Source organism: Sphingobacteriales bacterium (genome assembly GCA_016711285.1).
Classification (GTDB): Bacteria; Bacteroidota; Bacteroidia; order Chitinophagales; family UBA2359; genus JADJTG01.
The window spans coordinates 1-57,671 of record JADJTG010000007.1 but is presented as its reverse complement, the minus strand read 5'-3'; the positions used below and the strand labels follow the sequence as shown (position 1 = coordinate 57,671).

Below are 57,671 nucleotides of genomic sequence, written 5' to 3'. Positions count from 1 at the left end.
GCGCAGAGGCAAATATCCATCGTTGTTGCCGCTTTTGTGTTGCCACAAAGTGCCGGCAATGGCGAGGCTGTCTATAAACAAATGTTGTGAATTAAAACCAAAGCCATTGCAGGCGGTTTCGCCGTTGCAATGGGAAGTGCTGAAATAAATGGTTTCGCTGTAATTATTGTTGTTGTTGCTGCATAGGGTTTTTACACGCGCCCAATAATCGCTGCAAAAATTCAGGTGGTCTATGTATAAGTGGGCAGCAGAAGTAGTGTCGCTGTAAATAACACTGCCGTCTTGTTCGCCATATTCCACCACATACGCCAAAGCATAATCAGTGGCTTGCCAGGTGAGCAAAGTAGAAAACACATCGTGGCGGGTGGCTCTGAGTTGCTGCGGCGTGGCGCAAGAGGGCAAAGTAGTGAAAACTAATGTTTCGGAAACAAGTATTTTACTGCCGCAAGTTTTTTGTATCTGAATCTGATAAGTGGTAAGTGGTGTCAAATCACTTAAATATGCAGCAGCGTCATCTTCACTTTTCTCAACCCATACCGTATCCAAAATCGTGCGGCAACGCACTGTAAACACAGCGTTTTCTTCCGCTATTTCGCTCCACACAAAATAGGCATCGTTGGTATTGATAAAAACAGGTTTGAAAGCAGTAATCGCCGAGCAGGGGGTTTCGTCAAGTGCGATATTATTCAAATTGACGGCAGCTATTTTTGTACTGAACACCGCCGTTTCCGAAACAGGGCTTTCGCCGCCGTCGGTACAAAATGATTTTACTTGCCAGATATATTTGCTGTCGGCAGCTAAATCGCCAATCCAACAGCTTTTATCATACGTGTTGATACTTTTCCATTTTTTTCCATCTTCTGACTTATAAGATACTTCGTATTGGATAGCACCTCCAGTGTTGTCCCATTGCAATTTTACAGAATTTGCTGCAACACTTTCGGTACTGAGGTTAAAAGGTGCATCGCACGAAATAATTTTCTGTGTTTTAAAATTCAAAGTATCGGAAGGAATACTATAAGCTGTGCCGCATTGCAATAATAAATAAGCCTCATATTCGCTGTCGGGTTGCAGACTCCATAAAGTGGCTTCGTTTGTATTATTGACCGCATACTGATTCCAGTTTACTTCGCTTTTATTCCTGAAATATACATTAATCAAAGTAGGCGTATTGCTCAGTTGCCAGCTAACCACCGCCGATTCGGAATTGATATTTCCAAGATGCAAGCTTTTTACGGCAGCACAGGGTTCGTCATAAGTAGAAAAACTCAGCGTTGCAGGTGCTTGGCTCACTTGCTGTGTACAAATACTGTATATTTCTATTTGATAATCGGATAGTTTTTCTAAGTTTTTTAAAGGAGTCCACAAATCACCCGTATAATAATTGTCCCACTGTTCGGCTTTTTCGCGGCGCACACGAATGTTATATCCGATGGCATTGTTGCCTTTTTCCCAGTTCAACTGTGCCACATCTTGCCCGATGCCATATACCGATACAAAAGAAGGGGCTGCACACGACAAGTCGGGTGGTGTAATGATAATAGTTGTATCCTGCGGCTCTTCGGGGTCGGTGACAGTGGTGGTGTCGGTGGGTATGGGCGGCTCTATATAAGGGAGTAGCTGTCGTAAATCCTTGAACTGCACTGTATTCGCTTTGGCTGCCGGCAGCGCATACGGCTGCTACTTTACATTCGTAATAGGTAGCTGCCTGCAAATTTTGAGCAGTATAAGTATTGCCATATATAGTTACATAACTCCAATCATAAGCAGTAGCAATACGATACGCCAAAGAATATTGAGTGGCTTGTAAGTTGGGTTGCCACGACAAAAAAGCCCCGTTTTCGGTGACGTTGCTCACCTGCAAACCGTTGGGAACATTACAGGGAACTTGTATGGCAGCATTTACCTTTATATTGTCTAAATACAGATTATTGCCGTCTCCGTTGATAGCCTTAAAACGCAACAAGATTTTTTTTCCGGCATAAGCATCTAAATTCACGGTTTCTTTGCGCCATTGCGAGCAAGCCGAAGGTTGCCACTCGGCGGTCATAAAAGAACTACTTGTGCTCAAATTCCACGCATTTCTATAATAAATTTCATTAAAAATGCCATTGCAATTTTCAGCTACAGCTACTTGCAGGGCATCATTGCTGTAGCTGTTGAGCATGGCATAAGCCACATCAAATTGAAGAGAAGCGGTGTTATAGGTACTTAAATCTAATTTTACTTCCATATAATCTTCCGCACCATAGTTATTGTTGTTGTAAAATTTGATAAAAGCCGCCGTTTGATTACTGCTGTTACAATCGGGTACAACTTTAGTAGCCCAAGTATTGCCATTGTCGGGGTTTTTGACATTCCACACCAAATTACCGATGCCGCCGCTGTTAAAATTTTCCGTAAAAGGAACGCTCTGATAAGCTGTATTATAAAAATTACTGTTAGCTTGGTCGTTGTTGGTATTGCTGTCGTTGCCGTTGTCGTTGGCATTGGTGGCTAATACCGTGAGCGAGTAAGACCCCGCATTATTGCTTGAGAAATTATTGATAAAAACATTTGTACTGTTTCCGGCGGCTAAATAGCCGTTCCAAACAAAACTCTGCAAAGGCTGATTATTAAACAAATACACCATTTGCATTGAAGTAATGGTTTCTTGTCCGTAATTTTTTACAACTGCCGTTGCCGAAAAATTCTCGTTACAATTATCGGGTATTAAAATGATTTTTTCAATACCGGCATCTACCACCTGAACAGGTGGCGTGATGTCTGCACAGACATTACTCTGTAATAAACTGCTGCGATACGATAAAAAACTTTGGCGCATGCGCGTTTTCTGCCCCTCAGTGAAGCGCGTTTGACAATTTTTGTAACCGTAGTCCATGTAATTTTCCAACATATCCGCTACATCGCCCAAGCCGCCGTTCCACACAGGACGAAACGGATTTTGCGCCGTATTGTCGTCATCGTCAGTGCTGCAAGTGTTGGGGGGACTGTCGCAGGAAAAATAACTCGAACTATTATCGGGCGGTGTGTCGCATACATAATCGCCCTGCAACATACAATTGCTGTTGTTGCAGCCGCCGTTAAAGGTATGTTCCAAATTCAGATAATGCCCTACTTCGTGAATAAGTGCTTTATTATTGTTGAGGGTAGTTCCGAAATAATCAGCTTCTATGGTGACACCATCAAAATAATAGCCGTGTGCCGATGCCAAATAAGTATATCCTACCACATTTGTAACTCCCTGCGCCGAATTACTGATGCCGTTTACTACCCAAATATTCATATATTTTTTGGTATCCCACGAAGTGGCTGCTTTAAAAGAAGGCTCTTCAGTTGCCGAATCTACTTCATAATCCTGCCACGAAGCGGTTCGGGTAATGCCATTGGTGCTTTGCCCGTTCGGAGCTACGCTCGCCAAACAAAACTCAAAACGAATATTGATACCGACATTGTCGTAATAATTGCCCTGATTGGAAAAACCGTCATTGAGTGCGCTGATGGCATCAAATACTTGTTGGTCGCTGATATTGCCGCCCGTACCCATATTGGCACCGGGTTGGTGGATAATGTGCACCACTACCGGAATGGTATAAATTGTTTCGTCTTTGAGCGGTGTGGCGGCGGCTAATTGCAGATTAAGCGCATCGTTGCGTTTTTGATAAACGGCATCCTTTTCATAGAGTTTTTGATGCGAAAACTGCAAACCACAATCCTGAGCCTCAGCCAATGGAGCTAAACCTGTAAAAAAACTAAGTAAAATTGCGATAATACGTAGAGCGTATAAATGATTCATCATGTTGGAATACTATCTTGGAATACTTGGGCGCAATAATTAGGGATTTTAAGCCCGCAAAGTTAATCAAAATAGTACGCTGCCATATATAAATATAAAAAATTGCTATTATTTAGCAAATTTATATTTCAAAGAGGCTTGCAGACCAACTGCTAACAAAGGAGACTGTGAAGTTTCGGCACGCTCAAAAGAGTTGTGGTATTGCACTCGGCTTTCCAATGAAAATATATGGTTGGGTGTTATTTGTACATTGTAGCCGATACCTGCAATACCGCCCAATTCGCTGTTGCGCAAAAGTGGTTCGGGAGCTATCGGTATTTCTAAATTAGTATTTAATTCGGCAGATTTTAATTTTCCGATACTGATACCCGCTATCCAATGCCAAGCTGTAGGGCGATGCAACCACGAATGTGACTGTGCATAATTGCGTTTAGCAAGTAGCGATACAAATGTATAAGACAAACGTATGTTTTTTTCCTGATGATTGAGCAGGTAGCGTTGTCCTTGTTTGGAGTCAGCGATCCATTCGGCGGTTATCCCCCATTCATTATTAAAATCATATCCTATCTGAAAACCATAATTTGAGCCCCAAGTAGGCAGTATGTCCACATTTTGGTGTTCGCTGCTGCTGTTGGTACTTAGTAGGCGCACCCAGTTGGCGGTATAAAAAATGCCGCAATGCAAGCCTTTCCACGAAGGGCGCATAGAAGCGGGTATGGCAATATCGGGATAATCAGGATAAATAGTTGCTGCGGGTAAAGGCAATATAGAAGCTATTTCGGCGGTTTGAGGGTTTTTGTCGCTTTCATCACTGATAGGATCGCTTTTAATAGGCGACAATACATCTACAGGCTGTGTCAGTACTGCCACCAAAGGGGCTGAACTTGTCACAGCAGTTGTAGTTACGGGTGTCGTAGGGATTTCAAGGGCAACACCTGAAGAAGCAGGTGTTTTTTTATCGGAATGGAATGATGACCAATGCGGTTGATGAGGTAAAGAGGGCACAAGGGCTACCTCCGCTGAAGCAGGCAGTGGCGATAGCGTAGTGACTGTTGTTGGAGCGGTAGCTGTTGTAATGTTTTCGTGGGTCGCCGATGTAGTTATATCGTAGTGGCGAGGTTGAATGATGATTTCGTAGCGATTGAAAAAATAGAATAAACCGCCCGACAGCAGTAAAAGCAATAAAGTTGCTGCACCAAATTTGGTGCGCAAAGATTTTTTGTTGCGCTGTTGTTGTTGCAATTGATGCCGTATTGCCTGCTCCACCGCCGGAGGAGCAGCGACATAATCGCGCAATTTTTCGCGTACTAATTGTTCAAATCTTTCATCAGACATATTTTTCACGCTGTTGCTTAGGCTCTTGTTGTTCTATCATTTGCCGCAATAAACTTTTGGCTCTTGCCAATTGTGATTTAGAAGTACCTTCACTGATATTGAGCATATTGGCAATTTCTTTGTGCGAATAGCCTTCTACTACATATAAGTTAAAGATAGTTCGGTATCCAACAGACAATTTATCAATCAACGACAGCAATTCTTCAGCACTCATTTGCTCTACAATATGGTCGTTCCATTCTTCTTGTACGGCATACTGCACTTCCATAATCGGATACAAATTGGAGTGGCGGCGATAATGCTCAATGGCAGTATTTACAAAGATGCGGCGTACCCAACCTTCCAACGAACCTTCGCCTCTGAAAGTAGGCAAGCCGTTGAACACCTTGATAAAAGCCTCCTGAAAAATATCCTCTGCCACGAAGCGATCTTTTGCATATCGCATACACACTCCGAACATTTTCGCCGAAAAGCGTTTGTAAAAAGCTGTAGTGCTGCGTGCATCGCCCTGAATGCAACCTTCTATCAATTGTTGCTCCTCTGTTTTCTTTGCAAATAATTTGCCGAACATAGGTTTTTGCTTGTAGTAAGATGAAAAAAATAAAAAAAGGTTGTAAGCATACGGCACTTTTTTTATATATGTGTTATTTGTCATCAACAATATACCTTAATAAGTGTGCTGTGTATGCTATTACACCTGTGCTGGTTCAACCTTAAACGGCTTTGTTGTTATAATATTGTACGATGTTGTTATAATATTGTACGAAGATATGAAAAAAAAATTTCAAATGAAATAAAACGATGACTAATTTTGTTTTTGTCGGCTAATGTCATTTCTGCAAGGCTGTGTTCATAACCCTGCGGCTGAAAAACAGGGTCGTAGCCAAAACCGCCTGTACCGCAAGGATTTTCTAAAATCGTACCATTTAAGATACCTTCAAATTGTTTTTCGCTGCCCTGCGCATCTATCCACGATACCACGCAACGAAAACGTGCTCTGCGGTTGTGGTGTCCTTCCAAGGATTTGAGGAGTTTAGCGATATTATCGGCGGCTGATTTTTGTGCGCCGGCGTAGCGTGCCGTAAAAACACCCGGTGCGCCGTTGAGGGCTTCTACTTCCAAGCCCGTGTCCTCGGCGATGCAAGGCAAGCCGTAGGCACGCCACACCGTGCGGGCTTTGTGGAGGCTGTTGGCTTCGAGCGTATCAAAGGGTTCTTCTATTTCTTGCGTAAAATTGATGTCGTTCAAAGTGAGCAAACGACTTCCGGCAGGAAACCCGCCAATAGCCGATACTTCCTTTAATTTATTGGCATTACTGCTGGCAAATACAATATTCATCAAAAAATTGTCTGTAATATAAACAGGGTGGAGAAAGCAGTAAATTTACAGACAGAAAGCTTTAAAAAGAAATAAATTATGACAATTTCACTTTTTTAAGTAAAAGTCAGGTTTATTGTTTTTTGGACGAGGGTATTTTGGAAGCAGGCTCTTGCTCTACATGTTCTATATTTTGGGTAAGAGATTGTACAATTTTATTTTGGCTTAAAAACTCCATACCCACCACGCGCAAAATGGTATAAACAGGAATGGCGAGTACCATACCTCCCACTCCACCGAGCGTACCCGCTACTAAAATCACAATAAAAATTTCCAAAGGATGCGCCTCCACACTATTGGAGAAAATATAGGGTTGCACCAACCAGTTGTCAATAAACTGAACAACTATAAAAGAGGCACTTATTTTGAGTAATAATGGCAATAAAATCTGGAAAAATCAATGCCGACATTGGCAGTAATGGTTATAAAAAGAGCAAAAAAACCGCCAATAATAGGTCCCACATACGGAATAATATTGGAAAAACCGGCAACTACACCTATCAAAATTGCATTATCTACGCCCAATAGCCACATAGCAGTGGTGATAAGAAAAGTAAAAATAATATTTTGAATAACCAGTCCCTTTAAATAGCGCGACAAAAAATAGCTGGAAGTATTAAGTACTTTTTTTGTACGTTTTTCATATTGAGAAGGTACAATAGTCATTAAAATATGGTACGACATTTTTTCATCTACCATAAAAAAATAACTGATAAATGTAACCGAAAACAAACCGGTAATAATATTGGCTACATTGCCCAATACACCAAATAACGAGCGTACCACGCTACCTGCTTTTTCAAAATCAAGGGCTTTTTTGATATTTTCTACAATAAACTGTGTAGGAGAATAAGGCGTATTTTGAGGTATGATACCGTATTGCATCAAAAAAGTACGGAGTTGATGATAGGGTCCATCTAAGTATTGTACCAAAGCATCTACGTCAATATCTGCCAACTGCGATAAAGGACTAAATACATAAGGAATAAATATCATAGACAGCAACACAAGTACCAAATAAAACATCAGTAACGTAAAAATAGCAGCAAGTGGGCGAGGTAAATGATATTTACCGATTTTTATATTACATAAAGAGCGTACAAAGGGTCTGCCTATCAGCCCCAACAGGGCAGCAAGCAATACATAAATGACAATATTGCCCAAGTAAATCCAAATCAGCGTAAATACGGCGATTAGTACCAAGCCTATAAATATTCGAGCGGCTAATTCAATATGTTTCATTTTAATTATTTTGAGAGGTGATTTGCTTTTTGCTGTAACATTGGGTACATGAAAATAGTTGCAATCAGGATAAAAGCTCCCGCATAAAATCCCCAATCCATCCGCTCCGAATCTTTGAACAGCATTGCAGCCAATACAATGGCATATATCGGCTCCATATTAATTGCCAACACTATTGTATATGCCGACAGGCGTTGCATCAGGCTCACAATTCCGATAAAGGCATACACCGTGCATAAGCCCGACAATATCAGCAGCCAAAAATAATCGCTCCAAGCCACCTCCCAGGGCAGCACTACCTGTTGCGTAGCTGCAACCGCTATGCTCAACAGCAGCACACTCGCCAGCATTTCGTACAACGAAATAGTAACAGGCGGCAAGCTGCGCACCAATTGTTTGTTGAGTACTCCAAAAAGTGCCGACAAAAAAGCCGACACCACCGACACCACAATGCCTTGCCAATACTCAATAGCAAAGCAAGTAATGAAATATAAGCCGATAATAACCAGAATACCGATATATATTTCCAATTTAGAAATTTTCTTTCGTTCCAAAACAGGTTCTAAAATAGCCGTAAATAGAGTGGCACTGGCAAAACAGCCGAGTGTAACCGATACATTGGAAATTTTGATGGCATAATAAAAAGTAAACCAATGCGCCGCCACAATGCAACCTACGCCCAATAACTGAAACAATTGCCGTGCAGATACCCGCATATCAACGCTGCGCCACCAAGCTACTGCACCCATACCCAAAGCAGCAAAAATAACCCGATATTGTACCAATGGCAATGCTGGCAAACTAATCAATTTGCCCAATACTCCCGTAAATCCGAACAGAAATACAATAAAATGCAGTTGCAGATAATCGTTGCGAAGGATAGGTTTCAAGCGATATAATCAATATTTTTCAGACAAGTAATTTTCCTAAAAAAAACAAGGGTCACAAAGATATATGATTTTTTCAGATACACATTACTCCTTGAATATATCGTACTTATGTGTATTTTATGTTTTTTTATAAAAAGATATACAAAATCTGTTTTTTATATCATATACACACCAAACCTAACAAAAGATAGTACTTTTTGCAGTATCTTTGGGGCAAGTAATTAGTTGTAATTTTTATATTTTCTAATTTATTGCCTGATAATGAAAACCTACTGGAACAATTTTATTAAAAAACTACCGCCTACACTGCGCAATCGTTATATTCTTACCTTTATTGCTTTTATAGCGTGGATAGGTTTTTTGAGCAATAATAGTTGGCTGAAAAAAAGCGAACTGAGTGCTGAAGTACAGGAACTTCGCACGCATATTGCCGAAAAAAAAGTAGAAATAGATAAAATGAAAAAACAACGCCAGCAATTGAGTAACATACAGGAACTGGAGCGCGTAGCGCGGGAAAAAAACCTCTATCACAAACCATCTGAGAAGGTTTATATTGTGGAGGAAGAATAATAAAGCTGTTTAGTGTATTTCCTTACCGAAACTTTAAAAGTTTCGGTAAGGAAAGAAAATCTTATATTTTTAAATTTCTTTTGTGTGCAGCATTGGAGCGCAGAAAATCGGGGCTTACATATTTGCGTATTAAAAACACAGCCAAAGCCAATATCAGCCAAAGCCACCACGCCTGCACTGCCGCCAAAACAACACGTTTCAGCACATCAAATCCATCTTGCACGGCATCTGCCAGTTTGAAGAAAAAGTTAGGCTCGTAGCGGCGGCTGTCGTTTTCGTTGGGTACTATTTCGCGCCGTACGGTTTCGCGCTGATATAAATGCACATCTACGGTGCTGTATGCAATTTGGTCGGCGAGCGACAGGTTTTCCATCTTCGCCTGTTGGGCGGCTTCTTCGCGCTGCCAAGCCAACTCTTCGGCGGAGAGCGTTTTGTTTTGATATTTTCCTTCCTCTGCTTGCTCCCGCAATCGCTCTGCACTTTCTTCATTGTGGCGGCTGTTCCATTGGTTGCTAAGTATGTTTAGCGTTACATCTTTTACGGTAATATTTCTGTAGTCCAAAAAATCCATCAAAGGGCTTAAATCTCTGAGTGTGGCATCGAGTTTGGCGGCAGGTACACGAAATTGCAGGCGATTATTGACCGTATAAAAAGTCGTTATCAATATGGAGTCGCGGCTGATATTTTGTTCTTTTTCGCGGTTGAGTTCGCTGCTCAGGTGGGTAGCGGTAATAAAGCCGCCGTGCCGCGCCACAATATCTTCAATAGCATAAGTGCTTTTTACTGCATCTTTGGTACGAAATTTAATGTCGGCGGTGCGAATGAGGCGGCGGGTGCTGTCGTGCAAGCCGAGCTTGGCTGCTGCCGAAGAAGGTAAAGAAACAATCAAATCTTCGTTGGTAGCCGGAGCAGATGCGGCGGCGGCACGGGTTTTGGAAAGTTGGCTTTCGGTGTCATTGTCGGCAGCAACCGTAGGGGCGGCAGCACCATCGGCAGCCACACCCATCGGTTCCGAATCTTTGCTACTGTTGCTACAGGCAGCCAGCAACAACAATCCGAATAATAATACAACAAATTGGTTTTTCATACATTTTTTTTGAAGAAGAGAATGAGGAATAGAAAATGAATTAAAAAAATTTTGAGCATAAAAAATCAACGAAAGATTTAGTTGAAAAATTAAAAAATATGCAAAAATTAAGAAATATTAACAAATATAATATATTTTATTCGGAATTTGATAGCTTATCTGTTTTGTTTTTTTATAAAAAAACAAACTGTTTTTCGCTATTTATTTGAAAAAAACTACTTTTGTTGTCTGATTTATGTAACCGCACAGCAAATATGTATTGCTATTCTTTTTTACTGTCACTGAAATTTATTTTACTTTTTTTCGCTCAAACACAGCCGATTCGTGTGTCTTTTATTGTGTCGTGCAAAGGCAATATTGGCAGCGATATGGTATGCGTAGAGGGCAACCACGCTTATTTGGGGGCTTGGAACGGCAGCGGAACGCCTTTGTTTAAAGCAAATGAGGGGTCTTGGCTGCGTATTTTTCAGTTTCCTAAAGGCGAAAACATCACTTTTCATATCACGCGCGGGCGCAGTGGCACAGAAGCGATTGACAGCAACGGCGAAACCCTCGAATTTTCTTTTGCGGCACGCCGCGATACTGTGATTGATTTGCACATTTACCGTTGGTTGGATATACACGGCGGCAGCAAAAACACAACTTCAATCGCTTCTCCCTCATCAAGCGGCGGCGGTGATAATGCTTACAGCCGCCCCGAACCCGCCGCCCCCGTTTTTTCCAAATACCATTATCACAACGACCTGCCGAGCAGCGGCGGCTTGCAACGCCGTGTTACGGTTACATTGCCCGACAGTTACGCCACCGACTCCGAAGCACATTATCCGGTATTGTATGTACACGATGGTTTGCAGGGATTTTATGGTTCTTCCACGATTGCCTCCTATCGCTGGCGCATTGCCGAGCGTGTGGACAGCCTCATCAAAGCGCAGCGTTTGCAGGATATTATTGTGGTGAGCATTAATAACGGTATGGACGCGGGATTTACGTCATTTAGCCGTAATTGCAATGCTTCCTACCGCAACTTTGTAGCTAATACGCTCAAACCTTTCATTGACCAACACTACCGCACGCAGCCCGAAGCCGAAAATACCGTGTCGATGGGAGCTGATGTGGGCGCACTCACGGCGTTTTTGTTGTCGTGGGAGCAGCCGCAAGCCTTTGGAAAAGCCATTTGTTTGTCGCCGCGCTTTGATTGGGAAAAAGAATACTACACTTACCTCAAAAAAGTTGCCGATGATGCGGGAGCTTATAAAAACCTGTCTTTTTATTTTGACAACGGCACCAACAGCGATTACGAACTGCGTTTGCAGCAATCTATCGAAAAAATGACCGCTTTGCTGGAACAAAAAGGCTATTCGGTGCAGTTATTTGTAGATGAAGGAGCGATGTATGGCGGAAAAAAAGACTGGAGTCGGCGAATTTGGAGTCCCTTGCTCGCATTTTTTGGCAATTAATTTCGTTATAGAGATGTATTCTCTATCTGATATATATTAAGGAAATGAACACAACAGCTACTTATTATATCCTATCCGAACAACAACGCACTGTATTGCAGGATTATTTCCTGTTTTACAATTTATTGGAAGAGAGCCAAAAAAGCATTTTTGAGCAGCGGCTGGCGCAATTTATCAATATAAAACACATCAAGGCGGCGGGGTTTAATTTGGCTGAAGAAATACGCATATTGATAGCTGCCACCGCCATCAAGCTCACCTGGGGCTTGGATTATTATCTTTTTCCGCATTTTCATACGGTGTTGGTGCAGGCGATGCTGTATTATTCCAATGCCACACAGCAATTTCACTACGGCGAAGTGCGCACCGATGGTATTGTGGTCGTTAATTGGCAGAGTTTGCTCCAAAATCTTCAGCAGCCCGAACTCAACTACAACATCACCCTCCATTATTTTATTCACGCTTTATACTGGGAGCACCATTTGAGTCCTGTTAAAGTATTTGCGGTACAGCCCGAAAATTTATTGCATTGGCAGCGTTTTGCGATAGGACGTATCAATCAGGAGCGCATCGGTTTTCCTTCTTCCAATGCTGCTTATTTGGAGAGCAACTTTTTAAATTTGTTTACAGCCTGTGCCGAAGCCTTTTTTGAAACACCACTTCAATTGCGCACCGCCAGTCCCGATGTATATCGTATTTTGATGCAGATTTTCAATCAGGATACTTTGAGTATGTTTGTATATTCGTTTGTATATGCAGTAATTATACGCATGCTAAATGAATGTTCGTTTGGCTTTTTTGAAGGAATGAATCTAAAACAACTAGCCAAATAGATATTTGATTGCTGCGTATTCAAATTAAAAAATAGTAGTAATAAAAAAAACAAATCGGCTAAGATCCTTTTTGAAAAAAGAACCTTAGCCGATTTGTATATAATATTTATTATCTTAAATTGTTACTGCTTGCGGTTTTCTAAAATCTTTTTAAAAGAACGGCTGCGTATTTCATCTAAAGTAAGTCCGGTACGTAATACTTCTTCTTCGCTGATAGCTCCACTGTTGAGTGCCCGCAAAAAATAATTGAGCAGTCCCTGTCCGGTGGCAGCATCATCAAACACATCACCGATGAGGGTGGCGCGGGCAGCTTTTTCTACAAAAGTCTTCAAACGCGCTACGGCATCGTCATAACTTTCCAAAAAGAAAGCAAAGACCGCCGCATAACGCATCGGAAACTGAGCGGGATTCAAATCCCAGCCCTGATAGTAGCCGTGCCACAGCGAATGGCGGATATGGTCGTAGCCTTTTTTCCAAGCACGGTGCACCACTGCCGTATTTTCGTGCTGCTGCTCCGGCGTAAGGGCATCGCCGCGATGCGGTCCGATGGGCATGGTGTTGGTAGCACCGTCCGAGAGCCAAATACCCGTGTGCGCCAAAGCCACTTTGGTCATGTGGTGCGCAAAATCGCATACCGGATGATCCATTTCCTGATACATTGCCGTAATGCTGCACGAAGCTGTATAATCGTAAGTGCCAAAGTGCATGGCAATACAACGCCCTTTGGAGGCTTTAACAAAACGATACAAAGGGTTTGTGCCATCGCTGTCCATAATAGATTGGGTGGTTTCTACCATCATTTCCATTTTCAGGCTGTTGGCGGGCAGGTGCAGCATTTTTTCCAAAATTTCAAAACAGGCTACCAGCGTGCTCACTTGTTCGGGAATGGTAACTTTGGGCAACATCACCACAAAATTATCCGGCAATGCACCTTGTGTGTGGGCAACGAGTGTGCTGAGAAAAATATCTAATGTGCGCAAACCGCGCTCTTTCATTTCTTCCGTAAACGGCTTGATACGAATACCGATAAAAGGCGACAAAGTGCCTTCGCGCATACCTTTGGCTACTTCTTGTGCCGCAAATGCCGCACATTCGTCTTCTTCTTCGTTACTGCGGTTGCCGTAGCCATCTTCAAAATCAATCCGAAAATCTTCAATGGCTTCGGTTTTTAGCTTGCGCACTACTTTTTCATATACTTCGTAGCTCAAACGCGCGGGGTGGGCGCGGCGTGATTCGGGTGTGAGGGCTTCGTATTCGGCTTTCCACGCGGCGGCACTGCGACCATCTGAAAAAGCGGAGCTTCCTTCCAAAGCAAATATTTTTCCGAAAGTGACAAAGTCGGGGCTATAAGTATGAAACACCTCCAAAGCACGCTCGGCAAGCACTTGGGCAGAGTTAGATTTGAATAAATTAGCTCCGCCATACAGCGTATGTACAGGCTGCCGCTCGCTGCGGTCGCCCGGATAGATTTTTTGAAAAGCGGTATTCGCTGCTTTGAGATTGCTGAACAAAGCTTCTTTTTGGGCAAGCCGGAATGGATAATTGCATATTGTTTTATTTTTTTAATACAAATACTTGAATATCAGCGTTTTTCAATTTGTTTTATGATAAAAAAACGATTTAATGATCTTGCTGCAATTTCATATTGATACGCGCCACCAACATATCAATCGCTACATCATTTTGTCCGCCCATGGGCAAAATAATGTCGGCGTAGCGTTTAGTGGGTTCAATGAATTGGAGGTGCATCGGTTGCACCGTTTCGGCGTATTGATTGAGGGTTTCGGACAAATCGCGCCCGCGCTCGGCAGTATCACGGCGAATACGGCGCATAAGGCGGTCGTCGGAGTCGGCGTGTACGAATACTTTAATATCCAATAATTTTCGCAATTTTTCTTCTACAAACAACATAATCCCCTCCACAATAATCACTGATTTCGGCGATATAGAAATGGTTTCGGGCAGGCGTGCATGGGTGATGTACGAATACAGTGGCATTTCTATGCTTTCGCCTTTTTTGATTTTTTTCAGGTGCTCTATCAGCAAATTAAATTCGATGGCGGAAGGGTGGTCGTAATTGAGCATTCTGCGCTCTTCCAAAGGCAGGTGGCTATTGTCGCGGTAGTAATTATCCTGCGGTATCACGACTACTTGGTCGGCAGGCAGCCGTTCCACGATACGGCGTACTACTGTTGTTTTTCCGGAGCCTGAGCCGCCCGCTATTCCGATGATGAGCATAGTTGAATAAAAAATATGAACTGTGTATAAAAAAAACCAATCTATATAAGGAGGCAAATGTAGTAATAAAAAAACATTTTTGTAGAAAGTACCGGACAAAGGTTTCGGTTCTTTTATAAAAAAAACAGTTATACCTTTGTGTATATATGAGCCAGATTGATTTTTCTTTGTTTCGCTATCAGCAGCCTTTGGCAATGCGTTGGAGCGATTTAGATGAGTTGGGACACGCCAACAATGCCGTTTATCTCACTTATTTTGAAGAAGCACGGGTGGGTTATTTTGCCGCCGCCTGCCAATGGGACTGGAAAAAAGACGGTTTGATTTTGGCGAAAGCAACCGTGAATTACCGCCGCCCTTTGTTTTTTGTGCAAACGGCACAAATCGCGCTGCGTTGTTCGCATATAGGTAATAAAAGTTTTGAGTTGCAGTATGCCATTACTGCCCCCGATGCACAGCAGCAGCTACAACTCATTGCCGATGGCAGCACGATTATGGTGTGCTTTGATTATGAGCAACAAATCTCTGTTACTGTGCCGCAGCATATACGGAAGCGTATTTCAGATTTTGAGAATGGCATAAAATAATACAGAGAGACTTTCATTAAAAAGTCTCTCTGTAAAGGGTGTATTTTGCGCTATATTTTTTTATAAAGCTATAAGTACCGAAACAAAATCAATTTACATTGTTCCATTATAGCCCTAATCTCTATTACACACTCGTTCTATTTCTTCTTTTTGAGGAAAAATGATAATTACGACTTTTTTGTCCACTTGCCTGCCTTTGAGCAGACGGCTGTGCGGCATTGCCGACAAGCGGAAGCGTTGTTACATTTTTACTAAATGGATGTTCTGCGATTACGGGTATGCTTTTAGCAATTACTTTTTGAATATCCTTCAATTCGCCCCTCTCTTCCATATCACAAAAAGAAATAGCAATTCCTGTATTACCTGCACGTCCGGTTCTGCCAATTCTATGCACATAAGTTTCGGGCACATTGGGTAGTTCAAAATTGATAACATGCGATAATTTATCTATATCAATACCACGAGCCGCAATATCCGTAGCTACCAATACCCTTATATCCCCTGTTTTAAAATTGGTCAGAGCCTGTTGTCGGGCATTTTGAGATTTATTGCCATGTATTGCTGCGGATTCAATATTTGCTTTTCGCAATATTTTTACTATTTTGTCTGCTCCATGTTTTGTTTTTGTAAACACCAAGGCTGTTTTTATAGCAATATCCTCCAACAGATGCAATAATAAACCAGATTTATCCACTTTATTTACATAATACAAGCTCTGTGCAATGGTATCAACGGTACTTGAAACGGGTGTTACTTCAACTTTTGAAGGGTTTTTTAATAATTGATTCGCCAGGCTTTGTATTTCGGGGGGCATGGTGGCACTAAAAAAGAGCGTTTGGCGGTTTTCGGGTAATTTTGTAATTATTTTTTTTACATCATTCACAAATCCCATATCCAACATTCTGTCTGCCTCATCTAAAACAAACATTTCAATCTGTGCCAAATCAATAAAACCCTGTTTCATTAAATCTAATAAACGACCGGGGGTTGCGATGAGAACATCAACACCGCGTTTTATCAAATTGGTTTGAGGTGCTTGCGACACTCCACCAAAAATCACAGCCTGTGTAATTTTGGTATGTTTTCCGTAAGCTTCAAAACTTTTTCCTATTTGTACTGCCAATTCTCGGGTAGGGGTCAGTATCAAAGTATGGATATGTTTGCTGGTCGTTTTTTTTGTGTATATCAATTGTAGTATGGGTATGGCAAAAGCGGCTGTTTTTCCGGTGCCTGTTTGCGCGCAACCCAATAAATCTTTTCCTTCCAAAATCAGTGGTATGGCTTGTGCCTGAATGGGAGTTGGTGCGATATATCCTTCTTGATGTAATGCCCTCAAAATAGGGGCAACAATTTCTAATTTGTTAAATGCCATTATAAATTTTAAAATATGTAAGCTGGAAAGATGTTGTATGGTCTGAAGCAGCGGGGAAAATAATAATACTGATACTAAAATAATTCGTTTGTCGTGTATTTGTCGGACGATTTTAGTATAATTACCTACAAAAGGCTTACAACTTGCCTTGTTATTCGTGGGCAGGGTGCAAAGGTACAACTTTTTATGCACTAAATACTGCTAAAAAAATAATATTTGTTTTTTGCTAGCAAAATAGTATAAATAAAAAAGATTCATTCATTCGTATAGGCTGTTTATAATGCTCTATGCCTTTCGAACAAATTCGGATTTTAACGCCATTGAGCCAAACTCATCAATCTTACAATCAATGTTATGGTCACTATTAAAGTTTAATCGGATATTTTTAACTTTTGTTCCTGCTTTAATAGGTTTAGAAGAACCTTTTACAGGTAGATTTTTTATCACAACTACACTATCTCCGTTTTGGAGTTCATTGCCATTGGAATCAAAAATTTTTTCGCGTTCTGGTTGTTCAATGACTTCATCGGGATTCCACTCATTTCCACAATCAGGACAATTATATAACTCGTTTCCTATTGAGTAACCATATTGTGATTTACAAATTGGACAAGGTTTCATATTTTTTAATTTTTATATTTTATTTTTTTTATTCTGTCGGTCAGTAAAATTCTATTGTTTCTTTCTACATTATGTTTTTCATCGCGCCAATAATTTTTACTTCATTTATCATATTGTCTATTGTTTTGGTGTCGCGCGCCTACAATGAGGTATAACAAACTTATTGGCTACAACAAATAACAGGCCAGGCGACAAATCTGTCTTATTTTATTTTTTTATAACACCACCCCTTTTTTGAGTTGTTTGAGAAAATCACTGGCAAAAATAAAGTTTTCCAACTCTTCATCATCGCTGTGCAATACTTCTTTGTTGCTGCCTTCCCAGTGTTTTTCGCCTTTCCACAAAAACAGGATTTTTTCGCCCATGCTCATTACCGAGTTCATATCGTGGGTATTGACGATGGTGGTGATACCAAATTCGTGGGTTATTTCGCTGATGAGTTCGTCTATGGTGATGGCGGTTTGCGGGTCAAGACCGGAGTTGGGCTCGTCACAAAACAGGTATTTGGGCTGCATCACGATGGCGCGGGCGATACCCACCCGCTTCATCATACCGCCACTGATTTCTGAGGGAAACTTGTGGTTCGCATTGACCAAATTTACCCGTTGCAGCACATGGTTTACGCGCTCCAATTTTTCGCTGTACGTCATTTCGGTAAACATTTCCAAAGGAAACATCACATTTTGCTCCACCGTGAGCGAATCAAATAAGGCAGAGCCTTGAAACAACATGCCGATTTCTTGGCGAAGTTGTTTTTTTTCATTTTTGTTGATTTTTGCCAACGACCTGCCGCTATACAGTATATCGCCCGAATCCGGCGACAACAAGCCTATCATACATTTCATAAATACGGTTTTTCCTGAACCGCTCGCCCCAATAATCAGGCTGGTTTTTCCGGCTTCAAAAATAGTGCTGATGCCTTTCAGCACTTCTTTATCGTCAAATGATTTTCTTATGTTTTTTATTTCTATCATACAAGCAACACCTTTTTATATTCATTTTTAATTACTTCATTCTGCTTGTTTTTTTTATACCAAAGATTGCATCAAACAATCGTTGGCTTGCAGCATGTTTTCTTCTATCGTTTTTACTTCCTGTTCCAAATTAGCCAAACTTTCGCTTTCTTGTTTTAAATGAATATCCAAAGGGTCAAAATTATGGTCTAAACGCATTTTTATTTTGCGGGTATATTCTTTTACCTGTTCGTCGAGCACCATTTTTAAAGCGTTGCGCCCTTTTGTAATTTCGGCATCAAAAGCATGGAGTACTTTGCGGCGTTGAAACAACAAAGTAGCTCCTGCCAGCGACAAACCCAACGCCGTAATAATACCACCGGTTACATCAAATACCATCGCTTTTGATGAGGCGGTGAGGATAGCACCCACCAATGCCAAGCCGCCGCCCGCCGCAATGTTGGGCGCGTAATTGGATGCGGTCGGAAACAATTGTTTGTCCACAAAATTTTCCGTTTCGCTCACAAATTGCGTGTAATTGCGCTGAATGGCTTTGATGGCATCTTGGCGTTTTTCGGCAATATCGCCAAAAATTTCGTGGTTGGGCGTAAGTACCGTTTTTGTGGTTTGCATCTTCAATTCCACTATTTTCACCATCTGCTTGATGCTCTCCGAAATATCCGTCATACGGCTTTCTAATTTCGCCTGAAAATTATTTTGCAATTCTTTTTCCATACGGCGCGTCAGGTCACCGAGCCACTCTTTCACGCTCTGCTCATTCGACGAAAACAAAGATTTAAAAGAACGACCTGCCAAACTGAAAAAATTTAGACCTTCGGCAAATTCGTGGCGCGTGTTGGTGGTGATGCGGTCGTAATCCTGCAATAAATCTTTCACCATTTCATCAATGCGCTGATACGATTTTTGCTCCTGCTCGTCCATAGCACTGTGGATTTCGTTGCGAAATTGTTGGTCGGCTTGCCATTGTTGGCGGCGCACAGCAATGCCGTCTTCCACCGAGTTTAGAATGCGCTTGCCCGTGGCAATATTGCTCTCCAACTTCATTTTGTAGCTGTTGCCGCCCGTGATATTGTCGTAAATATAAGCACGCAAAGCCTGAAAACCGCTATGGAGTGCGTAGCCCTCCTGTTCCATTTTTGCCGATACCGCAAATACTTTCGGGTCGGCGATGCCCTTGCTTTGTGCCTGTTTGATAACGCCCTGCCGGTTGATTTCCAAGTCGTCGGGGTTCATCAAATCGGCTTGCTGCAATACAAAAATCACTTTTTTGTGCCACTCCTGATGAATAAAATCAAAAAACTCCCACGCCGACTGGCGATAAGGATTTTTGGCTTCAAATACAAAAACGATGAGGTCGCTGTGCGGCACAAAACGCTCCGTAATTTCCTGATGTTGTGCCGAAATGGTGTTCGTACCCGGCGTATCCACAATAGCGATGTGTTTGAGGATTTCTACGGGCAGCGTTATTTTTTTGAGGTGCGGCGTAATAGAAAAAGTTTCTTCCTGCGCTCCATATACAATTTGCTGCACAGTATCGGTGCAGGGGTCGGGAGCTACTTTGCATATATCCTTGCCCGTCCCCAACAGCGCATTGATAAAACTGCTTTTTCCCGCTTTCACTTCGCCTACAATCACAAACAAAAAAGGCTCGCCGAGTTTGGAAGCAATATCTTCTACGGTGCGGCTCATCGCTTCATTGCCTATATTTTGTGTAATGCGGCGCAAATGGCGGAAAATAGTTGCCACTTGCGTTTGGCATACTTGTAATTGCGGATGAAAAATAATATTGTCGCTCACAAGCGTTGAATTGTTTTTTTTTGTTGTATGTGTTGCAATGATATGCAACGAAAACACAAAAGTAGCGATAAAAATTCCTTTTTTGTATCTTACTGCCAACTTTGTTTCCCCTCCCAATATCTCATTTGTTAATCTATTAGGGGTTTTAGAAAATTCTTATATTTAATTAATTGCAAATGCCAACGCTCATTTATTGACGATTTATTCTAATATGATTATCATTCAAAGTTTAGTACCACCAAAATATCAAAGTCAATTTTCAAAACAGCCGCAATTAAAATTGTCAAAGGCAATAAAAAAAACCGCCGATAGTTATTTCAACCATCGGCGGGTTTGGATATAAAATCCTAATATTATTATTTACATCAAAAATGATGATTAATGTCCTTTTTCAATTCTTTGATAAAAGTACCGTCAGCACCAAACAACAATACTGTTTTTTTTGCCTTCGCTATCTACCACTACTACTACATATTCACCTGCTTCTGTAACACCGGCTTTGTCAATAGTGCTTCCTGCATAGTTGGCAGCTACATAATCTGTAACGGTAGCGGGCAAAGTAGCTATATCAATCGGAGTAGGCTTTGGGTGGTTAGCACCGCCAAAGTGTGGTTTGCCTTCTTGTAAGAAAACGCCGTTGGCATCAAAAATCAAAATAGTCGGTTTGCCTGTTCCGGTAGATACGGCTACGATAAAGTTTCCGTTATCGGCAACTGCTGCATTTGAAACCGTAGCACCTGCATAATTGGCAGCTACATAGTCTGTAACGGCTGCCGGCAAGGTAGTTACATCAATCGGAGTAGGTTTTGGAGGGTGGTTGCCGCCATTGCCTTGTCCGTTGCCACCACCGAAATGTGGTTTGCCCTCTTGTAAGAAAACGCCGTTGGCATCAAAAACCAAAATAGTCGGTTTACCTGTTCCGGTAGATACTGCTACTATAAAGTTTCCATTATCAGTAACTGCGGCGTGTTCAACAGTAGCACCTGCATAATTGGCAGCTACATAATCTGTAACAGCTGTCGGCAAAGTAGCTACATCAATCGGAGTAGGTTTTGGAGGGTGGTTGCCGCCATTGCCTTGTCCGTTGCCGTGTGGTTTGCCTTCTTCTACAAAAACACCGTTGGCATCAAAAATCAAAATAGTCGGTTTACCTGTTCCGGCAGATACGGCTACGATATAGCTGCCGTCATCCGTAACTGCTGCATGCTGGATAGTTGTACCGGCATAGTTGGCAGTAATATAATCCGTAACAGCAGCCGGCAAAGTGGCTATATCAATCGGGGTTGCTTTTTTACCAACTTCAGAAGTTGAATAATCGGCAACAGCGGCAGCTGCTAAACTTTGACCGCTAAACTCCTCTTTTTGGCAAGAAGACATAAATGCTACAGAAGCAATTAAGCTTACAAACAATAATTTGCGCATTTTTTAAAATGTTTTTTTTAAAATGTTTAAGAATAAATTAATTAGCTTACAAAAAGAGGTATCTGTTAAATGCGATAATTTTGAATTTATTAAAATGAATAAATCAAATGAACATCACAAATGTACTTCACACTTTTTTAGCTAAAAAATTAAGTCGGTAAAAGTATGTATTGTGTCGGTAAAAATCAAATTGTATGCCGAAACCATCTATATTCCACCCGTACTGCCACAAATATAGGTTGTTTTTTCAATATTTTGCTATAAAATAAAGGGGATAAAAAAAACAACACCTGCCTGATAAGTGCGATTCTAACGTATATTTTTGCTGTCCAAAGCACGGCGATAACGCTGTGCATTGAGGATATGCTCATCATAAGTGGTGGCAAAGTTGTGATACATTGAAAAATCTTCTTTGGCACAGAAAAAATAATAGTCGTGTTCTTCGGCGTTGAGTACGGCATCAATGGCGCGCTGCGAAGGAAAACGAATGGGCGTGGGCGGCAATCCGGCGTATTTATAAGTATTGTAGGGCGAATCAATGGAAAGGTGCTCCGAAGTGATGCGCTTGAGGTCAAAATTGCCTACGGCAAAGCGGACGGTGGGGTCGGCTTGCAAGGGCCAGCCTTTGCGCAAGCGATTCAGATATACACCGGCTATTTTTTCTTTTTCTTCGTTGTGGTAGGCTTCTTCTTCTACAATAGATGCGAGCGTAAGCACTTCCATTTGGGTCATTTTTTGATTTTCTGCTTTTTGCAGACGCTCCTTTGTCCAGAATTTCTCATACACACCCTGCATTTTATCCAACAATTTATTGGGCGATATATTCCAATATATTTCGTAGGTGTTGGGTATGAGCATCGTCATAACATTGTCAGGGGTGCGCTGATAAGTAGTTGCCAAAAAAAGGCTGTCTTGTAAAAGGCTGTCGAGTGTGGCGGCATTGATGTCTGTTTGTGCTGCTACTGCTTTGCTCCAATCGCTTAGGCTGCGGATATGGTCGAGGGTGAGCGACACGGGATCCTGACTGCCGCTGCGCAATTTTTGGATAAGGGAGCGATTGCTCATCGCATCGGCAATGAGATAATGCCCCGACTTCACGTTGCTGTCAAATTTCATCAGGCGGGCGAGGCGGCGAAAAGACTTTTCATCTTTTAATAATTGCTTGCGCTCCAAGCTATCCATTAAAGTTTCAAAAGTGCTGTTGCGCGGCACATACAAAGACTGCGGCTTGCTATCCGAAGTATGTGTATTGGGCGCGTACAACAGGCGATAGCCCATAAAAAAAGCCACACCTGCCAACAGCAGCAGCAGTAATATCAAAAATCCAATTATTTTTTTAAAAGAAGTTTTCATAAAACCGATAAGCGTGTATTTTTATTCAGCCTATATAAATTAAGGAGCCGCAAAGATATATTGCAAGGAGCAAGCATAAAAATTTAAGTGCAATATTTTAAAAATACCGCCTCAGTTTGCCGTTGAGGTGTGCAGGCAATTCAGTTTATACAGTTGAAAACAGCGATAAAAGTCTTTATTTTTATTCAAGATAAGAATAATCTGACGGCAGGAGGCAGTATCGTAATTGAGGAGTTTAAAAATAGCGGTATCGGTAAGAAAAAGTAAAAATATCTGCTCAATGTCTTCAGGGCTGAATGTTTTGCAGACGATGTAGGTACTTGCGGGCGACTGATACAACTGAAAATGCTGCAGTTGTTGTATATAATTTTGTGTGGGGTAAGCTGTGCAATAGTTGCGAAAAATGCGGTTGCGGTCGGCTTGCATACTCATTGAATCTGCCTACTGTTTTGGCTTCTGGGTGAAAACGAGTCCACGAAAGCAAATGTTTCAAAGGAGCAAAGTCGTATTGCAAAAAAAGCCGTACATACCAATCAAAATCCATTGTAAAATGCAAATCCTCATCTAAACCGCCGAGTGTTGCCAGAGCTTCGCGCTTGAAAAATGCCGTCGGCTGAGGAAAACAACTCCCCGCAAAATAGCGGTGCGGCAGCCCTTGTGTGTGTCCAAAACGCAGGCGATTTCTGATGTGGTCGCCGAACTCCACCGTTCCACCGTAACATAATATTTCGTGGCGTTGTGAGGTATTGTACCATTGCGCTACTCGCATCAAAGCTCCTTCGTACAATAAATCATCGCTGTTGAGCCAATTCACGAGGTCGCCGCTTGCCAGCCGCAAACCCTTGTTGATAGCCTCCGACTGTCCGCCGTCTTTTTCGATAATCAAATGTTTAAAATATCGGGCATATCGCTGCAAAATACTGATGGTTTCGTCTGTGCTGCCGCCGTCCACCACAATACACTCCAAATTCGGGTATTGCTGCTGCCATACCGATTGCAAAGTAGCTTCTAGATATTTTCCCTGATTAAAACTGGGAATAATGAGCGAAATAGTAGGATAATGGTCTGCCATAAAATGTTTTTTTCAAAGTAACACATAAAATTAACGCTATTTTTGTCTATATCGCCTTATCTTGGCATTTTTATTTCAAAAAAACTCGTCTTTTTTTATGTTGAGCATTACTTTGATACTAATTATTATTACTGCCGTAGTGTCGTTGTTGGCTTTCTCTAATCAAAATTTACTGCAAAAATTTATTCTATACCCCTACCTGATGGCGCGAAAATCCGGCGAATGGCATCGTTTTATTTCTTCGGGTTTTTTGCACGGCAGCTTGGGTCATTTACTCATTAATATGTTTGTGCTGTTTTCTTTCGGTTCGCAGGTGGAGCAATATTTTATACAATCTTTCGCTTATGGAAAAGCGGCTTATATTATATTGTATCTCAGTGCTTTGGTGGCTTCCTCTTATCCGTCCTACCTTCGCGAGCGAAATAATACCGCTTACCGTGCTTTGGGAGCATCGGGAGCGGTGGCGGCGATATTATTTTCCTTCATTTTATTTGACCCTTTGCAGGGAGTATATATAATGTTTATTCCTATTGCTATTCCGGCAGTTATTTTCGGTGCGTTGTATTTGGGCTACGAGTATTACGCTTCGCGTCAAGATGCTGACGGTATCGGGCACGATGCTCATTTTTTCGGGGCAGTGTATGGATTGTTGTTTACGATTGCTGTTGTTCCTTCGGTGGTGCCTCATTTTATCGGTACTATCCGCAGTGCTTTGGGATAATAGTTTTTTATTATTGCTCAATATTTTAATGATATAAATCAGCGAAATTTCTTTTTTTATATAACAAATCGCCCTGAAAAGTTTGCGAATTTTTCAGGGCGATTTGTTTTTTGTCGGGTTATATTTGCTTTATAAAGCCTCTGCCACTACTTCCTGCACTTCGGGCAGCATGCGACGCATCAAACCTTCGATGCCGGCTTTGAGCGTAACCGAAGAAGAAGGGCAGCCGCTACAAGCTCCCTGCATACCGAGTGTGAGGATTCCGTTTTCAAATTTTCGGAAAATGATAGCACCTCCGTCCATTTCAACGGCGGGCTGTACGTATTTTTTCAATAATTCTTTGATGCGTACCACTGTTTCGCTGTCGCCCTGCGCTGCTTCGTTGTCGTAGGCGGTGCGCACGGCAGAGTCGGCGGCGGCGGATACGATTTTGTCGGGCAATACGGCGGCGTGGTCGGCGGCGACAAAATTTTTGAGCAACTCTTTAATCGTAGGAATCAACTCAAACCAGTCGTTACCGGCTTCTTTGGTGACGGTGACAAAATTATTGGCAATAAAAACTCCTTTCACAAAAGGCAAACCAAACAATTCCTGCGCCAATGGCGATGCTTCAAGATGGCTGTCGCGACTCGGAAAATCAATGCTGTTTTGCGGAAAAAGCATATAATTTGCCACAAATTTCATGGTTTCGGGATTAGGAGTAGCTTCGGTATAAAGGCTCACAATTTTGCGCACGCTTGGTGCAGCAGTTTCGTTGTTTATCATATAGTTGTGTATTATTGCACAAAATTCGCTATTTATTTTGTATCAACATACAAGGCGGCAGAAAGTTTTTTTGAGATAAAAATCGTGTATCTTTATTCTGCAAACAAGATTTATGCCCTTTTTGGCACGTACATACTAAAATAAAAAAATAATCATGATTCCAAGCCCCTCAAATGTTCGTAAGACAATCTTCGTTTCCATTATATTTTTTGTAGCTGGTTTTTATGGTTTTAAATAACTCCAAAAACAAGAATGAATATGACAAGGCAACAGGAATAATTGAATATTTTGACAAGAAATTTCAGCATCTTCCAGTAAGAGACAAAGAGGATTTTCGGTACTTAAAAATTAACTCCTATCCATATATTTTTGAAATCTATAAATCCAACAGCGAACCAACCCAAAAGACACTTGACGATTTGAAAGTTGGTGATAAAATCGACATTTATTATTACGAAACACCTGATGCCATAGAAGATGAATTGAATAGATTTGCTCAGTTTATTGACCACGAAGGAGTTTCCTGTTTTATTCGCAATGGGTTTAAAAAACAAATGGGATTCGCAATTATTGGACTAACTATATTGTTTGATATTATGATGTTTTGGTTATGGAAGAAAGGGAAATTACCCTGGTAAAAAACAAGAAACAGCATAAAAAAACAAGTTATCATATTTAGCTAAAATAATTTTTATCGCTGCCCGAATGAGGCTTTAACCCCTTTTTTGTACAATGCTTTTCTATCCTTACCAAAACCTCGCTTTTGAAAGTACCCGACCACTTTAATATAATTATAGAAAAAAATTACTCAAACTTTCTTTATTTTGCAAAAACATCATAAAAGTAGTTTAAACAGGTTCATTGTCTCATGCTTATCAGCCCTTTAGATTTTGGTTTACAACAATTGTTTCAGCAATGGAGCAACAGCCCTTTGCTCAAAGCCGTAGCACTGCCTTCGTCTGGTTCGCCGCGCCGCTATTTCAGGATTTTTGCCGAAAATGGCACACACGTTCTCGGTGTTATCAACGCCGACCACCGCGAAAATAAGGCTTATATCACCATGACCGAACATTTCAACGCACAAGGGCTGCCCGTGCCGCATATATTCGCCTGTGCTCCTGATGCTTCGGCGTATTTGGTGGAGGATTTGGGCGATACGAGTTTGTACTCCCTGCTCACCGCTTCCAAACAGCAAAACGGCGCAGCTTTTACCGATGATTTTATCCCTTTATATGAGCAAGTGCTGCGCAGCCTCATTACTATTCAGCGCAAAGCCGCCGAAAAACTGCCCGACTCCGCTTATTACCCCAAAAGTTGCTTCGACCGACAGGCGATTTTGTGGGATTTGAATTATTTTAAATATTATTTTCTCAAATTTGCTCATATTCCTTTTGACGAACAAGCCTTAGAAAACGATTTTGAACGCTTTGCCGATTGGCTTTTGGAGGGCGATAATGATTATTTTGTGCATCGAGATTTTCAGAGCCGAAATATTATGTTGTTCAATAACGAGCCGTATTTTATTGATTATCAGGGTGGTAGAAAAGGTGCATTGCAATATGACGTAGCTTCTTTGCTGTTTCAGGCGAAAGCCGAAATTCCCGAACATACTCGCGCCCGCCTTTTGGATTTTTATATCGCCGAAATGCAACAATACCTTCCCTTAGATACCGCCTCTTTCAAAAAACGCTACTATGGGTATGTGTATTTTCGCTTATTCCAAACACTCGGTGCTTATGGCTTGCGCGGATTATTTGAGCGCAAAAGCCATTTTTTACAGAGTATTCCGCCGGCTTTGGATAATCTGGCGTGGCTGCTCCAACAAGTTCCTTTGGAGCATACTTTTCCGACTTTGCAAAAAGTGCTGGAGCAATTAGCCGCCGACAAAGTATTGCGAAAAATGGGCGTAGCCGAGCCGCCCGCTTCGGCTTTGTGTGTGAGCATTTACAGTTTTTCGTACAAGCGCGGCATTCCCGACGACCCTTCGGGAAATGGCGGCGGCTTTGTGTTTGATTGTCGCAGCATACTCAATCCCGGGCGAAAAGCGGAGTATCGGCACTTTACGGGCAAAGATACCTGCGTGATAGAGTATTTAGAGCGCGAATGTTCGGTGGAAGAGTTTTTGCAGCCGGTGTTTCGTCTCGTCGATCAATCGGCGCAAAACTACATGGCGCGGGGTTTCAGTAATTTGATGGTGTGTTTCGGCTGCACCGGCGGGCAGCACCGCTCGGTGTATTGCGCCGACCGCCTCGCACAGCACCTGCAAAATAAATTTAACCTCGCCGTGCGCGTACAGCACATAGAGCAGGAAATCAAAAACTGGGTGAATTGATTTTTTTTGTAAAAAATATTTTTATTTTATATAAAATATAATTTACTGAATTTCAAAATATTAATACTTATTTTATTTAATTTTTCATCAATACTTATTCGGCTTCTTGCAGCCACTGCGCACCATATTTTTCTACTAAAATATCATCGTAATAATCCGACTTTTTAAGCAAATCGGAAATAAGCGTAGTGCCGCTTTGACGGTTGAGATATTTATCAAAAATAATAAACGACAATAGAATATGCTGTTGCTCTACACTAAAAAAAAGTCCTTCCAACTCGCTATTTTGTCGCAAAAGATACTCATATAAATGCACAATGTTTTGGCGTGGCAACCGACACAAACGCGCATCGCCGATGATAAAATTGCTGCTTTCGGAATAGCTGATTTCTATACGGGCAGTGCCTTGTTTTAAGTGCCATTGATACAAACCCCGCCGCGCCAGCCGCACATCTTTTCCTATCCCCGACAAAATATCCTCTATCAGACGAGCAATGCCCGCCACTTGATAATCGTTGATTTTCGGAAACTCTATCTTAGAGCCGCAATGCGGGCAATAATCATCGTGTACTTCGCTCAACAGCACCAAATTACTACAAGATTCGCAGCGTTGGGCGGCTTCGAGGCGGCTAAATTTTTGTATTCCTGCAAGCACAGGCGCAAATAATCTACGGGTAAGGCAAAACCCAGATTATCGCCGTTTTGAATGATAAAAGTATTGACTCCGATAACCTGCCCCTCCGCATTTAACCAAAGGACCACCGCTATTTCCGGGATTAATGGCTGCGTCTATCTGCACATAATTTAATCCGTTGAACAATCGTTTGGCTTTGGAAATACTGCCTTGTGTCGCCGTAAATTTTAAGTCGTAGGGGTGTCCGAATGCCAGCACCCGCTCCCCTTCTTTCATGTTGTTGTCGGGTGCCAATTCTATGGTAGGAAGTTGGACATCAATATCGGCGGGCACTTCTATAAATGCCAAATCGTACAAAGGGTCGTAATACAGAACGTGTACCAAAGTCGCCGGAAAATCATCGCCGTTTATTACCACTTCGGCATTCCCTTTTACAACATGATAATTGCTGATAATAAGATGATATTCGGCGATATAAAATCCTGTTCCATTGCCTTGTGGTGTAGATATTTGAATGATGGCTCTTTTGTATTTTCCTATAATCGTGTGCATAATCAATTAGCAATAAGCGTTTTGAATGTTTTTGGTTTTTAATGATGTAAAAAGAAAAGTGCGTTTTTTTTTAAATAATGAAGCAATTATATCTTTATTTATGATACCTGACGGCATAAAAAATCAAGCACAACTTGTGTAAAAATCTGCGGGGCATCGGCGTGTACCCAGTGCGAAGCTCCCGCCACTTCCACTAATTCGGCACGCGGAAAATGATGCAAAATAACGGGCATATCTTCCTCGGCAACAATGTATTGCGCCGAGTTGCCGCCTTTGATAAACAACACCGCACCGCCGTATTCATCGTAAGGCGACAGAGGATTTTCCACTATATTTCTGTATTCTTTTTGAAGCAGCGGCACATTGGCTTTCCAGCGATAATTGTCCTGCGGGGTGCGCTCTAAATTCTTCAACAAAAACAACAATTCGTCGGTGTTGGTAATATATTGCTGCAATTGCGCTTCTGCGGCTTTGCGTTGGGTCAGCTGTGCCAAATCTACACTGAGCAGTGCTTTGAAAACATAATCGTGGCGGTCGGGGTAAGGTTTTGGAGCAATATCCGCTACTATCAGTGCTTGTGTGTATTCGGGATAATGAACGGCAAACAGCATCGCCACTTTGCCACCCATAGAGTGCCCCAAAAGTGCGGCTTTCGGAATTTGCTGTGCTTGCATCAGTTCCCAAATATCGTGCGCCATCGCTGCTTGCGTCATTTCTTCGCTGTGCGGCGATTTGCCGTGATTGCGCAAATCTACCGCCCACACACAAAATCCTGCAGCAGCTATATCTTTGGTTATCAGTTGCCAATTGTCTAACATACCCAATAATCCGTGCAAAATAATGAGATGTCCCCTGTTGGTGTGGCGGTCGCCGTATTGTTTAAAATGCAGTTTCACAAAATGTGCGGTGATAAAATTGAATGTAAAAAAACTAAAAAAATTTACGAAATAAACGCAACAATATATTGATGAGCAGCGATAGTAGTAGCAGGGTTGTAAGCGGAAAATAAAAACTAAAATTATCCCGTTCGTAACGAAAATCCCCCGGCAAGCGACCTATCCACGAGAGTTTTTCGCCAAAAAAATAAAAAACAATGCCCAGCAGCAGTACCAAACTGCCTGTGAGTATCATTAATTTTGCGTTTTCTTGCATGTGCATCTGTAATATCTCAACAACAAAGATAATATTTAATCTATAAGTTTAGTTTATTCTCAAAATACCTTGGCAATCAGTTTTGTTTTTCCTGTTGCTCTAAATAAAACCGATAATTGATATGCCCTGACGATTTGTTTTATCTGTCAATTTATGTCAATACATCAGTATATTTTAAATATCCGCATATTTATCATTAATATTGCAACCTTTAAATAAAAAACATTTTATTCACACTTCACTTCTTTTATTTTATTAAAATAGTTTTTATGAAATTTTTTTATCGCGTATATATCTGTTTTACGCTTTTGTTAAGCACTACCTTGTGGGCGCAAGATTATAATATAGAAAAAACCGCTTTTCACCCCTTTTATCTAAATGGTGTATTTTCGGGAATGAGCAACCTCTGGGGACTTACCGATGAAAACGGGCGCGAGTATGTCATTGCGGGTTTAAATCTGGGTACTGCCATTGTTGATGTCACCGACCCCTACAATCCGCAGGAAATTTATGTAGTACCCGGTGCTAATTCCTTGTGGCGCGAACCCAAAAGCTATGGTCAATATGCTTATATGGTGGACGATGAAGCGGGCGAGGGCTTGTTGATTTTGGATTTGACCAAAGCCCCCGATACCATCTCCCACGTTTTTTGGACAAATCTGCCCGACGGCGAAACACTCACTCAATGCCACACTCTTTTTATTGACGAAGCAGGCGGTTTTGCTTATTTGTTCGGCTGCTCGCAAATGACAGACGGTGCCATTATTCTGGATTTAAAACAAGACCCGATGAACCCTACTGTGGTCGGTGTTCACGATTACAAATATATCCACGACGGCTTTGTGCGCAACGACACCCTGTGGGCGGCGCAAATCAACAATGGCACAGTAGCCGTATTTGATGTAAGCGATAAAAACAACTCCCAACTGCTCGCCGAATTTGCTACTTCCAGCAATTTTTCGCATAATTGCTGGCTCTCCGACAATGGCAAATATTTATTTACCACAGACGAAGTAAGCGGTGCTTTTATTGATGCCTATGATGTGAGCGATTTAAGTGACATCAAACGTATTGACCAAATACAAACTAGCCCGGGGTCGGGTGTAATACCGCACAACACTTATGTAGTAAATACAGATTTTTTAGTAACTTCTTATTACCGCGATGGTGTCACCATTCACGATGCCACCTATCCCGACAATTTGGTGGAAGTGGGAAAATTTGATACTTCGCCGCAATGGGAAGGCGATGGATTTAACGGTGCTTGGGGCGTGTATGCTTATTTCCCTTCGGGTACTATTGTGGCTTCGGATATGGAACTCGGCTTATATGTGCTGAAACCCACCTACAAAAAAGCCGCTAATTTAATTGTACAGGTAAAAGATGTTTTCAACAATGCGCCGCTTTTCGGTGCTACTGTGGATATTGCGGAAGAAGACATGAACAAAATAACCGATGTGTTCGGAAAAGCAAAATTTGGGTTTTTGCAAGATGATACCCTCATTGTGAGCATCAGCAAAGACAACTACGAAACGGTGCTGGCAGAGGCAATCGTAAAAACAGGCGAACAAAATATTTTAGAAATAGCACTTGAAGCACCCGGCGCATTTTATGGCAAATTAAAAGTAGTTGATGAAAATTTTGAACCCGTAGAAGGGGCACAAGTTTATATCAGCAACGGCAACCGCGAACAAAGCTCCACCTCCAATACCAACGGCGAAGCGATGTTTTATTTTACGGAAATGCAGGAATGGTCGGTATGGGCGGGCAAATGGGGCTACAACACTCACAGCGAAGCCATCATTTTTGAAGAAAGCACCACTTCTTTTCCGGTGATACAATTAACAAAAGGTTATTATGACGACTTTTTGTTTGATTATGGCTGGAGTATCAGCGGCGATGCTACTTCGGGTAAGTGGGAGCGCGAAACACCCGTAGGCACACAAAGCAACACGAACAATTATTTTAATCCGAATGTAGATGCAGACGATGATTTCGGAACGGTTTGCTACACCACCGGCAATGGTGCCGATGTAGTAAGTGCCGATGATTTGGACAATGGTTTTACTTTGCTCACTTCGCCCGTTTTTGATTTAAGCACTTACAACGACCCGCATCTTTCTTTTAAAACTTGGTTTGCCAACGGCGGCGGTCAGGGTACTCAGCCCAACGACTCTTTGCAAATACGCCTTTCCAACGGCTCTGAAACAAAAACTTTGTACATCGCCCATAGCAACACAGCGCAAAGTATGTGGGTGGCGCATCAGGTGCGCATCAAAGACTTTTTAACACCCACCGCCACCATGCACATCGAAGCATATACCGCCGACAGCGACCCGGGGCATTTGGTAGAAGCCGCTTTTGACCGCTTTGCAGTGGCAGACTCCGGTGCTATCAGCGGCTTGCTCCCCGATTTGGATTTAAACATACAAATATCGCCCACCATCAGCAGCGATAAAGTATATGTAAACATACAAACTCCGCAGCACAGCCCTTTTTCCGCCGATGAAATGTATATACAACTCACCAACATGGAAGGAAAAATAATGGCTATATTGCCTTTGCAAACAACACAAACCATTATATACACTGCTGCTTATCCGGTGGGTGTGTATCATGTGCAGATTAAAAACAAACAAGGAAAAAATCTGTATAATACTTTGATAATGAAACAGTAGTAAAAGAAAGCAATAGCTTTCTACACATTTACACATCATTTATTTTTTTACGGACAAAAAAATATTTATATTTATTATCATATAAAATCGTATGAAATATCTCCTTTGCACCCTGTTAAATTTTTCGTTGTTGCAAGTGGCAACTATGGCACAAACACCAAGCACTGACAGCCTCCGCTATCCCGCCGCACGCCGCGATGAAACCGTAAAAGACGACTACTTCGGCACTGCTGTCACCGACCCCTATCGTTGGCTTGAAGACGAAAACAGCAACGAAACCAAAAATTGGGTAGAAGCCCAAAATAAAGTTACTTTTTCGTATTTGGATAAAATCCCCTTTCGGGCAGCTATGAAAGAACGTATGACCGAAGTGTGGAATTTTCCGAAAGAATCAGCCCCGCACAAAGCAGGTGCTTATTACTATTATTTCAAAAATAACGGCTTGCAACCGCAAAGCATTATGTACCGCAAAAAAGGCTTGGCAGGTACGGAAGAAGTATTTTTTGACCCCAATATCCTTTCCAAAGATGGCACTACTTCTATGGCAGAATGGTCTTTTTCAAAAGACGGACGTTATTTTGCTTTTTCTGTTTCGCAGGGCGGCTCCGACTGGCGCGAAGTACGCATCATAGATGCCGAGCACAATACGCGCTTGCCCGACCACCTCACCGATATTAAATTTTCGGGAATGGCTTGGTATGGAAACGGCTTTTTTTACAGCCGCTATCAACGCGCCGAAAGCCGGAAAAGAACTCTCCGATAAAAATGAATTTTGCAAAATTTATTACCATAAAGTAGGCGATATGGAGCAGACGCAAGATGTGCTGGTGTATGAAGACCAAAAACACCCTTTGCGTACTTTTGGCGCATACCTCACCGATGACGAACGCTACTTGCTGATTTCAGTATCCGAAGCCACCGAATACAATATGTTGTATGTAGCCCGCAGTGATGCGTGGAAACAGGGTTTTACACCCATTATTGAAGATTTTAAAAGCAACGTGAATGTAGTGGGCAATGACGGTGATGATTTGTTGCTCCTCACCGACCGCAATGCACCCAACCAGAAAGTGGTGCGCGTTGCCGCCGCCGCACCCGCCGAAAAAAACTGGAAAACCCTCATCGCCGAAAGCGACAAACCCTTGGCGGCGGTGTATATGGCGGGCGGTAAAATGATTGCACAATACATGGAAAATGTAAGCGACCGCTTGTATGTATATGATTATCAGGGTTCGCGCCTTCATACCGTCGAATTGCCCGGAGCCGGCACAGTGGGCGCACTCAATGCCAAACACGACCAAGATGAAGTATTTTATACTTTCACCTCCTACATCTATCCGTCCACTATTTTTCGGTATGATATGAAAAGCGGCACTTCCGAAATTTACCGCAAATCGCAGGCAAAATTCAACCCTGATGAGTACGAAAGCAAGCAGGTATTTTATCCTTCCAAAGACGGCACCAAAATTCCTATGCTCATTACGCACAAAAAAGGAGTGGTTTTAGATGGCAATAATCCGGTGCTATTGTATGCCTACGGCGGCTTTAATATTTCGGTAAAACCTCAGTTTGATGTATCAAAATTAGTGTTTTTGGAAAATGGCGGCGTATATGCCGTTGCCAATTTGCGCGGCGGCAGCGAGTACGGCGAGGCGTGGCACAAAGGCGGTATGTTGCTCAACAAACAAAATGTATTTGATGATTATATCGCCGCCGCCGAATATCTTATCGCCCAAAAATATACCAATTCACAACGCCTTGCCATTTCGGGTCGCAGCAACGGCGGCTTGCTCGTGGGTGCTACAATGGCTCAACGCCCCGAACTTTTTAAAGTGGCACTACCCGCCGTGGGCGTGATGGATATGTTGCGCTACGAAAAATTTACCATTGGCTGGGCTTGGGCTGGCGAATACGGCTCTGTGGCAGAAAAAGAGCATTTCAACAATATTTTCAAATATTCGCCTTTGCATAATCTCAAAAAAGGAACACACTATCCGGCTACTTTGGTGACCACCGCCGACCACGACGACCGCGTAGTACCCGCACACAGCTACAAATTTGCAGCAGCCCTGCAACACGCACATCAAGGTGATAATCCCGTACTTATCCGCATTGATACCAAAGCCGGACACGGCTACGGCAAATCTACGCAACAATATATAGAAGAAAACACCGATATTATGAGCTTTGTATTTTATAATTTAGGAATGACACTAAAAAAATAATATAACCATATAAGCAAATAAAAAAGCGGCGAATCCAATATCCGAATTCGCCGCTTTTTTATATAAATGCCAAGTACAATTACACGATTTTATAAATTTCCATTATTTTTTGTAAAAGTTTAGGAAAATCAATTTTTAAGTCAATGATTTTACCGCTATAAATATCAAATACCCAGCCGTGTACCTGCAAGTTTCTTTCGTTGTAGGCTCTTTGTATTACGGCAGTTTTTACTAAATTAATACATTGTTCCTGCACATTAAGTTCTATAAGGCGATTATAGCGTTGGTCTTCCTCTTTTATGGCATCGAGTTCATCTTGATGAATACGATATACATCGCGGATATTGCGCAACCAAGGGTTGAGGATACCCAAATCAGCCGACTGCATCGCCGCTTTTACGCCGCCACAACCATAGTGCCCACATACTACAACATGGTTTACTTTGAGATGATCCACCGCATAATTTATCACCGACATGGCATTGAGGTCAATAGAAATAACCATATTGGCGATATTGCGATGAATAAATACCTCCCCCGGTTCTGCCCCCATCAAATCTTCGGCTGTTACGCGGCTGTCGCTGCAACCGATGTAAAGAATTTCCGGCTTTTGCCCCTTGGATAAATTGCGAAAATAATCTGGGTTTCTGGTTAATTTTTCAGCAATCCACGCTTCATTATTACTGAAAATTTTTTCAAAATTAATCATAGAAATACCAATTGAGGGTTAAATAATGTATTGTTGTTTTTAAGTTGATTTTGCCCAATAAAAAAGGATATTATATAAGAGCAACTGAATGAAAACCGCTGCCCCCGCCCCACTCCATTTTTATAGCCACTGTTGCTCAATTCTTCCCAAATACACAACAACATTCGGAATATCTGTTCTGTTCGCTAAGTGTGCACCTACATTCGGGTAAAGATGCACCTGCTCCAACGCTTGCACAGGCAACCACACCACGCGCTGCGCCGAAGTGTGTTCGGGATTGAGTACAGGTGCGCCCTGCAAACGTATTCCGCCAAAAATACAATGCAGCACCGCTTCTTTCTGAGGCAGTTGAACTTCGCCGCAAACCAACAAAGAACTCACCGCCACCGAAATGCCCAACTCCTCCATACATTCGCGCTGTACGGTGCGGCGCAGGCTGCTGTCGCTGCTTTCTACACCGCCGCCGGGCAATGCCAACACTATTTTTCCGTCATACACATATTCCATCAACAATATTTTTTCGTCTTCTATCAATGCCAAAGCTGCTCTTATTTTCATAATTGTATTTTTTTCTATATGCAATATAATCTAACGCCAACTATTGATTATCAATTTACTTTTAATCAATAATTGCAACGTTTTTCTATATGATGATTGATAAAAACAAAGCGTTTTTTATTTCCTTTCTTCGGAATAATGCACTTCTTTCACCAGCAAAGTCAATACGGCGGCTATCACCAACAAAGCACCGCCGAGCATCACCGCCGACAGCGAATTGCCGTTTAGTATATTTTTCATCACAAATCCGAAGGCAAGTGCGGCAATAATTTCAGGGATAACAATAAAAAAATTAAAAATTCCCATAAAAACGCCCGTTTTGTCTTTAGGCAACGCCGGAGCCAACATTGCATAGGGCATTGATAAAATACTCGCCCACGCAATACCCACACCTATCATGGAAAATATCAGTCCGTTGGCACTGCCCACAAAGCCCACCGAAAACAAACCCACCGCGCCACAGAGCAAACACAGCGCGTGTGTACGTTTTTTGCCGATGTTCTGAGCGATTTTTTCTAAGACAAAAGCAAATAAAAAAGTAGCTGCCGAATACACCGCAAACATCAATCCGCCCCAAGCTGCCCCTTCTTTGTAGAGTGGCGATTGCGGGTCGGGGGCTTTGAAAATATGCGTGGCTACGGCATCGCCGAAATAAAACCACATCAAAAACAATCCGGGCCAGGTAAAAACTGCACCAATGCCAACTGTTTCATCGTAGGCGGCATGTGAAAAATATTATGCACAATTTCGGAAAAACCCTTGGCAAGTGAAGTGCCCAAACTGCTGTTTTGTTGTTCGCGGCGAAAAGCCTCCACATCGGCGGGCGGGTATTCTTTTGTGGTAAAAATAGTGTAAAACACCGCACCCAAAAAAGCAATCGCTCCGAGATAAAAGGAGTATTTTACGGTGAGTGGAATGGTATCGCTGCTACTGTCGGCAATGCCTACTTTTGCCAGCAACCAAGGGCAACGCCGAAGCAATGACCGCCCCAAACCAATAAAAAACTCTGCATCGTAAAGCCGGTGGTCTGCTGCTCTTCGGGCAACATATCTGCCACAAAAGCACGAAACGGCTCCATCGTAATGTTGATAGAAGCATCTAAAATCCACAACAAGCCCGCCGCCATCCAAAGAGTGGAAGAATTAGGCATCAGTATTAAACCCAAAGAAGCCAAAATAGCACCAACCAAAAAATAAGGTTTTCGTCTGCCCAGCACATTCCAAGTGTGGTCGCTCATGTAGCCGATAATGGGCTGCACCAACAATCCGGTGAGCGGAGCTGCCAACCACAAAAGCGGCAATTCATCGGGATTTGCGCCCAGATAGCGGTAAATCGGACTCATATTTGCCATTTGAAGCCCCCACCCGAACTGAATACCTAAAAATCCGAAATTCATATTCCAGATTTGCCAAAAAGATAAATGCGGCTTTTTTTGCATAAAAAATAAAAATTTACTGTCAATAAAGATATTTCCTCTCTTACTTTATTTCACCATAACCCGCTTTTTTTGTCACTATTTTCTTTGCAACAATACTCTCCAACTCTACTCCTTGTTTGATACCTGCTTCAATAGCAAGGCGATAATGAATACCTCCGTATAATCGGCTCATAGCGGCTTCGTCGGCAGCAGCAAAAAAGGAAGAAAAACTGCGCGGCGCAAAACCAAACAGCACTTCGGTTGAGTCGGTGAAAGCGGTAGATTTTCCGTACATACGCGACAAGGTGGCAGCAGCAGTACCCGAAATCACACTGTGTCCGCTGGGGTGTTCGGGAAAAGGAGGCGTTTGAATGTAGGGTTTCCAGTCGCTGTCGATGAGTTCGTTGATATAAGTGCGCGGACGCACAACATTGGTGCGGTATTTTTCGTACCAACACGACAAAAAAGCATCAAATAAGCCGATAGAAAGCCGCGCATATACCTCTGCACTTTCCAATAAGCCTGCTTTTTTATTTTTTGCCACCTGTGCCGCAATGTTGAACCAGTGCCCCGCCGGTGAAATACGATGTTCAAAAACGCTCAAATGCCCTTTGTTGGTAGAAATACTCGGATTGTCGTCCCAATAGCGGGCAATGTCGCGGTGGGTGGTATCCAATTGTGTAGAATATTGATACACCTCCATTGATTGTCTGTAAAAATCCGAATTTTTATCGGTGCTGTACGGAAAAGCATCTTCTACTACCACATCGCTTGCAGCCGCCAATGCCATCGGACGCAGGCTGTGCCAATGGGGTTCGAGCGCATCGGTATAATCGGGAGCAGTGGGTTTCCAAGCTCCGGCGGTTTTGGAAATCACATAGCGCGGAAAACTCCGCGACTCCAAATAATTGTCTTTTGCCGCCCAAGCCAAAATGCGCTGTGATACTTCACTACCATAGCGAACAGAGGTATTCAAAACCTCTTCGCTCACCGCTTTTTGTTGTTCGGCTGCTATAAATTTTTGTTGCCATTCTTCTATCAGGTAGCCCGAAAAAGCTAATTTTTTAGCCGTTTCACAAAAAGCGGTGACGGCAGCAATACGGGCATCGTAGTTTTTTTCGGGCGGTGGCGGCGGTCCTTGCAAGCCATTGAGCTGGTCGCCCAAAGTTTGGTATTCTTGCGGAAAAGAAGCCGCCAATAGCTCATAAGCCGCCAAATGCGGATAAGCATATACACGCGCTGCTATTATTGGCGGAAATACATCTTCCATTACGGCTTCCAGCAACACACGGCTCGCTTCGTGAAGGGGGCGGGCATCATTGGTAAAAGTATTTTTTTCTGACTGCTGCTGTTTGCAGGACAAAATGAAAAGTGCACATAAAAAAGAAACAACAACAGCTATGCGTTGTATAAAAGATTTCATAAAAAAATGTTGCGATTTTCTATTTTTATAAAGGGATATTTCCGTGTTTTTTGCGAGGTAAAGAAAGTGCCTTGGTTTGCAGCATATCTAAAGCGCGAATAAGTCGTTGGCGTGTTTCGGCAGGGTCAATGACGGCATCAATAAAACCGCGTGCCGCCGCTCCGTAGGGATTAGCGAATTTTTCGGTATATTCTGCTACTTTTTCTTGCAATTTTTCTTCAGGATTTTCAGCAGTTTCTATTTCCCGCTTGAAGATAATCTCGGCTGCACCCTTTGCGCCCATCACGGCAATTTCGGCAGCAGGCCAGGCATAATTTACGTCTGCGCCGATATGTTTGCTGTTCATCACGTCATAAGCACCGCCGTAGGCTTTGCGCGTGATAACGGTCATTTTTGGTACGGTGGCTTCGCAAAAAGCATAGAGTAATTTAGCTCCGTTGCTGATGATGCCGTGCCACTCCTGATCTGTGCCGGGCAAAAAGCCGGGTACGTCCACCAGCACCAATAACGGGATATTAAAAGCATCACAAAAACGCACAAAACGCGCACCTTTGCGCGAAGAGTTAATATCTAATACACCCGCTAAATGAATAGGCTGATTGCCTACAATACCCACACTGCGCCCCGCGATGCGTGCAAAACCGACTACAATATTTTCAGCAAATTCTTTATGAATTTCCAAAAAAGATTGCTCATCAACTATACCTTCTATCACTTCGCGCATATCGTAGGGCTGATTGGGGTTGGCGGGGATAATATTGCGCAATGTCGGACGGTTTTCATCAGAAGCGGTATAAGGCAGACGCGGAGCTTCTTCTTCGCAGTTTTGAGGAATATAGGACAAAAGGCTTTTGAGGGTTTGCAAGGCTTCTACTTCGTTGGCACAGGCAAAATGTGTTACGCCCGATTTGGCGGCGTGTGCGTGTGCGCCACCGAGTTCATCAGAACTTACGTCTTCGTGGGTCACGGTTTTTACTACATTCGGACCAGTTACAAACATATACGAAGTATGCTCGACCATCATAATAAAATCGGTGATGGCGGGAGAATACACCGCACCGCCGGCGCAGGGACCCATCACGAGGGAAATTTGCGGAATAACGCCTGAAGCCAAAGTGTTGCGGTAAAAAATATCGGCATAGCCGCCCAAGCTCACCACCCCTTCCTGAATACGCGCACCGCCGGAGTCGTTTAAGCCGATGACGGGTGCGCCGTTGCGCATCGCCAAATCCATAATTTTACATATTTTTTCGGCGTGGGTTTCGGATAGTGAGCCGCCGAATACCGTAAAATCCTGCGAAAATACATACACTGTGCGCCCGTTGATCGTGCCGTAACCAGTTACTACCCCATCGCCGAGGTATTTTTCTTTATCCAAACCAAAATCGTTGCTGCGATGTGTCACCAACATTCCAATTTCCTCAAAAGAACCATTATCCAATAATAGTTCAATGCGCTCGCGGGCACTGAGCTTACCTTTTTTATGTTGCGAAGCGATGCGTTTTTCACCACCCCCCAAGCGGGCTTCGGCTTCTTTTTTCTGTAAAATGTGTAAGTGTTGTTCCATGTAAAATGATGATTGACGATTTGGATATTTTAAAATATCGCAAAATTAAGAAAAAACACTTTTATTTGCTCATAAATAATGAGCGGAGCGGCAATTTCAGAAAGGGACATAAAAAATATTTATATTTTCTTTTGCTGATAAATAAAATTCCCTCTTACAAGCAATTTTATCTTGTAAGAGGGAATTTTATTTTGTGTAATTATTTTATAAAAAAATTTTATGACATTGTCATAACATATTGATTATCAGTTTTTTATTTTCAAGAAAGACTTTCTGTTTTATTGTTTCTGTTTTAAAAAATTCAACAGTCCCTGAAAATAAATACTTTGATCGTCCCACATACACATGTGGCTACCATTGGGGCAAAGCCAAAATTGCCCTTTCGGTATAGAGGTTGCCATATTACGCAGGTGCTGCGGATCCATCGTGTCGTGGGTAGCACCGATAACGAGGGTGGGGATATTCAAATTTTTTAGTTTTTCCTCACAACTCCATTGCTCCAATTTTCCCGAAATACCAAATTCGCTGGGACCTTGCATAGTTACATACAGCGAGTTGTTGATTTGATTGAAGGAGCGTGTCATTGGTTCGGGCCAAGCCTCTAAAGGCAAACGGCAAATGTGTTTGGCATAGAAATGAGGCATCAGCAACTCCATATAGCGCGGATTGCCAAAGTCATTGTTGTTTTCTATGGTTCTTATTTCGTTCAGCACCTGCGGCTCTATTTGCGGAGCTAATACTTCTGCGGCGTAGCGGTCGTAGGCAATGGCATCGCTCATCATATTGGAAATAATAAGCCCTTTGAGGTGCTGTTGGTATTTTAGCGCGTATTCCATCGCCAAAATACCGCCCCACGAGTGCCCCAGTAAATAAAAATTGTCTTTGTCCAACTGCAAAGCGCGGCGCACTTGTTCCACTTCCTCCACATAGCGCGGCAAATCCCACAGAGCAGTATCTTCAGGATTGTCGGAATGACCGCAACCGATTTGGTCGTAGTAGATAAATTCAATGCCTTCGGCGGGCAAAAAGCTCTCAAAACACTCAAAATATTCGTGTGTAGCACCGGGACCGCCATTCAAAAGGAGCAATTTTACGGTCGGGTTGTTGCCGATGCGCTTCGTCCATACATTTAAAGTGCCTTTGGGAGTTTGTACGGGAATGATTTGCACACCTCCATTTTGTATGCCGCTGCCGTGCGGGGCAAAATAAGTTGTACAATCGGGGGCTGTGGCTTGTGCAATAGCAGCAGGGTTATTATATAAAAACCAGCAGAGGCTGAATAATGTAAATGTGCGGTAAAAATGATGAATAAGCATAGAAAAAATAGAATAGGTCGAGTGAAAGAATTTACTAACTATGTTCGGCGATTAAATTTTTAAAACGTTGTACTTGCTCACGATGCCCCAATACAATCAAGTGCATACCCGGTCGCAATGGCGTATCCGGTTCGGGATTGACGATATAGGTGCTTTCGGGGGTTTTGATACCAATAACATTGGCTCCGGTACGGTTGCGGATTTCCAAATCACGAATGGTTTTGTTGCACAAAGAAGGCGGCAAAGCTCCATGTGGCAAATCTTCAAAGTGAATAGTAGCGGCTTCATCGTTGCTTACTACATGAAAAAACTCTACCGCCTGTGGGTTTGCCACCAACGAAGCCATATAGAAACCGCCGATTTTGTCGGGCATAATGACATAGTTAGCTCCCGCACGCCGCAATTTTCGCTCCGATTTTTCATCTACTCCCCTACTCACAATGCGCAAATGCGGATTGAGTTGGCGGGCAGTAAGTACCACATATACATTGCCCGTGTCGTCGTTGAGCGAACTTACCAAAGCACTTGCCCGTTCAATACCCGCTTCCAACAGCACCTCGTCGTGTGTTACATCGCCCACCATATACAATACCTGCGGCTGATTTTCAAAAACTTTGAACGTCTCCGGCTGATTATCTATCACCACAAAGGGTAAACCCTGATTAATAAGCTGCTGGGCGATTTCGCTGCCATATTTGCCGCACCCGCAAATAATAGTATGATGATATAGCTTTGATATTTTATGATCCATATTCAAATTTAAAAAAATCTTTTCTAATTTTCCTTCCGAAATAAAAAAAGTAATCACAGAAACGGTATAGGTAAAATTAAAAACATTGAACAAAATAATGAAAGAAGTAAACAAGCGTCCGGCATCGGAAAGCGGGCGCACCTCCATAAAACCCACCGTAGCAAAGGTAATAACTGCCATATACCAAGCCTCCAAAAGTGTATAACCTTCAATAATCATATAGCCTCCGGTAGCCATAATCAAAGAAAGTATGATAAGCACTACGGCAAATAAAAGCGGCTTGATGAAGATGATAAAATGCCGGTAAATAGGATTGTATAAAAAACCAAATACTTTAACCATATATTATATCAACAATTTAAAGCCAAGTTTTTTTGCGAAAATAAGTTCTTTTTTTCTTAATAAAACTGTTAAAATCATAAAATTAAAGCAATTTTTGTCAAATTTGTTGTATTCTGCATTCAGCACTGGAAACAGATTTGTATCTTCATCTTATTATAAAAAAATATGGCAGCATACAGCATTTTTGATATTATAAAAGTAGGCGTAGGACCCTCCAGTTCGCACACGATGGGTCCCTGGCAGGCAGCGTTGAACTGCATGGCTTCTTTTACACAATCGCATCATTTAGCCGGTGTATGTGCCTTGCGCGTACATCTTTACGGCTCACTCGCCAAAACCGGCAAAGGTCACGGTACTGATGTAGCCGTATTGATGGGTTTGAGTGGCGAGGATTATCGCAGTATTGATACTTCGCATATTCCTGTGTTGTTGGGGCGCATTCAGCAAGACCGCCAAATTCAATTATTCAAAAAACACCGCATCGTTTTTGACCCGAATACTGATATTGTTTTTCATTTCAACGAATCTTTGCCCCAGCATCCCAACGCTTTAAGTTTTGAAATTCATACCATTGATGAGCAAATACATCGTTTTACTTATTATTCGGTGGGCGGCGGCTTTGTGGTGCAAGAAGGCGAAATAGCTGCTGCACAGAGCGAAGCGTCTTTTCATTTGCCCTACCCTATTGAGCACGCCTACGAAATAGAGCAGTATTGCACCCAAAACAACTGGCACATCGCCGACTTAGTGCTCCGCAATGAGTGGGCGTGGCGCAGCCCCGAAACAGTAGATGCTCAGTTGTCGGAACTATGGCAACACATGAAACACTGTATTTGGCGCGGCTGCCACACCAACGGTGTTTTGAGTGGAGGTTTACAGGTGGTACGCCGCGCTGCCCATCTCAACGAAAAACTATTGGAAGGCAAGCGTTTTGATGATGTGGAAATGTGGCTGGCGCATATACGCACGCTGCGCCCTTCGTTTCAGCAGGTACTTAAATGGGTGAGTTGTGCGGCATTGGCGGTCAATGAAGAAAATGCGGCTTTCGGGCGTATCGTCACTGCTCCTACCAACGGAGCGGCGGGTGTGCTGCCGGCGGTGCTGTTTTATTATTATTGCTTTGTGGAGGGCAGTAATGAAGAACAGATAAAGCGTTTTTTGTTGGTAGCTGGCGAAATAGGGAGTATTTTTAAAAAACGCGCTACCATATCGGCGGCGATGGGGGGCTGTCAGGCAGAAATCGGTGTATCTTCGGCGATGGCGGCGGCGGCATTGGCTGCCTGTTGCGGCGGTACGGTGTCGCAGGCACTGATGGCTGCCGAAATAGCGATGGAGCATCATTTGGGGCTTACCTGCGACCCCATTGCGGGTTTGGTTCAAATTCCCTGCATCGAACGCAACTCTATGGGTGCTGTAAAAGCGATTACTGCCGCCAATATAGCCTTGGAAAGCAACCCGAAACTCGCAAAGGTTTCTTTAGATGCCGTCATAAAAACGATGTGGGAAACAGCTTTGGATATGAACCACAAATACAAAGAAACCGCCGAAGGCGGTTTGGCGGTGAATATTCCGGTAAATGTGAGTGAGTGTTAAACGCTTCCTTTTTTCTTCTTCACCATCAAAAAAAATGAAACAGCTTTCTTTGCCGTAAATTCCATATTTTTGGCAAAAAAAAAGAGAGCAGATGAAAACAGAAAGTGTATGGCAACACGCCGTTTTTCAAAGCGACACCCAAAAAGCATATTTCAATGTGCTGTTTACGGCGTTTCAGTTGAAGGCGCGTGTGTATAAAGCCATCAAAGGTTTCGGTATTACCCACGAACAATATTATGTGTTGCGTATTTTGCAGGCGGCACAGCCTTATCCTTTGCGCCTCAACGCCATCACTGCCCGCATGTTGGAATCCAACTCCAATACCACCCGAATTATGGATAAACTTCTTGCCAAAAAATTGGTACTCAAAGAACACGCCGAACAAGACCGCCGCGAACTACAGATTTCTATTACCGAAAAAGGCAGCGGTTTGGTGGCGCATATTGAAGAATTGGTATTTGGCGATGCGCAAACTTGGACGGCTCTCAACGAAACAGAAGCGCATTTGCTCAATCAGATATTGGATAAAATGAGGAATGTAAAAGGCTGATATTCTGTTGATCATCAACTATTAATTGCATACAAATGATGACTTTATACGTTGCCAACTTTGCTGACGATACAGACGACTTTGAATTGGAAGCTCTCTTTGCCCAATATGGCGAAGTGATACACTGCCGTCTGGCGCGTCATCACCGCACACAGGCGGCTCTGGGTTATGCTTTTGTCTCCTTTGATGCGCCCTACGATGCCGAGCGTGCCGAGCGCGAACTCAACGGCTTTCGCTGGAACGGGAGAATATTGCAGGTGCGTCCTGCCGAAGCCAAAAAATCGTAAGCAACACTGAAAAAAACGCCTCAATATCCTAATTTTCTGCCCGAATCCAAAAACATTTTTTTGTGCAGTGCTGCCATTTTAATGGCAGTGATGGCTGCTTCTACGCCTTTGTTGCCGTGTTTTCCGCCCGCGCGGTCGAGGGCTTGTTGTTGGTTTTGCGGCGTTAAAAGCCCAAAAATAAAAGGTATCTGATGCCGCAAATTGAGCATCATCAGGCTTTGAGATACCGCACTGTTGATGTATTCGTCGTGGCGGGTTTCGCCGGTAACTACACAGCCCAATGCCACCACCGCATCGGCTTGATGCCTTTGAAACAGCCAATGACAAGCCAGCGGCAACTCGTAGCTACCCGGCACTTGCTCCACAAAAATATGGGCTTCGGCAACGCCATAATGCAGCAGTGTGTCGCGGCAGCCTTGCAGCAAAGCCATCGTCACTTCGGGATTCCACTCGGCTACGGCAATGGCGATTTTGAGCGCAGGTGCAAGGGCTTGTTCGGCGGGGCTGAGGCTATGCTCTGATAAATTGTGTTGAGTGCTTGCCATGTTTGTGTTTGTTGTTATTGAATCAATATTTTTTAAAAAAAACAATAAAAGGTAATCATATTAAGAAATCCGGCAGGGTGTATTTGCATAAAAAACGCTGTCAGAAAAAAATTTCCGACAGCGTTTTTTTTAATCATCAATTATTTTTTTTTACAAAAAACAATCTGCTACAACATTGCACTTACGCGCGAAATATATTTGTCGGCATCTTTGCCTTGTGTAGTAGTCGGGTATTTGTCGCGGAGGTTTTCGTAAATATTCAGGGCTTCTTTATAGTTTTTTTGCGACTCCAACGCCATTGCCGCTTTCATCAGAAACATCGGCGTAGTAAATTCGTTAGCATTATAAGATGCCGCTTTGCGATAATAGCTCACTGCTTCGCTCATATCGCCTTTTTCGGCATAAGCATCGCCCGTAGCTCCGAGTGCCATTGCTCCCACGATTTTATCTTTTCCTTTAAAACCGCGCAAGTGGTCTATTGCTCCGTCAAAATCTTTGAGTTGGAGGCTACTGATACCGGCATAATAATGTGCCAGATTTGCCGCTTTGGTGTAGCCACTGTAATCATCAATAATATCCAAAAATCCCGGACTGTTGCCATCACCGTTGAGTGCTAATTGGAAAGAATCTTTGGCAAAATATTGCTGCGCCATAAACATATCGTTTTGGGCGGCGGTTTCCTGCTTGGGCAAATATACGCGCGTGAAATAAAAATAAATAGCAGCTACCAGCAAAAGCGCACCCACAGCAATAGATACCGTGCGTTGATTATCGTGGATAAATTTTTCGCTCTTACCCTGTAACTCTTCTACATCTATTACTTCATCTATGAGGGTTTCTTCGTGATGCGGCGGCGTGTGCTGCTGATCTTTTACTTTTGACATATTATTTTTATAAGTTTTGTTTTTTTTTATTGTTGATATAGATAATATATTTTAAAATTTTAAAAAGGTACTTTTGCTGCCCTGAGCATTAATCTGTCAGATACGGATAGTCGGCTTGCAGATACACATCTTGATACAATTCTGCTGCTTCAGGAAAAGGCGACTCTTCGGCAAAGCGTACACATTGGTCTATTTCGGCTTGAATTTTTTGCTCTACGGATTCTATCCACGCTTCATCGGCATATTTTTTCTTGCGGATAATATCCAATACATGGTCAATGGGGTCATCGGCTTTGTATTTGGCAACTTCTTCTTTGCTGCGGTATTTTTGAGGGTCTGACATAGAGTGCCCTTTATAGCGATAGGTTTTTATTTCCAAAAAAGTAGGACCACCGCCACTGCGGGCACGTTGTGCTGCCTCGTGTACAGCAAAAAACACATCATCGCAGTCCATACCATCTACAATAGCCGAAGGCATATCGTAGGCTTTGCTCAAACTGCTGATGTCGGTGACATTTGAGGAACGCGCCACCGAAGTACCCATGGCATACATATTATTTTCTACTACAAATATCACCGGTAACTGCCACATCATTGCCAGATTAAAAGTTTCGTGCAAAGCTCCCTGCCGCGCTGCTCCATCGCCAAACAAACAAACCGTCACTCTGCCCGTGTTCAGATATTTATCGGCAAAAGCTATGCCAGCTCCCATCGGAATCTGCGCTCCCACAATACCATGACCACCGTAGAAGTGTTTTTCTTTGGAAAAAAAGTGCATAGAGCCGCCTTTTCCTTTGGAGCAGCCGGTGGCTTTGCCGTAGAGTTCTGCCATGCAAGCATCGCTGCTGATACCGCGTGCCAACGCAAAACCGTGGTCGCGGTAGGCGGTAATGATGGGGTCGTTGTCGTTGAGTGCTGCCACAATTCCTGTGCTCACAGCTTCCTGACCGATATATAAATGACAAAAACCGCGAATTTTTTCCTGTCCGTACAACATACCGGCACGCTCTTCAAAACGGCGTTGGCGCAGCATTGATTCGTACCACTCTAAGTACATTTGTTTGGTGATTTTAGGTTGCGGCATATTTTATATCTAATTTTGTTGCAAATATAAGAATGAAATTTAACTTTACAAGTTGCTCCCCGCTTGCATCTTTATTTTTAAATGTATTATTCGGTTGTTTCGCTCAAAGGCACAAAGTTGTATTAGCTTTAAGGTAATGGTTTTTAATTAACTGTTGGCAATTTGGCAATATTATATCTGATGATAAAAAGCCTGATAACAATATCATTGAAAAACTCGCTTTTAGAAAAAGACAATGTTTTTATCGTGAGCCTACCCAAAGCCTGCCGAATGGTGTTGTTCCAACGCTCTATATGATTGGTTTGTCCAGTATCTTTACATTTGACTTTATAACTGTTAATTCTACTTGATATCAGCAGCACAGCCATAGCGGTTATGAGTCTTTGCGATTTCCATAAAGCGAAGCAGGTACGCAGTCCCCCCCCAACTTATGACAAATAAAATAAATGTGCTGCTGCGCTATCGCCTTCCTCGAAAACAGCGCGGCAGCTTGTTTGTTTTTTCTCATAACGAAAAAAAATTAAATGGTTAAGAAATAAATTATTCCCTTTCGGGAGAATGATTTTATTTTTTGATGACGATTGATTTTATATATTGTAAGATATTTTTGCTGATATTCAAGGGCTAATTAAAAAATACTGAGTTACTGCTGTTTCACAGTCAAATTATGATGAGAACAATACTCAATTTATTTGCTATGGATTCATTACGCGCTTATAAAAAACCCGTTAGGATTGATATATTAGTAGAGAAATAAAAACACACCTTTTTAACCTCTTTAGAGGTGATATTCTTATAGAATAGGAGATATATCACCCCCAAAGTGAGAGTTATCATCGCCAAATCCGAAAAGTTACCAAAAACAAGGGAGCTTTCCCCTCCGATATGGCTTTGATAAAGTTCATCTTTCTAGCGGCTAAAAATATTCAGAATAAGTGGAAGATGCCCCTATCCAACTGGACTATCGCCATTGCTCAACTCAAAATTATATTCCCAAACCACCGTATTCAAATTCACATTTAAACAACCCTATTTCTTACGAATAGCACAGTTTATTTTACACGCCTCCGCATCATCACCGTATTGCACGACCGCAAAGCCGCGTTACACCCTCGCAAAGCCATCTCACACCCTCGCAAAGCCGCGTTGCACTGAAACAATGTCAGGTTGCACTGAAACAATGTCAGATTACACCCTTACAAAGCCGCGTTACACTTTCGCAAAGCCATCTCACACCCTCGCAAAGCCGCGTTACACTGAAACAATGTCAGGTTGCACTGAAACAATGTCAGGTTACACCCTTACAAAGCCGCGTTACACTTTCGCAAAGCCATCTCACACCCTCGCAAAGCCGCGTTACACTGAAACAATGTCAGGTTGCACTGAAACAATGTCAGGTTACACCCTTACAAAGCCGCGTTACACTTTCGCAAAGCCATCTCACACCCTCGCAAAGCCACGTTACACTGAAACAATGTCAGGTTACACTGAAACAATGTCAGGTTACACCCTTACAAAGCCGCGTTACACTTTCGCAAAACAAAGAAATAAAATGAACAACACAAGCCTCAAAAAAAACAAATTTAAACCCACTGCAATTCACAACAGTGAATAAATGTTTTTTTATGTATTTTTTTAAAGGAATTAAAAATCAATTATTTCAACACTATTTCACCCCTCATACTCGCCATAAATTTGGCGTAATGTATCCGCTATTTCGCCCAAAGTAGCATATTGTTCCACAGCCTCTACCACGATAGGCATAATATTTTGGTCGGCGAGTGTCGCTTCGCGGAGTTGCAAGAGGATAGCTTGTACGGCGGCATTGTTGCGGCGGGCGCGAAGTTGGCGCAGTTTTTCGCTCTGCAACACCCTGATACTGTCGTCTATTTTAAAAGTTTCGTTGTAAGGAGCTTCATCTACTACATATTTATTCACCCCCACTATACTCTGTGCACCGCTTTCTATCGCTTTCTGATATTCGTAAGATGCCCGCGCAATTTCATTTTGCATCATTCCGGCTTCAATTGCTTTTACCGCCCCGCCCATAGCAGCTATCTGATCCATATATTTTTGAGCTGCTGCTTCCAATTCTGCCGTTAATGTTTCCACAAAATAAGAACCGGCAAGCGGATCCACCGTGTCAGCGATGCCGCTTTCTTCTGCGATGATTTGTTGGGTGCGCAATGCAATACGCGCTGCCGCCTCAGTAGGCAAAGAAAGGGCTTCGTCGTAGCCGTTAGTGTGCAAACTCTGCGTGCCGCCCAAAGCCGCCGCCAATGCCTGCAAAGTTACGCGCACAATATTATTGTGGGGTTGCTGGGCAGTGAGCGTGCTACCGCCGGTTTGGGTATGAAAACGCAACATCTGAGCGCGCGGGTCATCAGCACCTAAAGATTTCATCATATTCGCCCACAAACGGCGTGCAGCCCTGAATTTGGCAATTTCTTCAAAAAAATTATTATGGGCATTAAAGAAAAACGACAAACGCTGCCCAAAAACATTAATATCCAAGCCTTTGCTCAATGCCGCTTCTACGTATGCTTTGCCGTTGGCGAGCGTAAAAGCCAATTCCTGCGCCGCCGTAGAGCCTGCTTCGCGGATATGATAACCCGAAATAGAAATTGTATTGAATTTAGGCAATTCGGCACTGCACCATTCAAAAATATCGGTGATAATTTTCATAGATGCCTGCGGCGGGTAAATATAAGTGCCGCGTGCCGCATATTCTTTTAAAATATCATTTTGGATAGTTCCCGAAATTTGGCGCAAATCCGCACCCTGCCGTTTTGCAAGAGCCACATACAAAGCCAATAAAATAAAAGCACTTGCATTGATGGTCATTGAAGTAGAAATATCCTGCAAGCGAATTCCTTTAAATAAAATCTCCATATCCTCAAGACTGTCGATGGCTACACCCACTTTGCCCACCTCTCCTTCGGCAAGTGGGTGGTCGCTGTCGTAGCCGATTTGAGTGGGCAAATCAAAAGCTACCGAAAGTCCCATAACACCCTGCTGTAAAAGATAATGATAGCGGCGGTTAGATTCTTCGGCAGTAGAGAATCCGGCATATTGTCGCATCGTCCACAAGCGCGAGCGATACATTTCGGTATGAATACCGCGCGTAAAAGGGAAATTTCCGGCTTCTTCTTTTTGAAAACCGGAAGGTAAATCATAATTATTATTGATTTCTATACCTGAATCCGTCATAAAACGGTTCTTGCGCAATGGAGAAGATTTTTTGGAGGACATAAGAGCCTTTGCTATTGGTGAAAAAATAAAAATACTGTTTTAAAAAATATAAATTTCTGATGCTTTAAGTATAAATAAAAGCATTTCAAATCAATACCTAAATGGTTCCACATTATACAGAGTACGAACCACAGCAAAAATAAATACAATTACTGTAACCTCAATAATAAAAGGTAGTGATTTAAAATGTATGCTGAATATTAAGAGGGGTACGGAACTTGTTTCTAAGAAAGATATAAGTTTTAATGATACCGTAGTGCATATCATCTTTCTTAGAAAAGCAAACGGTTTGGCGACAGAGCCTTTTAAATGTGTTCTGAAATCTCGGTTGCGCCTTTCAATATGGGTAGTTTTAGCCTTTGCGATAATATGCTTTTGAGGAGCAATGTACTTTTTATAAGACTTCCAATCATCGGTTCGGTAGGAATCAATTTGTAAATGAGCAAGTTTTCTCATCAGAGCTTTGCAAGCCGAATTATTGCGTTTTCCGATGTAAAAAGCTAAAATTTGACCAGAATCTGCGTCATAAGCATACCAAAGCCAGCGTTTGCCTTGTTTGCGATGTTTGACAAAAGTCCACATTTCATCAATTTGGACCTTCTTAAAATGTCCTTGAACAATAGGCTCTTCTATTTGTCTGAACCACTTGCGCAAGATCAATAAGATGCCCGCGATGCTTATTCTACAGACCCTTTGAATATCTCTGATACCACTGCCATTGAAGGTCATACAGCGAACCTGCCGTTTAATACGAGGATCTGCTCCTTTGTATTTGTAGGCAAATTGAAATTGTTTTTTGCACTTATAACAATAGAAATTTTGAGTACCATTGGCTTTTTTGCCATTTTTTTTACATTTGTATCCTCACAATGAGGGCAAACCACTTGAACCAGTATTTCAGACATACTAATTTAAGTTGGTTTTGCCCTTTTGGGTTGTCAATATGACAACTTTTTGCAAAAATCACCAGCATACATTCTTAATCAGTACCTAATAAAAAAGACTGCCCTTCGTTAAAGAGCAGTCTTTAAAAATGTCATATCAGTACAATTCTATCGTACCAATGTCAAATTTCCTTCGTAGTATTTTTCTTTCCCGTTGTCAAATGTCACTACAATATAGAACGTATAAACCTCCATTTCCTGTTCGGTGTCTTTGTAAAATCCGTCCCACTGGAAGTCTATCTCATCGCTCTCATATACCTCATTCCCCCAACGGTTGAACACCGATACGTGGATCTTCGCAATATCCTTCTTGCCGCTCAACTGCCATACATCATTCACTCCATCACCATTCGGACTAAAAGCAGTCGGTATATATAACTCCGGTATCTCCGGTGCTATATTGTTGCATTGCATCACCGTCAGGCTCAATTGCGCCACATCGCTGCAATCCCCGTCTGTTAAGGTGTAGGTAAAATTGTAGTTCCCCACTGCCGCCGCCGTGAACAAACCCCTCACCACCGCGCCACTGCCGTCCGTCCATACGCCCCCACTGTCCGGATTGCCCTCCATCAACGACAACAAACTCACTTCCCCCGACTCTATACAATGTTCCCCACTGCTGTTGATCCCCGCATTCGGCTGACCCGAAACCACCGTGTGTACACAGGTACACGTCGTGCTGTCGTAGCTGTCCGCTGTCGTGCAATCATTGTCATCGCAATCAGGAGCCGCTATCGGCGTATGCTCGCAGGTACAAGTATTGTCGTCATAGCTGTCCGCTGTGCCACAATCGTTGTCATCACAACTTGGCGGCGGTATCAAACTATTTACACAGGTACACGTCGTGCTGTCGTAGCTGTCTGCCGTGTTGCAGTTATTGTCATCGCAATCCGGTGGCGGTATTTGAGTGTTCACACATTCACAAAGCACCGCATCATAGCTGTCCGCCGTGCCGCAGTTCCCATCATCGCAAGCTCCCGGTGTTATCGGGTTGTGCTCACAGACACAAGTCTGTATATTATACACATCTGCCGTGTTGCAATTATTGTCATCACAATCCGGTGGCGGTAGCAGCGTGTTTATACAACTGCAAGTAGCCGCATCATAGCTGTCTGCTGTCGTGCAATCATTGTCATCGCAATCCGGTGGCGGTATTTGAGTGTTCACACATTCACAAAGCACCGCATCATAGCTGTCCGCCGTGCCGCAGTTCCCATCATCGCAAGCTCCCGGTGTTATCGGGTTGTGCTCACAGACACAAGTCTGTATATTATACACATCTGCCGTGTTGCAATCATTGTCATCACAATCCGGTGGCGGTATCGGCGTGTTTATACAACTGCAAGTAGCCGCATCGTAGCTGTCTGCCGTGTTGCAATCATTGTCATCGCAATCCGGTGGCGGTATTTGGGTGTTCACACATTCACAAAGCACCGCATCATAGCTGTCCGCTGTGCCGCAGTTCCCATCATCACAAGCTCCCGGTGTTATCGGGTTATGCTCACAGACACAAGTCTGTATATTATACACATCTGCCGTGTTGCAATCATTGTCATCACAATCCGGTGGCGGTAGCAGCGTGTTTATACAACTGCAAGTAGCACTGTCATAGCTGTCTGCCGTATTGCAATCGTTGTCATCACAATCCGGTGGCGGTATCGGCGTGTTTACACAAGTACAAGTAGCACTGTCGTAGCTATCTGCCGTATTACAATCATTGTCATCACAACTTGGCGGCGGTATTTGGGTGTTTACACAAGTACAGGTTGTACTGTCGTAGCTATCTGCCGTCTGGCAATCATTGTCATCACAATCCGGCGGCGGTATTGGGGTGTTTACACAGGCACAAGCCGCCACATCATAGCTGTCTGCCGTCGTGCAATCCTGATCATCGCAAGCTCCCGGTGTTATCGGGTTATTTTCACAGGCGCAAGTCTGGGTATTGTAAACATCTGCCGTATTGCAATCCCCGTCATCACAACTTGGCGGCGGTATCAAAGTATTTACGCAGGTACAGGTCGTGCTGTCGTAGCTGTCTGCCGTCTGGCAATCTCCGTCATCGCAATTCGGCGGAGGTATCTGCGTATTTACACACTGACAAAGGCTGCTGTCGTAACTGTCTGCCGTCCCGCAATCCCCGTCATCACAACTGCCCGGATTTACTGCCGTGTGCTCGCAACTGCAAGTGCTGCTGTTGTAGCTGTCTATCGTCCCGCAATCCCCATCATCGCAATTTGGTGGCAGTACAGGGAGGTAGATACAGCTACACGTATTGCTGTCGTAGCTGTCGGCTGTATTACAATCCCCGTCATCGCAAACCAATGGCGGTATCGGCGTATGTACACAGGCACACGCAGCTGCATCATAACTATCCGCCGTGCTGCAATCATTGTCCTCGCAGCTCCGGTGTAATCGCATTGTGCTCACACTGACACGTTTGCGTATTATAAACATCTGCTGTATACAGTTATTGTCATCACAATTCGGCGGCGGTATGATAGTATGGCTGCAACTGCACGTAGCCGCATCGTAACTGTCTGCCGTCCCGCAATCTCCGTCATCACAATTTGGTGGCGATATCGGCGTATGCACACAGGTACAGGTCAAACTATTGTAGCTGTCTGCCGTGCTGCAATCTCCGTCATCACAATTCGGCGGAGGTATGATGCTATGGCTGCAACTGCACGTAGCCGCATCGTAACTGTCTGCTGTCCCGCAGTCATTGTCATCACAATTTGGTGGCGATATCGGCGTATACACACAGGTACAGGTCAAACTGTTGTAGCTGTCTGCCGTGCTGCAATCTCCATCATCACAATTCGGCGGAGGTATCGGCGTGTTCACACACTGACACAGTCCCTCATCATAGCTGTCCGCTGTTCCGCAATTGTTGTCATCGCAGGCTCCCGGCTCTATAGGGCTGTACTCACATTCGCAAGTCAAAAAGTTATACACATCTGCCGTCTGACAATCCCCGTCATCACAACTCGGAGGCGGTAGCGGCGTAAACACACAAGAACAGCTCGCACTGTCGTAGGTGTCTGTCGTGCTGCAGGGTTGTCATCGCATACCGGCAATGCGATCGGTTCGTGTTCGCATTCACAGATAGATGAGTTGTAGCTGTCTGCCGTCTGACAATCCCCATCATCACAACTTGGAGGAAGGATTGGCGTATTGATGCATAGGCAAATCTGCGCATCGTAGGTGTCTTCGGTCGTACAGTCCCCGTCATTGCACAATGGTACGATGACCGTATGAACACAGGTGCATTGTGACGCTATATAGCTGTCTAAAGTATTGCAATCCCCGTCATCACAACTCGGCGGGTCTATGAACTCGTGCGTACATTCACATATAAATGGATCATAGACATCTAATGTACTACAGATATTGTCGTTGCAATTCGGTATCACCGGAGGTTCGCCCGCCAAACAGGAACAACTCATATCATCCCAAACCTCCAAGCCGTTGTAACAATTCCCATCATCACAATTCGCCGGAATAACGGGTTCTCCGGGGGCACATTGACACAGCGTAGCATTCCACCACTCTGCACCATTCAAACATTGCCCGTCATCACAATTTCCGGGGTCGGGACAAATGAAGACACAAGAGCCGTCTTCACAACTCGCATTCGGATTGTAATTCTCTGCCGTCGGATTCGTACAGCCCTCTATCCCCAATGCGATCGGTACCACCAAACTCTGGGCACAGGCTCCCGCCCGGTGTAAACATCGCATTCACCACGGTGGCATCGTAGATGGATTCACACTCGTCGGTGCCCAACTCCCAACAACCCCATTGGAAGAGATGATCGGTAGCGTAAATACCGCATCGCCTGACATAAACTTGGAAAATCCGTGAAACTCGCCGTCACGACATCGGTAATTTCTATGGTCATTGTAGTGCTTTGCGCACAAGGATTGCTGCTCGGAGTGAAGGTGGCAATGACAGGGAGTTGGCGTGGCCCGATTGATACTCGCAGGACTCCACGTCCCCGTCACTCCGTTGTTCGTGGTGCAACACCAATACCCCCGAACTGCTGCTCAAAGGATCCATCGGCGTAAACGTCGGTGTCACCGCAGGACTCACCGTTACACTCGGGATATAGGGTTGACCACACCCTGGCAGGAGTAAACGTATAATCAAAACTCGCCTATTCGAAATCACTCCCGGTACCCAGTACCCGCTATTCCGTTGTCCGATACCGAAGGCAGCACAGCTACCACTTCCTTCCCAACAATGGCTGTCTGTCGAGAAAACTCCGCACGGCTCCCGACGTAATCGTCATCTAATATAAGGGCAACGCACAATTGTTCACCTGTGGCGTGAAGGTATAACCACCGAACTGCTGTTCGATATCGCGCCGACTCCAGACTCCCGTTATTCCATTGTCCGATACCGAGAGCAACGTGTCGCCGCTCGTTGCAATACGTATTCTCTATACTGAACTGTGGAACAACTGCATTTTGAATCACCACCGTCATCGCTGACGTACTCGCGCATTGCCCCCACTCCGGGTAAACGTATAAGTCGTGTAGCGGTATTGTTCGACGCAGGAATCAGCTGCCCTGATGCCATTCGTTGAAGTAGTCGGTAAAGTAATACTACCACCCGAACAAATTGCGGCAATCAGTGAAACCAGGGCGTTTGATTGTTCACCGTCACTCGTCAAGGTCACTGTACGCCATTGTCCACCACTCGGCGTGAAGGTATAAGTCGTGGTCGCTGTATTTATTCACCGCAGGACTCGGCTGCCTCCTATGCTGTTTCTTGGGGTAGTCGGTAACATAATGTTGTCCATGAACAGATCGGCGAAAGTGCGGTAAACACCAAAAACACCAAACCATTGGGTGTATAAACGCATTGGCCACGTAATGCTGTCATAGCTGTCATCGGTGCCAATCATTGTCATCGCATATCGGCGGCGGAACCGAGTATGCTCACAGGTGCAGCTGTCGTGTTGTAGCTGTCTTGCGTACCGCAATCATTGTCATCACTGCCAATTCGGCGAGAACCGGCTATGCTCACGGGCACAAGTTGTTGTATCGTAGCTGTCCTGCTACTGCAATCATTATCATCCAATTCGGCGGTGGTATCGGAGTATGCACACAAGCCAAAGTTGTTATAGATTGGCAATCAACTAACACCATAATGCCAGCTTATATCGGTGGAACGCCGCTCACAACCAACACAAGCAACCCCCATCAAAAGTAGCCGTTTCATAACAGCCAAATTTGTCGGAGCAGGTGGCTCAACACCGCTCACCTCCCAAGCACAGGTGCTTGCATTGAGGTGGCGTTTCATAACAGGCTAAACCGTTCGGAGGTGGCGGTTATTACATTCACTATCACCGTCATCGTCGCTGTA

General features: G+C 43.2%; 50 protein-coding genes and 5 pseudogenes. 12 read left to right on the top strand and 43 right to left on the bottom strand.

The features are described from left to right. Positions 1–738 precede the first annotated feature (738 nt). The 8 genes and pseudogenes from IPL35_05045 to IPL35_05010 form a co-directional block, all read right to left on the bottom strand. Positions 739–1,074, bottom strand: a pseudogene (locus IPL35_05045) (fibronectin type III domain-containing protein). 349 nt (positions 1,075–1,423) lie between these two features. Next, a complete protein-coding gene (locus IPL35_05040) occupies positions 1,424–3,730 on the bottom strand; it encodes a fibronectin type III domain-containing protein (GenBank protein MBK8442804.1) in 2,307 nt (768 codons plus the stop codon). 174 nt (positions 3,731–3,904) lie between these two features. Next, positions 3,905–5,131 (bottom strand): hypothetical protein, encoded by a 1,227-nt coding sequence (locus tag IPL35_05035; protein MBK8442803.1) that lies wholly within the window; start codon positions 5,129–5,131, stop codon positions 3,905–3,907. Then, positions 5,124–5,702, bottom strand: coding sequence for an RNA polymerase sigma factor (locus tag IPL35_05030; protein ID MBK8442802.1), 579 nt, complete (start codon positions 5,700–5,702; stop codon positions 5,124–5,126). The genes IPL35_05035 and IPL35_05030 overlap by 8 nt, the downstream gene beginning before the upstream one ends. A gap of 179 nt (positions 5,703–5,881) precedes the next feature. After that, entirely contained in the window at positions 5,882–6,469 is a 588-nt protein-coding gene (gene rdgB, locus IPL35_05025) for an RdgB/HAM1 family non-canonical purine NTP pyrophosphatase (GenBank protein ID MBK8442801.1), read from the bottom strand. A 112-nt stretch (positions 6,470–6,581) separates the two neighbouring features. Beyond that, positions 6,582–6,890 (bottom strand): AI-2E family transporter, encoded by a 309-nt coding sequence (locus IPL35_05020; protein ID MBK8442800.1) that lies wholly within the window; start codon positions 6,888–6,890, stop codon positions 6,582–6,584. Beyond that, positions 6,869–7,750, bottom strand: coding sequence for an AI-2E family transporter (locus IPL35_05015; protein ID MBK8442799.1), 882 nt, complete (start codon positions 7,748–7,750; stop codon positions 6,869–6,871). The genes IPL35_05020 and IPL35_05015 overlap by 22 nt, the downstream gene beginning before the upstream one ends. Positions 7,751–7,755: 5 nt before the next feature. Next, entirely contained in the window at positions 7,756–8,640 is an 885-nt protein-coding gene (locus tag IPL35_05010; GenBank protein MBK8442798.1) for a DMT family transporter, read from the bottom strand. A 261-nt stretch (positions 8,641–8,901) separates the two neighbouring features. On the opposite strand from IPL35_05010, the gene IPL35_05005 reads away from it, so the two are divergent. Then, positions 8,902–9,210, top strand: a complete 309-nt coding sequence (locus IPL35_05005) for a septum formation initiator family protein (GenBank protein MBK8442797.1) — start codon at positions 8,902–8,904, stop codon at positions 9,208–9,210. A gap of 61 nt (positions 9,211–9,271) precedes the next feature. Here the strand turns inward: IPL35_05005 and IPL35_05000 are convergent, their stop codons facing one another. Beyond that, positions 9,272–10,297, bottom strand: coding sequence for a DUF4349 domain-containing protein (locus IPL35_05000; protein ID MBK8442796.1), 1,026 nt, complete (start codon positions 10,295–10,297; stop codon positions 9,272–9,274). 326 nt (positions 10,298–10,623) lie between these two features. Here IPL35_05000 and IPL35_04995 point away from each other — a divergent pair, with 326 nt between their 5' ends. Continuing rightward, a complete protein-coding gene (locus IPL35_04995) occupies positions 10,624–11,754 on the top strand; it encodes a hypothetical protein (protein MBK8442795.1) in 1,131 nt (376 codons plus the stop codon). Between the two features lie 44 nt (positions 11,755–11,798). Beyond that, positions 11,799–12,587: a zinc-dependent peptidase gene (locus IPL35_04990; protein ID MBK8442794.1), complete on the top strand. Its 789-nt coding sequence runs from the start codon at positions 11,799–11,801 to the stop codon at positions 12,585–12,587. Positions 12,588–12,709: 122 nt separating this feature from the next. Here IPL35_04990 and IPL35_04985 read toward each other — a convergent pair whose 3' ends face one another. Both IPL35_04985 and udk read right to left on the bottom strand, forming a co-directional pair. Further along, complete coding sequence (locus IPL35_04985; GenBank protein ID MBK8442793.1) at positions 12,710–14,137, bottom strand: phosphoenolpyruvate kinase; 1,428 nt, start codon at positions 14,135–14,137, stop codon at positions 12,710–12,712. A gap of 70 nt (positions 14,138–14,207) precedes the next feature. Next, positions 14,208–14,825: a uridine kinase gene (gene udk, locus IPL35_04980; GenBank protein ID MBK8442792.1), complete on the bottom strand. Its 618-nt coding sequence runs from the start codon at positions 14,823–14,825 to the stop codon at positions 14,208–14,210. Between the two features lie 146 nt (positions 14,826–14,971). On the opposite strand from udk, the gene IPL35_04975 reads away from it, so the two are divergent. Next, on the top strand, positions 14,972–15,409 hold the full coding sequence (locus tag IPL35_04975) for an acyl-CoA thioesterase (protein ID MBK8442791.1): 438 nt from the start codon (positions 14,972–14,974) through the stop codon (positions 15,407–15,409). A gap of 124 nt (positions 15,410–15,533) precedes the next feature. Here IPL35_04975 and IPL35_04970 read toward each other — a convergent pair whose 3' ends face one another. From IPL35_04970 to IPL35_04940, 7 genes are all read right to left on the bottom strand, one after another. After that, positions 15,534–16,781: a DEAD/DEAH box helicase gene (locus tag IPL35_04970; protein ID MBK8442790.1), complete on the bottom strand. Its 1,248-nt coding sequence runs from the start codon at positions 16,779–16,781 to the stop codon at positions 15,534–15,536. A gap of 285 nt (positions 16,782–17,066) precedes the next feature. Then, positions 17,067–17,402, bottom strand: coding sequence for an alkylphosphonate utilization protein (locus tag IPL35_04965; GenBank protein MBK8442789.1), 336 nt, complete (start codon positions 17,400–17,402; stop codon positions 17,067–17,069). A gap of 215 nt (positions 17,403–17,617) precedes the next feature. Beyond that, positions 17,618–18,376, bottom strand: a complete 759-nt coding sequence (locus IPL35_04960) for an ATP-binding cassette domain-containing protein (protein MBK8442788.1) — start codon at positions 18,374–18,376, stop codon at positions 17,618–17,620. A 54-nt stretch (positions 18,377–18,430) separates the two neighbouring features. Beyond that, on the bottom strand, positions 18,431–20,173 hold the full coding sequence (locus tag IPL35_04955; GenBank protein MBK8442787.1) for a dynamin family protein: 1,743 nt from the start codon (positions 20,171–20,173) through the stop codon (positions 18,431–18,433). Between the two features lie 414 nt (positions 20,174–20,587). Further along, positions 20,588–21,595, bottom strand: a complete 1,008-nt coding sequence (locus IPL35_04950; protein ID MBK8442786.1) for a PepSY-like domain-containing protein — start codon at positions 21,593–21,595, stop codon at positions 20,588–20,590. Positions 21,596–21,904: 309 nt separating this feature from the next. Then, a complete protein-coding gene (gene mltG, locus IPL35_04945) occupies positions 21,905–22,948 on the bottom strand; it encodes an endolytic transglycosylase MltG (protein MBK8442785.1) in 1,044 nt (347 codons plus the stop codon). 286 nt (positions 22,949–23,234) lie between these two features. Further along, on the bottom strand, positions 23,235–24,020 hold the full coding sequence (locus IPL35_04940) for a glycosyltransferase (protein MBK8442784.1): 786 nt from the start codon (positions 24,018–24,020) through the stop codon (positions 23,235–23,237). A gap of 97 nt (positions 24,021–24,117) precedes the next feature. Between IPL35_04940 and IPL35_04935 the strand changes: the two genes are divergently transcribed. Continuing rightward, positions 24,118–24,741 carry a rhomboid family intramembrane serine protease gene (locus IPL35_04935; GenBank protein MBK8442783.1) on the top strand — a complete coding sequence of 208 codons (624 nt, stop codon included), beginning with the start codon at positions 24,118–24,120 and terminating at the stop codon, positions 24,739–24,741. A gap of 129 nt (positions 24,742–24,870) precedes the next feature. Here the strand turns inward: IPL35_04935 and IPL35_04930 are convergent, their stop codons facing one another. After that, complete coding sequence (locus IPL35_04930) at positions 24,871–25,506, bottom strand: NifU family protein (protein MBK8442782.1); 636 nt, start codon at positions 25,504–25,506, stop codon at positions 24,871–24,873. A 224-nt stretch (positions 25,507–25,730) separates the two neighbouring features. On the opposite strand from IPL35_04930, the gene IPL35_04925 reads away from it, so the two are divergent. After that, the gene (locus tag IPL35_04925) at positions 25,731–26,144 is read left to right on the top strand and encodes a hypothetical protein (protein MBK8442781.1); all 414 of its coding nucleotides are present in this window, start codon (positions 25,731–25,733) and stop codon (positions 26,142–26,144) included. A gap of 230 nt (positions 26,145–26,374) precedes the next feature. After that, on the top strand, positions 26,375–27,838 hold the full coding sequence (locus IPL35_04920; protein ID MBK8442780.1) for a phosphotransferase: 1,464 nt from the start codon (positions 26,375–26,377) through the stop codon (positions 27,836–27,838). Positions 27,839–27,932: 94 nt separating this feature from the next. Here the strand turns inward: IPL35_04920 and IPL35_04915 are convergent, their stop codons facing one another. The 4 genes from IPL35_04915 to IPL35_04900 all read right to left on the bottom strand — a co-directional run bounded on the left by IPL35_04915 (position 27,933) and on the right by IPL35_04900 (position 30,176). After that, positions 27,933–28,493, bottom strand: a complete 561-nt coding sequence (locus IPL35_04915) for a hypothetical protein (GenBank protein MBK8442779.1) — start codon at positions 28,491–28,493, stop codon at positions 27,933–27,935. Positions 28,494–28,529: 36 nt separating this feature from the next. Beyond that, positions 28,530–29,024, bottom strand: a complete 495-nt coding sequence (locus IPL35_04910; GenBank protein MBK8442778.1) for a trypsin-like peptidase domain-containing protein — start codon at positions 29,022–29,024, stop codon at positions 28,530–28,532. A 98-nt stretch (positions 29,025–29,122) separates the two neighbouring features. Then, entirely contained in the window at positions 29,123–29,920 is a 798-nt protein-coding gene (locus IPL35_04905; GenBank protein MBK8442777.1) for an alpha/beta fold hydrolase, read from the bottom strand. A gap of 34 nt (positions 29,921–29,954) precedes the next feature. Then, positions 29,955–30,176, bottom strand: a complete 222-nt coding sequence (locus IPL35_04900) for a DUF2905 domain-containing protein (GenBank protein MBK8442776.1) — start codon at positions 30,174–30,176, stop codon at positions 29,955–29,957. A 269-nt stretch (positions 30,177–30,445) separates the two neighbouring features. Between IPL35_04900 and IPL35_04895 the strand changes: the two genes are divergently transcribed. Together IPL35_04895 and IPL35_04890 are read left to right on the top strand one after the other, a co-directional pair. After that, positions 30,446–32,854, top strand: a complete 2,409-nt coding sequence (locus IPL35_04895; protein ID MBK8442775.1) for a choice-of-anchor B family protein — start codon at positions 30,446–30,448, stop codon at positions 32,852–32,854. A gap of 91 nt (positions 32,855–32,945) precedes the next feature. Next, a pseudogene (locus IPL35_04890) lies at positions 32,946–35,079 on the top strand (S9 family peptidase). Positions 35,080–35,158: 79 nt separating this feature from the next. Here the strand turns inward: IPL35_04890 and IPL35_04885 are convergent. The 7 genes and pseudogenes from IPL35_04885 to IPL35_04855 form a co-directional block, all read right to left on the bottom strand. After that, positions 35,159–35,785: a carbonic anhydrase gene (locus IPL35_04885; protein MBK8442774.1), complete on the bottom strand. Its 627-nt coding sequence runs from the start codon at positions 35,783–35,785 to the stop codon at positions 35,159–35,161. 123 nt (positions 35,786–35,908) lie between these two features. Then, positions 35,909–36,346 (bottom strand): NUDIX domain-containing protein, encoded by a 438-nt coding sequence (locus IPL35_04880; GenBank protein ID MBK8442773.1) that lies wholly within the window; start codon positions 36,344–36,346, stop codon positions 35,909–35,911. A gap of 117 nt (positions 36,347–36,463) precedes the next feature. After that, positions 36,464–37,784: pseudogene (locus tag IPL35_04875) on the bottom strand (MFS transporter). 40 nt (positions 37,785–37,824) lie between these two features. Further along, entirely contained in the window at positions 37,825–39,186 is a 1,362-nt protein-coding gene (locus IPL35_04870; GenBank protein ID MBK8442772.1) for a vanadium-dependent haloperoxidase, read from the bottom strand. 25 nt (positions 39,187–39,211) lie between these two features. Then, the gene (locus tag IPL35_04865; GenBank protein MBK8442771.1) at positions 39,212–40,753 is read right to left on the bottom strand and encodes an acyl-CoA carboxylase subunit beta; all 1,542 of its coding nucleotides are present in this window, start codon (positions 40,751–40,753) and stop codon (positions 39,212–39,214) included. Positions 40,754–41,031: 278 nt separating this feature from the next. Beyond that, positions 41,032–42,069: a proline iminopeptidase-family hydrolase gene (locus IPL35_04860; protein MBK8442770.1), complete on the bottom strand. Its 1,038-nt coding sequence runs from the start codon at positions 42,067–42,069 to the stop codon at positions 41,032–41,034. 34 nt (positions 42,070–42,103) lie between these two features. Continuing rightward, a complete protein-coding gene (locus IPL35_04855) occupies positions 42,104–43,162 on the bottom strand; it encodes a potassium channel protein (protein MBK8442769.1) in 1,059 nt (352 codons plus the stop codon). Positions 43,163–43,327: 165 nt separating this feature from the next. Between IPL35_04855 and IPL35_04850 the strand changes: the two genes are divergently transcribed. The 3 genes from IPL35_04850 to IPL35_04840 all read left to right on the top strand — a co-directional run bounded on the left by IPL35_04850 (position 43,328) and on the right by IPL35_04840 (position 45,592). Next, the gene (locus IPL35_04850; GenBank protein MBK8442768.1) at positions 43,328–44,755 is read left to right on the top strand and encodes an L-serine ammonia-lyase; all 1,428 of its coding nucleotides are present in this window, start codon (positions 43,328–43,330) and stop codon (positions 44,753–44,755) included. A gap of 91 nt (positions 44,756–44,846) precedes the next feature. Continuing rightward, a complete protein-coding gene (locus IPL35_04845; GenBank protein MBK8442767.1) occupies positions 44,847–45,305 on the top strand; it encodes a MarR family transcriptional regulator in 459 nt (152 codons plus the stop codon). A gap of 35 nt (positions 45,306–45,340) precedes the next feature. Beyond that, complete coding sequence (locus IPL35_04840) at positions 45,341–45,592, top strand: RNA-binding protein (protein ID MBK8442766.1); 252 nt, start codon at positions 45,341–45,343, stop codon at positions 45,590–45,592. A 20-nt stretch (positions 45,593–45,612) separates the two neighbouring features. Here IPL35_04840 and IPL35_04835 read toward each other — a convergent pair whose 3' ends face one another. From IPL35_04835 to IPL35_04775, 13 genes and pseudogenes are all read right to left on the bottom strand, one after another. Continuing rightward, the gene (locus IPL35_04835) at positions 45,613–46,137 is read right to left on the bottom strand and encodes a 6,7-dimethyl-8-ribityllumazine synthase (protein ID MBK8442765.1); all 525 of its coding nucleotides are present in this window, start codon (positions 46,135–46,137) and stop codon (positions 45,613–45,615) included. Between the two features lie 167 nt (positions 46,138–46,304). Then, entirely contained in the window at positions 46,305–47,021 is a 717-nt protein-coding gene (locus IPL35_04830; GenBank protein MBK8442764.1) for a tetratricopeptide repeat protein, read from the bottom strand. An 88-nt stretch (positions 47,022–47,109) separates the two neighbouring features. Then, a complete protein-coding gene (gene pdhA, locus IPL35_04825; GenBank protein ID MBK8442763.1) occupies positions 47,110–48,105 on the bottom strand; it encodes a pyruvate dehydrogenase (acetyl-transferring) E1 component subunit alpha in 996 nt (331 codons plus the stop codon). 221 nt (positions 48,106–48,326) lie between these two features. Continuing rightward, positions 48,327–48,422 (bottom strand): annotated as a pseudogene (locus IPL35_04820) (IS1 family transposase). 1,354 nt (positions 48,423–49,776) lie between these two features. Continuing rightward, on the bottom strand, positions 49,777–51,315 hold the full coding sequence (locus IPL35_04815) for a methylmalonyl-CoA mutase (GenBank protein ID MBK8442762.1): 1,539 nt from the start codon (positions 51,313–51,315) through the stop codon (positions 49,777–49,779). Between the two features lie 132 nt (positions 51,316–51,447). Further along, positions 51,448–52,215: pseudogene (locus IPL35_04810) on the bottom strand (IS1 family transposase). A 194-nt stretch (positions 52,216–52,409) separates the two neighbouring features. Continuing rightward, on the bottom strand, positions 52,410–55,313 hold the full coding sequence (locus tag IPL35_04805) for a gliding motility-associated C-terminal domain-containing protein (protein MBK8442761.1): 2,904 nt from the start codon (positions 55,311–55,313) through the stop codon (positions 52,410–52,412). After that, positions 55,241–56,041: a hypothetical protein gene (locus IPL35_04800; GenBank protein MBK8442760.1), complete on the bottom strand. Its 801-nt coding sequence runs from the start codon at positions 56,039–56,041 to the stop codon at positions 55,241–55,243. Before IPL35_04800 ends, IPL35_04805 begins: the two co-directional genes overlap by 73 nt. Beyond that, positions 56,042–56,221, bottom strand: a complete 180-nt coding sequence (locus IPL35_04795) for a hypothetical protein (GenBank protein MBK8442759.1) — start codon at positions 56,219–56,221, stop codon at positions 56,042–56,044. Next, positions 56,199–56,450, bottom strand: coding sequence for a hypothetical protein (locus IPL35_04790; GenBank protein ID MBK8442758.1), 252 nt, complete (start codon positions 56,448–56,450; stop codon positions 56,199–56,201). The genes IPL35_04795 and IPL35_04790 overlap by 23 nt, the downstream gene beginning before the upstream one ends. Positions 56,451–56,965: 515 nt before the next feature. Next, entirely contained in the window at positions 56,966–57,151 is a 186-nt protein-coding gene (locus IPL35_04785) for a hypothetical protein (protein ID MBK8442757.1), read from the bottom strand. A gap of 61 nt (positions 57,152–57,212) precedes the next feature. Continuing rightward, positions 57,213–57,416, bottom strand: a complete 204-nt coding sequence (locus tag IPL35_04780) for a hypothetical protein (protein ID MBK8442756.1) — start codon at positions 57,414–57,416, stop codon at positions 57,213–57,215. 24 nt (positions 57,417–57,440) lie between these two features. After that, positions 57,441–57,608: a hypothetical protein gene (locus tag IPL35_04775; GenBank protein MBK8442755.1), complete on the bottom strand. Its 168-nt coding sequence runs from the start codon at positions 57,606–57,608 to the stop codon at positions 57,441–57,443. Positions 57,609–57,671 lie beyond the last annotated feature (63 nt).

Excerpts from the sequence above, each read along its gene's own strand:
- IPL35_05035 (MBK8442803.1), bottom strand. The coding sequence starts at position 5,131 with ATGTCTGATGAAAGATTTGAACAATTAGTACGCGAAAAATTGCGCGAT.
- IPL35_05030 (MBK8442802.1), bottom strand. The coding sequence starts at position 5,702 with ATGTTCGGCAAATTATTTGCAAAGAAAACAGAGGAGCAACAATTGATA.
- rdgB (MBK8442801.1), bottom strand. The coding sequence starts at position 6,469 with ATGAATATTGTATTTGCCAGCAGTAATGCCAATAAATTAAAGGAAGTA.
- IPL35_05015 (MBK8442799.1), bottom strand. The coding sequence starts at position 7,750 with ATGAAACATATTGAATTAGCCGCTCGAATATTTATAGGCTTGGTACTA.
- IPL35_05005 (MBK8442797.1), top strand. The coding sequence starts at position 8,902 with ATGAAAACCTACTGGAACAATTTTATTAAAAAACTACCGCCTACACTG.
- IPL35_05000 (MBK8442796.1), bottom strand. The coding sequence starts at position 10,297 with ATGAAAAACCAATTTGTTGTATTATTATTCGGATTGTTGTTGCTGGCT.
- IPL35_04990 (MBK8442794.1), top strand. The coding sequence starts at position 11,799 with ATGAACACAACAGCTACTTATTATATCCTATCCGAACAACAACGCACT.
- udk (MBK8442792.1), bottom strand. The coding sequence starts at position 14,825 with ATGCTCATCATCGGAATAGCGGGCGGCTCAGGCTCCGGAAAAACAACA.
- IPL35_04975 (MBK8442791.1), top strand. The coding sequence starts at position 14,972 with ATGAGCCAGATTGATTTTTCTTTGTTTCGCTATCAGCAGCCTTTGGCA.
- IPL35_04970 (MBK8442790.1), bottom strand. The coding sequence starts at position 16,781 with ATGGCATTTAACAAATTAGAAATTGTTGCCCCTATTTTGAGGGCATTA.
- IPL35_04965 (MBK8442789.1), bottom strand. The coding sequence starts at position 17,402 with ATGAAACCTTGTCCAATTTGTAAATCACAATATGGTTACTCAATAGGA.
- IPL35_04960 (MBK8442788.1), bottom strand. The coding sequence starts at position 18,376 with ATGATAGAAATAAAAAACATAAGAAAATCATTTGACGATAAAGAAGTG.
- IPL35_04950 (MBK8442786.1), bottom strand. The coding sequence starts at position 21,595 with ATGCGCAAATTATTGTTTGTAAGCTTAATTGCTTCTGTAGCATTTATG.
- mltG (MBK8442785.1), bottom strand. The coding sequence starts at position 22,948 with ATGAAAACTTCTTTTAAAAAAATAATTGGATTTTTGATATTACTGCTG.
- IPL35_04940 (MBK8442784.1), bottom strand. The coding sequence starts at position 24,020 with ATGGCAGACCATTATCCTACTATTTCGCTCATTATTCCCAGTTTTAAT.
- IPL35_04935 (MBK8442783.1), top strand. The coding sequence starts at position 24,118 with ATGTTGAGCATTACTTTGATACTAATTATTATTACTGCCGTAGTGTCG.
- IPL35_04930 (MBK8442782.1), bottom strand. The coding sequence starts at position 25,506 with ATGATAAACAACGAAACTGCTGCACCAAGCGTGCGCAAAATTGTGAGC.
- IPL35_04925 (MBK8442781.1), top strand. The coding sequence starts at position 25,731 with ATGGTTTTAAATAACTCCAAAAACAAGAATGAATATGACAAGGCAACA.
- IPL35_04920 (MBK8442780.1), top strand. The coding sequence starts at position 26,375 with ATGCTTATCAGCCCTTTAGATTTTGGTTTACAACAATTGTTTCAGCAA.
- IPL35_04910 (MBK8442778.1), bottom strand. The coding sequence starts at position 29,024 with ATGCACACGATTATAGGAAAATACAAAAGAGCCATCATTCAAATATCT.
- IPL35_04900 (MBK8442776.1), bottom strand. The coding sequence starts at position 30,176 with ATGCAAGAAAACGCAAAATTAATGATACTCACAGGCAGTTTGGTACTG.
- IPL35_04895 (MBK8442775.1), top strand. The coding sequence starts at position 30,446 with ATGAAATTTTTTTATCGCGTATATATCTGTTTTACGCTTTTGTTAAGC.
- IPL35_04880 (MBK8442773.1), bottom strand. The coding sequence starts at position 36,346 with ATGAAAATAAGAGCAGCTTTGGCATTGATAGAAGACGAAAAAATATTG.
- IPL35_04870 (MBK8442772.1), bottom strand. The coding sequence starts at position 39,186 with ATGAAATCTTTTATACAACGCATAGCTGTTGTTGTTTCTTTTTTATGT.
- IPL35_04865 (MBK8442771.1), bottom strand. The coding sequence starts at position 40,753 with ATGGAACAACACTTACACATTTTACAGAAAAAAGAAGCCGAAGCCCGC.
- IPL35_04860 (MBK8442770.1), bottom strand. The coding sequence starts at position 42,069 with ATGCTTATTCATCATTTTTACCGCACATTTACATTATTCAGCCTCTGC.
- IPL35_04855 (MBK8442769.1), bottom strand. The coding sequence starts at position 43,162 with ATGGTTAAAGTATTTGGTTTTTTATACAATCCTATTTACCGGCATTTT.
- IPL35_04850 (MBK8442768.1), top strand. The coding sequence starts at position 43,328 with ATGGCAGCATACAGCATTTTTGATATTATAAAAGTAGGCGTAGGACCC.
- IPL35_04845 (MBK8442767.1), top strand. The coding sequence starts at position 44,847 with ATGAAAACAGAAAGTGTATGGCAACACGCCGTTTTTCAAAGCGACACC.
- IPL35_04840 (MBK8442766.1), top strand. The coding sequence starts at position 45,341 with ATGATGACTTTATACGTTGCCAACTTTGCTGACGATACAGACGACTTT.
- IPL35_04835 (MBK8442765.1), bottom strand. The coding sequence starts at position 46,137 with ATGGCAAGCACTCAACACAATTTATCAGAGCATAGCCTCAGCCCCGCC.
- IPL35_04830 (MBK8442764.1), bottom strand. The coding sequence starts at position 47,021 with ATGTCAAAAGTAAAAGATCAGCAGCACACGCCGCCGCATCACGAAGAA.
- pdhA (MBK8442763.1), bottom strand. The coding sequence starts at position 48,105 with ATGCCGCAACCTAAAATCACCAAACAAATGTACTTAGAGTGGTACGAA.
- IPL35_04815 (MBK8442762.1), bottom strand. The coding sequence starts at position 51,315 with ATGACGGATTCAGGTATAGAAATCAATAATAATTATGATTTACCTTCC.
- IPL35_04800 (MBK8442760.1), bottom strand. The coding sequence starts at position 56,041 with ATGCGATGTTTACACCGGGCGGGAGCCTGTGCCCAGAGTTTGGTGGTA.
- IPL35_04785 (MBK8442757.1), bottom strand. The coding sequence starts at position 57,151 with ATGGTTTGGTGTTTTTGGTGTTTACCGCACTTTCGCCGATCTGTTCAT.
- IPL35_04775 (MBK8442755.1), bottom strand. The coding sequence starts at position 57,608 with ATGAAACGCCACCTCAATGCAAGCACCTGTGCTTGGGAGGTGAGCGGT.